48 protein-coding genes and 4 tRNA genes (1 of these 52 running past the window's edge) are annotated in these 57,671 nt (G+C 51.6%); 34 read left to right on the top strand and 18 right to left on the bottom strand.

Annotation, left to right across the window (positions count from 1 at the left end; all coding sequences use genetic code 11):
* The 5 genes from I9W95_RS10635 to dinG form a co-directional block, all read left to right on the top strand.
* Positions 1–2,545, top strand: the 3' portion of a protein-coding gene (locus I9W95_RS10635) for a hypothetical protein (protein ID WP_225674653.1). Its footprint begins 458 nt before the window's first position; only the last 2,545 of its 3,003 coding nucleotides appear in the window; the start codon falls outside the window, past its left edge; it ends in the stop codon at positions 2,543–2,545.
* Between the two features lie 74 nt (positions 2,546–2,619).
* Positions 2,620–3,579 carry a hypothetical protein gene (locus tag I9W95_RS10630; RefSeq protein ID WP_225674651.1) on the top strand — a complete coding sequence of 320 codons (960 nt, stop codon included), beginning with the start codon at positions 2,620–2,622 and terminating at the stop codon, positions 3,577–3,579.
* Positions 3,580–3,609: 30 nt separating this feature from the next.
* Positions 3,610–5,052, top strand: coding sequence for an ExeA family protein (locus tag I9W95_RS10625; protein WP_318653608.1), 1,443 nt, complete (start codon positions 3,610–3,612; stop codon positions 5,050–5,052).
* An 8-nt stretch (positions 5,053–5,060) separates the two neighbouring features.
* Complete coding sequence (locus tag I9W95_RS10620; RefSeq protein ID WP_225674649.1) at positions 5,061–5,678, top strand: general secretion pathway protein GspB; 618 nt, start codon at positions 5,061–5,063, stop codon at positions 5,676–5,678.
* A gap of 5 nt (positions 5,679–5,683) precedes the next feature.
* The gene (gene dinG / locus I9W95_RS10615) at positions 5,684–7,774 is read left to right on the top strand and encodes an ATP-dependent DNA helicase DinG (protein WP_225674647.1); all 2,091 of its coding nucleotides are present in this window, start codon (positions 5,684–5,686) and stop codon (positions 7,772–7,774) included.
* A 101-nt stretch (positions 7,775–7,875) separates the two neighbouring features.
* Here dinG and I9W95_RS10610 read toward each other — a convergent pair whose 3' ends face one another.
* From I9W95_RS10610 to I9W95_RS10600, 3 genes are all read right to left on the bottom strand, one after another.
* Positions 7,876–8,031 (bottom strand): hypothetical protein, encoded by a 156-nt coding sequence (locus I9W95_RS10610; protein ID WP_225674645.1) that lies wholly within the window; start codon positions 8,029–8,031, stop codon positions 7,876–7,878.
* Positions 8,032–8,454: 423 nt separating this feature from the next.
* Positions 8,455–9,732: an alpha/beta fold hydrolase gene (locus I9W95_RS10605; RefSeq protein ID WP_225674643.1), complete on the bottom strand. Its 1,278-nt coding sequence runs from the start codon at positions 9,730–9,732 to the stop codon at positions 8,455–8,457.
* 218 nt (positions 9,733–9,950) lie between these two features.
* Positions 9,951–10,556 (bottom strand): hypothetical protein, encoded by a 606-nt coding sequence (locus tag I9W95_RS10600; RefSeq protein ID WP_225674642.1) that lies wholly within the window; start codon positions 10,554–10,556, stop codon positions 9,951–9,953.
* A gap of 225 nt (positions 10,557–10,781) precedes the next feature.
* Here I9W95_RS10600 and I9W95_RS10595 point away from each other — a divergent pair, with 225 nt between their 5' ends.
* Together I9W95_RS10595 and I9W95_RS10590 are read left to right on the top strand one after the other, a co-directional pair.
* On the top strand, positions 10,782–12,032 hold the full coding sequence (locus tag I9W95_RS10595; protein WP_225674641.1) for a lipoprotein-releasing ABC transporter permease subunit: 1,251 nt from the start codon (positions 10,782–10,784) through the stop codon (positions 12,030–12,032).
* Entirely contained in the window at positions 12,025–12,714 is a 690-nt protein-coding gene (locus tag I9W95_RS10590) for an ABC transporter ATP-binding protein (protein ID WP_225674640.1), read from the top strand. Before I9W95_RS10595 ends, I9W95_RS10590 begins: the two co-directional genes overlap by 8 nt.
* On the opposite strand, the gene I9W95_RS10585 is transcribed toward I9W95_RS10590, so the two are convergent.
* A complete protein-coding gene (locus tag I9W95_RS10585; protein WP_225674638.1) occupies positions 12,711–13,259 on the bottom strand; it encodes a DUF2062 domain-containing protein in 549 nt (182 codons plus the stop codon). The genes I9W95_RS10590 and I9W95_RS10585 overlap by 4 nt on opposite strands.
* Before the next feature lie 57 nt (positions 13,260–13,316).
* Here I9W95_RS10585 and I9W95_RS10580 point away from each other — a divergent pair, with 57 nt between their 5' ends.
* The 8 genes from I9W95_RS10580 to murB all read left to right on the top strand — a co-directional run bounded on the left by I9W95_RS10580 (position 13,317) and on the right by murB (position 21,052).
* Positions 13,317–15,497 (top strand): DNA internalization-related competence protein ComEC/Rec2, encoded by a 2,181-nt coding sequence (locus I9W95_RS10580; RefSeq protein WP_225674636.1) that lies wholly within the window; start codon positions 13,317–13,319, stop codon positions 15,495–15,497.
* An 84-nt stretch (positions 15,498–15,581) separates the two neighbouring features.
* The gene (locus I9W95_RS10575; protein ID WP_225674634.1) at positions 15,582–16,217 is read left to right on the top strand and encodes a MotA/TolQ/ExbB proton channel family protein; all 636 of its coding nucleotides are present in this window, start codon (positions 15,582–15,584) and stop codon (positions 16,215–16,217) included.
* Complete coding sequence (locus I9W95_RS10570; RefSeq protein ID WP_225674632.1) at positions 16,214–16,639, top strand: ExbD/TolR family protein; 426 nt, start codon at positions 16,214–16,216, stop codon at positions 16,637–16,639. Before I9W95_RS10575 ends, I9W95_RS10570 begins: the two co-directional genes overlap by 4 nt.
* Positions 16,639–18,378, top strand: coding sequence for a lipid A export permease/ATP-binding protein MsbA (msbA, locus tag I9W95_RS10565; RefSeq protein WP_225674630.1), 1,740 nt, complete (start codon positions 16,639–16,641; stop codon positions 18,376–18,378). Before I9W95_RS10570 ends, msbA begins: the two co-directional genes overlap by 1 nt.
* A 4-nt stretch (positions 18,379–18,382) precedes the next feature.
* On the top strand, positions 18,383–19,345 hold the full coding sequence (gene lpxK, locus I9W95_RS10560) for a tetraacyldisaccharide 4'-kinase (protein WP_225674628.1): 963 nt from the start codon (positions 18,383–18,385) through the stop codon (positions 19,343–19,345).
* A 14-nt stretch (positions 19,346–19,359) separates the two neighbouring features.
* Complete coding sequence (locus I9W95_RS10555; RefSeq protein ID WP_225674627.1) at positions 19,360–19,569, top strand: Trm112 family protein; 210 nt, start codon at positions 19,360–19,362, stop codon at positions 19,567–19,569.
* Positions 19,570–19,574: 5 nt separating this feature from the next.
* Positions 19,575–20,048 carry a low molecular weight protein-tyrosine-phosphatase gene (locus I9W95_RS10550; RefSeq protein WP_225674625.1) on the top strand — a complete coding sequence of 158 codons (474 nt, stop codon included), beginning with the start codon at positions 19,575–19,577 and terminating at the stop codon, positions 20,046–20,048.
* Positions 20,048–21,052, top strand: coding sequence for a UDP-N-acetylmuramate dehydrogenase (murB, locus tag I9W95_RS10545; RefSeq protein ID WP_225674655.1), 1,005 nt, complete (start codon positions 20,048–20,050; stop codon positions 21,050–21,052). The genes I9W95_RS10550 and murB overlap by 1 nt, the downstream gene beginning before the upstream one ends.
* Positions 21,053–21,055: 3 nt before the next feature.
* On the opposite strand, the gene I9W95_RS10540 is transcribed toward murB, so the two are convergent.
* Together I9W95_RS10540 and I9W95_RS10535 are read right to left on the bottom strand one after the other, a co-directional pair.
* On the bottom strand, positions 21,056–21,790 hold the full coding sequence (locus I9W95_RS10540; RefSeq protein WP_225674623.1) for a UDP-2,3-diacylglucosamine diphosphatase: 735 nt from the start codon (positions 21,788–21,790) through the stop codon (positions 21,056–21,058).
* Entirely contained in the window at positions 21,790–22,284 is a 495-nt protein-coding gene (locus tag I9W95_RS10535; protein WP_225674620.1) for a peptidylprolyl isomerase, read from the bottom strand. Before I9W95_RS10535 ends, I9W95_RS10540 begins: the two co-directional genes overlap by 1 nt.
* Positions 22,285–22,421: 137 nt before the next feature.
* Here I9W95_RS10535 and I9W95_RS10530 point away from each other — a divergent pair, with 137 nt between their 5' ends.
* Positions 22,422–24,092: a glutamine--tRNA ligase/YqeY domain fusion protein gene (locus tag I9W95_RS10530; RefSeq protein ID WP_225674618.1), complete on the top strand. Its 1,671-nt coding sequence runs from the start codon at positions 22,422–22,424 to the stop codon at positions 24,090–24,092.
* 3 nt (positions 24,093–24,095) lie between these two features.
* Entirely contained in the window at positions 24,096–25,466 is a 1,371-nt protein-coding gene (gene cysS, locus I9W95_RS10525) for a cysteine--tRNA ligase (protein ID WP_225674614.1), read from the top strand.
* A 61-nt stretch (positions 25,467–25,527) separates the two neighbouring features.
* Here cysS and folD read toward each other — a convergent pair whose 3' ends face one another.
* On the bottom strand, positions 25,528–26,382 hold the full coding sequence (gene folD, locus I9W95_RS10520) for a bifunctional methylenetetrahydrofolate dehydrogenase/methenyltetrahydrofolate cyclohydrolase FolD (RefSeq protein WP_225674612.1): 855 nt from the start codon (positions 26,380–26,382) through the stop codon (positions 25,528–25,530).
* A gap of 214 nt (positions 26,383–26,596) precedes the next feature.
* Between folD and I9W95_RS10515 the strand changes: the two genes are divergently transcribed.
* The 10 genes from I9W95_RS10515 to I9W95_RS10470 all read left to right on the top strand — a co-directional run bounded on the left by I9W95_RS10515 (position 26,597) and on the right by I9W95_RS10470 (position 35,370).
* Positions 26,597–26,673, top strand: a tRNA-Pro gene (locus I9W95_RS10515).
* Between the two features lie 25 nt (positions 26,674–26,698).
* A tRNA-Arg gene (locus I9W95_RS10510) sits at positions 26,699–26,775 on the top strand.
* Positions 26,776–26,803: 28 nt separating this feature from the next.
* Positions 26,804–26,879: transfer RNA gene (locus I9W95_RS10505), tRNA-His, on the top strand.
* Positions 26,880–27,045: 166 nt separating this feature from the next.
* On the top strand, positions 27,046–28,359 hold the full coding sequence (gene tig, locus I9W95_RS10500) for a trigger factor (RefSeq protein ID WP_225674610.1): 1,314 nt from the start codon (positions 27,046–27,048) through the stop codon (positions 28,357–28,359).
* 107 nt (positions 28,360–28,466) lie between these two features.
* Positions 28,467–29,096, top strand: a complete 630-nt coding sequence (gene clpP / locus I9W95_RS10495; RefSeq protein WP_225674608.1) for an ATP-dependent Clp endopeptidase proteolytic subunit ClpP — start codon at positions 28,467–28,469, stop codon at positions 29,094–29,096.
* A gap of 87 nt (positions 29,097–29,183) precedes the next feature.
* Entirely contained in the window at positions 29,184–30,470 is a 1,287-nt protein-coding gene (gene clpX, locus I9W95_RS10490; protein WP_225674606.1) for an ATP-dependent Clp protease ATP-binding subunit ClpX, read from the top strand.
* A gap of 128 nt (positions 30,471–30,598) precedes the next feature.
* Entirely contained in the window at positions 30,599–32,989 is a 2,391-nt protein-coding gene (gene lon / locus I9W95_RS10485) for an endopeptidase La (protein ID WP_225674604.1), read from the top strand.
* Positions 32,990–33,108: 119 nt separating this feature from the next.
* Complete coding sequence (locus I9W95_RS10480; RefSeq protein WP_225674602.1) at positions 33,109–33,381, top strand: HU family DNA-binding protein; 273 nt, start codon at positions 33,109–33,111, stop codon at positions 33,379–33,381.
* A 10-nt stretch (positions 33,382–33,391) separates the two neighbouring features.
* A tRNA-Asp gene (locus tag I9W95_RS10475) sits at positions 33,392–33,468 on the top strand.
* Positions 33,469–33,531: 63 nt separating this feature from the next.
* Positions 33,532–35,370: a SurA N-terminal domain-containing protein gene (locus I9W95_RS10470; RefSeq protein WP_225674600.1), complete on the top strand. Its 1,839-nt coding sequence runs from the start codon at positions 33,532–33,534 to the stop codon at positions 35,368–35,370.
* Positions 35,371–35,419: 49 nt separating this feature from the next.
* On the opposite strand, the gene I9W95_RS10465 is transcribed toward I9W95_RS10470, so the two are convergent.
* From I9W95_RS10465 to I9W95_RS10455, 3 genes are all read right to left on the bottom strand, one after another.
* Positions 35,420–36,226, bottom strand: a complete 807-nt coding sequence (locus I9W95_RS10465; protein ID WP_225674598.1) for an enoyl-ACP reductase FabI — start codon at positions 36,224–36,226, stop codon at positions 35,420–35,422.
* Between the two features lie 13 nt (positions 36,227–36,239).
* Positions 36,240–37,883, bottom strand: a complete 1,644-nt coding sequence (locus I9W95_RS10460; RefSeq protein WP_225674596.1) for an ABC transporter substrate-binding protein — start codon at positions 37,881–37,883, stop codon at positions 36,240–36,242.
* A 68-nt stretch (positions 37,884–37,951) separates the two neighbouring features.
* A complete protein-coding gene (locus tag I9W95_RS10455) occupies positions 37,952–39,499 on the bottom strand; it encodes a lytic transglycosylase (RefSeq protein WP_225674594.1) in 1,548 nt (515 codons plus the stop codon).
* Positions 39,500–39,568: 69 nt separating this feature from the next.
* On the opposite strand from I9W95_RS10455, the gene I9W95_RS10450 reads away from it, so the two are divergent.
* Genes I9W95_RS10450 through dnaQ form a run of 3 tightly spaced genes read left to right on the top strand, consistent with a single transcriptional unit; the run spans position 39,569 to position 41,463 of the window.
* Entirely contained in the window at positions 39,569–40,324 is a 756-nt protein-coding gene (locus tag I9W95_RS10450) for a methyltransferase domain-containing protein (protein WP_225674592.1), read from the top strand.
* 3 nt (positions 40,325–40,327) lie between these two features.
* A complete protein-coding gene (gene rnhA, locus I9W95_RS10445) occupies positions 40,328–40,768 on the top strand; it encodes a ribonuclease HI (RefSeq protein WP_225674590.1) in 441 nt (146 codons plus the stop codon).
* Entirely contained in the window at positions 40,765–41,463 is a 699-nt protein-coding gene (dnaQ, locus tag I9W95_RS10440) for a DNA polymerase III subunit epsilon (protein ID WP_225674588.1), read from the top strand. Before rnhA ends, dnaQ begins: the two co-directional genes overlap by 4 nt.
* A 6-nt stretch (positions 41,464–41,469) precedes the next feature.
* Here dnaQ and nhaB read toward each other — a convergent pair whose 3' ends face one another.
* Positions 41,470–42,981, bottom strand: a complete 1,512-nt coding sequence (gene nhaB / locus I9W95_RS10435) for a sodium/proton antiporter NhaB (protein ID WP_225674586.1) — start codon at positions 42,979–42,981, stop codon at positions 41,470–41,472.
* A 246-nt stretch (positions 42,982–43,227) separates the two neighbouring features.
* On the opposite strand from nhaB, the gene I9W95_RS10430 reads away from it, so the two are divergent.
* Together I9W95_RS10430 and I9W95_RS10425 are read left to right on the top strand one after the other, a co-directional pair.
* Positions 43,228–44,877, top strand: coding sequence for a hypothetical protein (locus I9W95_RS10430; RefSeq protein WP_225674584.1), 1,650 nt, complete (start codon positions 43,228–43,230; stop codon positions 44,875–44,877).
* 124 nt (positions 44,878–45,001) lie between these two features.
* The gene (locus tag I9W95_RS10425; RefSeq protein WP_225674582.1) at positions 45,002–45,523 is read left to right on the top strand and encodes a hypothetical protein; all 522 of its coding nucleotides are present in this window, start codon (positions 45,002–45,004) and stop codon (positions 45,521–45,523) included.
* Positions 45,524–45,582: 59 nt separating this feature from the next.
* Here the strand turns inward: I9W95_RS10425 and I9W95_RS10420 are convergent, their stop codons facing one another.
* Complete coding sequence (locus I9W95_RS10420) at positions 45,583–45,897, bottom strand: SCP2 sterol-binding domain-containing protein (RefSeq protein WP_225674580.1); 315 nt, start codon at positions 45,895–45,897, stop codon at positions 45,583–45,585.
* A gap of 324 nt (positions 45,898–46,221) precedes the next feature.
* On the opposite strand from I9W95_RS10420, the gene sohB reads away from it, so the two are divergent.
* On the top strand, positions 46,222–47,286 hold the full coding sequence (sohB, locus tag I9W95_RS10415; RefSeq protein ID WP_225674578.1) for a protease SohB: 1,065 nt from the start codon (positions 46,222–46,224) through the stop codon (positions 47,284–47,286).
* Positions 47,287–47,289: 3 nt separating this feature from the next.
* On the opposite strand, the gene I9W95_RS10410 is transcribed toward sohB, so the two are convergent.
* The 6 genes from I9W95_RS10410 to metH form a co-directional block, all read right to left on the bottom strand.
* Positions 47,290–48,450 carry a cation:proton antiporter gene (locus I9W95_RS10410; protein ID WP_225674577.1) on the bottom strand — a complete coding sequence of 387 codons (1,161 nt, stop codon included), beginning with the start codon at positions 48,448–48,450 and terminating at the stop codon, positions 47,290–47,292.
* Between the two features lie 116 nt (positions 48,451–48,566).
* Positions 48,567–49,058 (bottom strand): DUF934 domain-containing protein, encoded by a 492-nt coding sequence (locus I9W95_RS10405; RefSeq protein ID WP_225674575.1) that lies wholly within the window; start codon positions 49,056–49,058, stop codon positions 48,567–48,569.
* Positions 49,042–50,715, bottom strand: coding sequence for a nitrite/sulfite reductase (locus tag I9W95_RS10400; RefSeq protein ID WP_225674573.1), 1,674 nt, complete (start codon positions 50,713–50,715; stop codon positions 49,042–49,044). Before I9W95_RS10400 ends, I9W95_RS10405 begins: the two co-directional genes overlap by 17 nt.
* A 124-nt stretch (positions 50,716–50,839) precedes the next feature.
* The gene (locus I9W95_RS10395) at positions 50,840–51,631 is read right to left on the bottom strand and encodes a glycerophosphodiester phosphodiesterase family protein (protein ID WP_225674571.1); all 792 of its coding nucleotides are present in this window, start codon (positions 51,629–51,631) and stop codon (positions 50,840–50,842) included.
* Between the two features lie 31 nt (positions 51,632–51,662).
* A complete protein-coding gene (locus I9W95_RS10390; protein ID WP_225674569.1) occupies positions 51,663–53,030 on the bottom strand; it encodes an MATE family efflux transporter in 1,368 nt (455 codons plus the stop codon).
* A 5-nt stretch (positions 53,031–53,035) separates the two neighbouring features.
* Positions 53,036–56,728: a methionine synthase gene (gene metH / locus I9W95_RS10385; protein ID WP_225674567.1), complete on the bottom strand. Its 3,693-nt coding sequence runs from the start codon at positions 56,726–56,728 to the stop codon at positions 53,036–53,038.
* 159 nt (positions 56,729–56,887) lie between these two features.
* Here metH and nfuA point away from each other — a divergent pair, with 159 nt between their 5' ends.
* Positions 56,888–57,478 carry a Fe-S biogenesis protein NfuA gene (nfuA, locus tag I9W95_RS10380; RefSeq protein ID WP_225674565.1) on the top strand — a complete coding sequence of 197 codons (591 nt, stop codon included), beginning with the start codon at positions 56,888–56,890 and terminating at the stop codon, positions 57,476–57,478.
* Positions 57,479–57,671: the final 193 nt, after the last annotated feature.

Raw genomic sequence — 57,671 nt, 5'->3', positions numbered from 1 at the left:
TGTTAACTGGCTGACTCATCTGGCCAGTGCTTTCGCATATACCAGTTATATTGATACCAGCGGATCTGAAGGCGAATCGCCATCTACCGCGCGAACCGGCATATACAGTCCCTTCACCATTGAACGAGCTAACCTGTGGATAGGTTCTATGTTTGATGTGTCGGATATTATCTCGGTCACCGCGCTTGAGCCGGCAAAGCTGAATGAAGATTCTGGACTGGATTCTGCTCAGGAGGTCGAAGCTGCTTTTTACGGAGCATTAGCATCGGCCTCCCAGTCATTGGCAAAAAAAGCGGGCGTGACCGAAAGCGAGTGGGTATACGGACTCGTCAGTGAGTTGCTGCAGCGCCAGGGCCAGCTGTATCAGAAGGGTGGTTCTGATTACAGTCTTGATGCTATTTACGCTGCCGCCTATGACATTCTTAAAAACAATCGCGATTATCTGAAGTCCCGCTCCTATAAAGTGCCGTCTTCGGTGGATACTGCTCTGGATCGCATTGCCAACCTGCGTGCCGGACTCGTTGATGGCCAGTTGACTAATGTTAATGTCACTTCGGAAACCGTAGAAAAGTGGCTTGATCGCATTAACTACGCGAAGACCTTTGTAGAGGATCTGAACGAGCGGCTGGTGAACTACAAGGGTGATGATCCTGATACCTGTGCCAGTGGTACAGATCAGTCCGCTACAGATTGTGTACACAGCTTTATCGATCCGGCTTACGTCGCTAAAACAGTTGAGTATTACGACGCACTCAATGTTGTTTATAAAGGTGCGGCACCGGCATTGAATCAGGCAATGAATGAGCTGCGTGATGCATCGCTTGCGCTTATCACCTGTATTAATTCCGGCTGTGCCGATGGTCGTTATAACGCTGCTCAGCAGAGTCTGATCCTGAGTGGTATTACGCTGACTGTTGCCGGTACGGAAGAAGATTCGGTTAAGACTGATGATGGCAAGTTCTACGCCTTCGATATCGCCATTTCATCCGGCATCCTGTCAACTACCTACAACGATGGTGCAGGTACAGTGCAAAGTGTCAGTATCGAATTCGCACCACTGGTTACCCAGAATGATTATGGCGAGGATGTTGAAAACTCCCCATTCATGCGCATCGTTTACTCCGAACCGTATTCCCGGATTCCGCTCACTTATGTGGCGGATAGCCAGACAGATACGCTGCCGGTTTGCAGTGAATGTGTAGAGCCACTGGGCTTTAACTTCTTCTGGCCATACGTTTCCGTTCCGGTCACCGTTTCTGACACTACACAGACATTCGACCTGTATGTGGATGTAAGTCTTATCGGTGTCCGCGACGATCTGACCATCGCAGGCGGTGGCAATTCGCCGTATCACTATAACCTGACTGATGTTTCTCTGAGTGTCCTTGCTCAGGGAGAGGGTGAAGGCAAGCTTACTGAAAGTGGCGAAACGCTGACTCTTGGTGATAAATCAGAAGCGACATTAACTGCTACTTCTGCCAACGCTGCCAATTACTACTCGGACTCTCTGTGGCCGGAAGCGGATGATTTTTTCCGTGTTCGTGAAGGTTACGAAGCGGGACTCATTGAAAATGGCCTGTTTTCTTATCGAGTAGTGTACGCCGCCAGTGTGTTGTACGGAACGGACGCCTCGGACAACGATGTCTATCGCACTGCTGACTATATAGAAGTGAATATTAATGGTTATGGCATTAACCGACTTGAACTCTTTTCGTCAGATGATCTTGGTAATCCGGGTGTCCGTAAGTGTTCGGTAAATGAACTGGCCGGTGGTGTACGAGAGACAGATACCTGTACGACAGTGGTTGAGCTGGATGAAAATATGACCATTCAGCAGTTGGTTGATGAGGATTACCTCGGTCTGTTCTCTATCCCGTCGCGGGGAGCCTACCGGATTCTGTTTAATACAGATTCTGCCGGAAAAGCCGTGTTACGTACGGATGGTACAGATGAGACACTGAATGGTGAGCTTGAAGCTGTATTTACCCAGGGGATCACTGATCTCAATCTGCGTGTTGGTCAGGAGTTGGTTGAGTGCTCAGCCGCTGACTGTCTGAGCTCCGTTTCATCCTCATTTTCTCGATTGCCACTGGCGATTGTCGATATGAATTTATCGCGTGAAACCAAGGATGAATGGGAGGTGGGTATTTCTGCAGGTTATGACTATGAGTACACGGTAGGCCCGATTCCAACCGGGTCCAGTGCTCAAAGTCTTTATCTTGCGTACGCTGTTGGTATCGATGATTCGGGCTCTGTGGCCTATGAAGTGTCCGATCTGGCTATCTATCGTGGCGGCGTGACGCTGTTTGCAGAAGAGGGGGAAGCACTGGGTGCCATGATCTCCGGTGACGTTAATTATGGAGTGGACGGTACAGATCAGCCTTGCGGCATTATTAATCGTGATCAGAGCAATGCCAGTGACTGTCGCGCCGTTGGCTACGTCAATTATCGTGGATACCTGGTAGGTGTAATTCGTGAAGAGCGTGACGGTGTTTATGTTGTTCGTTTCTCTGATGGCCAGTTTGTAATTCTGGGTGCTAATTGATACGTAGTCTTGCTTCAGCGTTTTTAGTCACAATAACAACCTCACCCGCAATGGCGGTTGAGGTGTCGTCGTCGTTGCAGGTTCTGGCCTTTTCTGAGCCGGTATCTGTTAGTGATATGGCGAGTGGCTGGGATAATGGTTTTCGTCCCGGTCGTTATGCGTACGCTGACGCTCGTTATGAACTGGCGACCCGGTATCAGGCGGTTACTGTTGGTTATCTGCGGCGAGAGTTGTTTGATTTCACCTTCTCGCGCGGTACTTCGGAATATTATTATCAATTAGAAACAGGCACTGATAATGATGAGCCGTATCAGTTGCAGCTTGATGCTGATGCCTTTTCCGCCAGAGGCTTCTATTTAGCCTACGAGATTCCCGTTGCTGATTGGTCGATTTCTCCGAAGATCAGTGTTTTTCGCATGGATCACTACCAGTTTGGTTCGTTATCAGGTCAGGCGCAGGGGGATGAAGCGACGGTGGCGCTCTCCTATTACTTTGATCAGGATGAAATTCTGGACTTTCCGACCGATGGTTCCCTCGGAGAGGGTTTCTCTGCAGATGTAGAACCAGGTACGGGATACAGCGTTGATTTGTCGCTTGGTGGGCAGTATCTGTCCTATAGCGTTAGTGCCGAGGTAAGGGACCTGTGGTCGTATCTGAGTTTTCCGGTTGCGGCCCGAACGACGGGGTGTGTCAACATTGCTGCTGATGAGAATGTGTCCTGTCCTTCCAGCGGCGGGCGCTCTGAAGAAATAGATTTCAGTGTAAGCATTAAACCTACCGTGTCTTTCCTCGTGCAGAGGCAGGATAAAGGGCTACGAGTTGAAGGCTTTCTGCACGATCGCATCCGCCGGGCGGCTATTGGCTATGGCGCTGATACACCATACGGAAATATGTGGGGCGCAGCCTATACAACCAGACAGCTTGGCGTCGGTTGGCAAGGGCGGTTCGGTCAGATATCCCTGGCGACCGACGATTATCGTTTGTCGAAAGCCAGAGATGTTGAATTGAATGCTTCACTGGTGCTGAACTGGTAGCTGGCTCTTACCTGCTAACGCTTTTCCGGTATGATGCCGGTGTCTATTTCTTTGCCAGTCTTTATGTATACCCAGTATTTCAGACTCAGTCGTCTTCCGTTTACGATTTCACCCGACCCGGGCGTGACGTATCTGTCCGAAGGCCACAGAGAAGCGTTGGCCCACCTCCGGTACTCCCTTTCGGGTCATGGCGGACTGATCTGCCTGACAGGGGAAGTGGGTACTGGTAAAACGACCTTGTGTCGCCTGTTTCTGGGCCAGGTTGGTGAGAAGGTAAAGACTGCCTATATTTACAATCCGCGCTTGTCGTCACAGGAGCTGTTGGCGAGCCTGTGCGATGAACTTGAAATTGGTTATCCCGGTGATGCCTCCGAAGGAGATTTATACCGTTATCTTCAGTCGGCATTGCTGAACTACTATTCCGCTGGTTATCAGGTTGTCTGTGTTATCGATGAAGCACAGGCAATGCCTGTACATTTGCTGGAGATGATCCGGCTGTTGACCAATCTGGAGACGTCGACGGAGAAGCTGATGACGCTGATTTTGGTCGGTCAGCCAGAACTGCGAGAGTTACTCGGCCGTCATGACTTACGCCAGCTTAATCAAAGGATTACTGCTCGCTACCATCTCAAACACCTTCAGCAGGGGGAGGTTGGTAAATATGTTGAATTCCGGCTGGCTCAGGCTGGTACGAATGAAAAATTATTCAGCACTGCTGCCATAAATCGTTTATGGCGCCTGTCTGGTGGAATACCACGTAAGATAAATGTCATCGCAGACCGGGCGTTGCTTGGTGCTTATGCATCGGAAAAGAAATCTGTTAGTCACAAACTGGTTAATCAGGCGTCGCGGGAGGTGTCGGGTGAGGACGCTGCGTCATCGCGTATAAGCCGGGAGTTTTTACTGGTAACGACTTTCTCATTCGTTGCTTTCGCTGCAGTAGTTTTCGCCTATTGGGCTGGCATGTTCAGCTTCGCAGTTCAGAAGCCCGAAGCAATACTCGCTGAGGGGCTAGGGATTTCTGCGGACAACTGTGAAACCATCAGCAGGCAGTCTTCATACCGTTGTTTGTGGACGGAAATGCCAGTGCGTGACCTTGAGCGCTCGGGTTTACCTTATGTCATTACCGTAACTGATAGTGCCGGACGCAGTCTCTGGAAAACCTCGCTCGCAGTTGATGAGCGCTATGGCGGCCGGGCTCTGGTTTTATGGCGAGGCCCGGACAACTATGGTGGTGAAATTATACGGCCGGGCGAGTTCAGTCCTGTCGTCACCTGGGTGAAAGAAAAGCTGGGGCTCTCAGTTGGAGACTGGTCCGTAATCGGATCGTCAGCTTCGGCAATGAAATCCTTTGCAGAGTTTTATGATCCTATGATGGCAGATTCTGTGGCAGAGTTTCAGCAAAGTAATGGGCTCACACCCGATAAGATTCTCGGTCCGAAAACCATTTTCTATCTCTCGCTGCTGGATTAAATCGCTTTATGTCTTACATTCTTGATGCGCTGAAAAAGTCAGAGGCAGAGCGAGCATCTTCGGTGACTTCTGATGCACCGATATTGCATGCTGATAAACCAGTAACGCCTGTAATCAGTCAGCGTTGGTTGGCTGTTTTGCTGATGCTTGCGATTTCTATTGTATTGATTTTGCTGTGGTCTGTTTTTCAGATCTCTTCTGTTGAAAGCGTTTTACCTGTGCAGGATGATTCACCGAAATTTCCTCGGGTTGATGTTTTACAGCCCTCGTTGGAGCGTGAGAGCAAACCCGTGGTGGAAATCTCAGCTGCTGAACAGCAGTCACTACCGTCTGAAAAAAATGACCGAAGTATTGCGGCAAGTTCGATGCAGATATCTGATGCACAGCGTGCAATGCCCCCTCTGGATGTTTTGCGGAATATTCCGCAATTGATGGTGAATAGCCATATTTACAGCCCGGTGGCAGAAAAACGCAGTGTGGTACTGAATAACCGGGCGTACGCTGAGGGCGATTGGGTTGTCGAAGGGGTCTACATTAAAGAAATTACTGCTGACGGTTTGCTGCTCGATGCTGGCGGCTGGCCGGTGCATGTTGGCCGCAGCAAGGGGTGGCAGGCAATTCCCTGAGTATTATGTTAAGTAAAGAATCGAAAGAGCGCATTCAGGCGCTGTACCGTGAATGCATTAAGGCTCTGAATCTTAAGCCGCGCTATGGTCAGCGAGTCATGATTGCTGAAATTGCCAAGGCACTGGGAGCTGTACACGAGGACGAAAAAGGTGCTCGTGACAATAATGCAGGTATAGCAGTGGTTGAGGCTGGAACAGGTACCGGTAAGACCCTCGCATATTTGCTGGCCGCTTTACCTGTGGCAATTGAGAAAGAAAAGAAACTGCTGGTTTCTACCGCGACGGTGGCACTGCAGGAGCAGATTCTCGATAAAGATTTGCCAAATCTCAAAAAGACAATTTCCCTTCCTTTCAACTTTGCACTGGCAAAAGGGCGCGGGCGCTACCTGTGTCTGCTCAAGCTCGATAAAGCCCTGCAGCACATGTCTGGGTTGCTTTCCACTGTTGACCTGTTTGAGCAATCTCCTGAGGAAAAAGACAAGGAACTGTATGAGTCCTTGTTGATGAAATTTGGTTCAGGCCAGTGGGATGGCGATCGCGATCGTCTGCCTGAAGAAATTGAAGATGCTCAATGGTCACACCTTACGGCAACGCATCGGGAATGCTCCAACCGGCGCTGCCCGCATTTTCAGAATTGCGCGTTCTATAAGGCACGTAGTGCCATGGAGGATGCAGACATTATCGTGGCTAATCACGACCTGGTGCTTGCTGACTTATCGTTAGGTGGTGGTGCTGTGTTGCCATCACCGGATAAAACGATTTACGTGTTCGATGAGGGGCATCATCTGGCGGATAAGGCATTGAATCATTTCCGTCTCGACGCCGGTGTGCGATCACAGCGCCAATGGCTGCAGCAACTGGAGAAGGGGCTGGAGCAATTTGTCGCCGCGACGGGTGTGCCGGCCACTATGATGCATTCGTTTACGGAAGCGCCGCAGAATATCCGTGAGATACTGCAAAACATCAGCCTTGTCTGGCCATTGCTGATGGACATCATGGGTGACAGGGAACGAATGCGTTTCGAACAGGGACTGGTACCTGAAAACCTGCGTCAGTTACTGCTTAATATGAAGGGGCCTTTGCAATCACTGCTGCTGTGTCTCGACAAGTTGAGTGACATGTTGCAGAAATCTCTGGATCCGAAAGGCGAAGGTGACTTTTCCCAGGATATTGCAGAAGCCTGGCAGGCACCTATTGGCATCATGCTCGCTCGTGCAGAACAATTGTCTGAGGCGCTATCCTGGCTCTGTGCTCAGGAAGGTGAGGGCGATCTGCCGGTGGCGCGCTGGTTGAGTCGTGTACCTTTCGGAGATAGTTGGGATATACGCCTGAGTGCATCTCCGATTGCAGTGGCTGATCAGTTGCGCAAAACCCTCTGGAGTCGTTGTTATGGTGCAGTGGTGACGTCGGCAACGTTAACGGCCCTCAATAGCTTTGGCAAACTGGCCTGGGAGTCCGGTCTGCCTGATTGGGCCGTGTACGAGCGCGTAGTCAGCCCGTTTGACTACCAGAATCTCGGCGAGCTGCAGGCCGTATCGCTGGCCTCTGACCCGAAAAGCGATCAGTTTCAGGCGGACGTTGAAGAGTGGCTGCGTAGTCAGGTAGATCTCGGTAAGGGAACGCTGGTGTTGTTTAGTTCGCGTGCTCAGCTTGAAGCCACTCGTGACACATTTTTATCTGATTGGTATGACTACCTGTTGTGTCAGGGATTTCTGCCAAAAGCTGAAATTGTTCGCCGCCATAAGGCACGTATTGAATCGGGTGAAGGCAGTGTGATTTTCGGTTTGGCCAGTTTCGCTGAGGGTATCGATCTGCCGGGTGAATATGTCACCCATGTCGTTATTGTGAAGATTCCGTTTGCTGTGCCGGATGATCCTATCCAGGCGGCCATATCGGAATGGATGGAAAGTCGTGGGCGGAATCCTTTTATGGAATTAACCCTGCCCGCGGCATCAGTTCGCCTGGTGCAGGCATGTGGTCGTTTGATTCGCACAGAGCAGGATACTGGCAGAGTAAGCATCCTGGATAAGCGTCTGTTGTCTCATCGCTATGGAAAGTTGTTGCTGGATAGTTTGCCGCCGTTAAAGCGGATATAAAAAAGCCCGCGTTAAGCGCACTGCTGTCCCACAGTTTTAAAGATATCGGTTTTCTATAAACGACTTTTAAATCCGCAATGCCTGCTGCCTCCCAGGGGAACTTATCCCCTGGTCGGCAGGACCGACCCCAGCTTTTCGCTTCTGGAGCGTTCCCCCTCATTCTCTCGATTTTTCAGGCCACGCGCCCATGCGACATCCCTGTCGCCGTCCGCTCGTCGGGCATCCATGCCCGGCGGACCAGAAAAATCATCGTTCATATCGGCGCTCCAGGATGCGAAGAATGGCTTTCTCTATGCTGCTTTTTACTACGACGCCATTGCTGAATTTCAGTCAGAGACATGACATTCAGATTCTGCGTGACGTTTGAAATAAGGCGGTGAGGTTAACTAAAACAGCGCCTCTGGGCTCGCCGCAGAAAGCGTAGATATTTCCGACATGCCCGAAGGGACTCGGGCAAGCGGCCCCGGCTATGGATGGCCGATGGGGCGCGAGGTCAGGAAGTATCGAGATTTCAAGGGCAAACGAGCCAGGACAGCGCGAAGCGGGGAGATAGCCCGTCCGGCGATAGGGGCGGTCCGACGTTTCGGAAGGCCCCTCTATGAGGACAAGGGGCCTGGAATATCTAGCAAAAGTTCAAATAAAAAATTTGTGGGACAGCAGTGGCGTTAAGCGGGCTTTTTTCATGCTAACTGGTCCTGCACCGAGGCATTTGCACCGTCACGTACCAGAAGCAGATGGCTCTCAAGATAGTCGTTGAGTTTGTCTGCTTCTTTCAGGTCTCGCTGTATGATCAGGCAACGCATGGTTTTGCGTTCCCGTTCCATAATTCGAACGTGGTAGCGGGCTTCTGTCTGTGGAATCTCAAGCCAGAGGTTATCGCAGCCTTCTGTCAGAGCAAGGTCAGGGTGGATCTGTTCGAGTTCACAGCCTGCAAAGTTAATATTGTTAATACGAACTGTGTGCTGCTTGCCATTGGATTCATCGATCAGGTGGTAAGGCTGATCAAGTGGGCGCTGACGAGACTGAAGGCGCTGATCAGCGGTATCGTAAGCTTCTGGTTCGAAAACTTCGGTACCCGGAATGTTGTCGATGGCTTCGCCGCACATAAAACGATGGAATAATGTGCTGGCTTCTTCCTTACGTTCAAACTGTGCCAGGTGATCAGCATTATGGATAACCGCGAAAGTTGCATTTTCGCACTGGCGAGCAACCGCAGCATTTTCAGAAGGCAGAGTGAAATTATCGAACTCGCCGGTGGCAATCAGCGTAGGGCAGGCTGGGAATGCCTCGAATCCCGGGAAGTCCAGCAGTCGTTGGGTGTTCTGCGCGTAACGTGCTCGTTCGTTTTCTGTTAAACGGGCAATCTGGCGGAACAACAACCGGCGATAGGTTGGGCTGACTTCGGTTTCGGCCAGGCGATTATGGTTGATCAGGTTGCACACGGCCGTTGTCGCAAAAGCATTCATTTCGCCCTTCGCCAACAGGCTCAGCGAGTCTTCAAGAAGTGTAATCAGGCTTTCGCGGCGGAAACAGGTAATGCCAGACAACAAAAGACGTTCGACTTTTTCAGGGTAGGCTGAGGCGAACAGGGTTGCCATGGCTGAGCCATAGCTGATGCCAAGCATGGTGACTTTTGACAGCTGCATGTCGTCGCAGAACTGTGCGATCAGGTCCGCATAGTCATTAAGACTCAGCTCTGGCGCCAGCTGGTCGTTGCTGCCCTGAGAAGGGAAGTCAGCGAGGATTACCGGATGGGTAGAGATTACCAGTTCAACTTCAGCGCGAAAGGACGTGAAGCTCTGAAATGCTCCACCAAGGAACATGACCGGAGCTTTGTCAGCGTTTTCTGGGTGACAGAATGCCTGAAACTGAACTTTATAGTCGCCTTTTGCCGCATGCACAGTATGAATGCGAGGTTCGGCACGTAATTCATTGATGGAGAAGGTAGAGAACTGCATAGCGGTACAATCTCTTTTTTATTCTTATAGTCCAGTGACTCTACCCCATTTATAGACAAATGGCCACAGGTGTATGTTTTCTCGGGTGTCTGGCCTGAATTGGTAAATCATTGATTTTACTGATTCTGCTGCCTGCTCCGGGGGAGGAGTGAGTGGCCGAAGTGGATAATATTCAGTCTTCGGCCTTAGCAGGTGGTCATGAGGTTGTCGGGTTGGGCTTACTGGTTTGGCAGGTTAATACGGAATGTAATGTCATCCTGAGTGACGTTAACCTGATACTCGCCGTTGGGTGTTGTGTGAGTCTGGGGGGCATAGTTGCCGGTGTTGGGGATTACGATTTCAAACTGACCCGGGTTGATTTCGGTGCTTATGCCGACGGGGATTGTCCCGATAGCGGTGTCGGTTGGAAATGACAGGTTGTTATAGTCGATCGGTGTGCCCGGCGCCAGGCCCATAACAGAACGCAGATTTTCCTCACGCTGTGCCTGAGATGGGTCGATAGAGCGGGAAGTAAACTCGTAGGCAGCCTGGGCGTTCAGTTCCGCATTGTTTATTTCAGATTGATAGTTGTCTGTCTGTGGAAGGCTGTCGAGCGCAGCAGAGGTCTGCTCTCCTTCGCTGTATGGCTGATCCAGTTCGTCGACGCGGATGGTCTGCTTGCTGGTGTTTTCCTCGGCAGGCTTCCGGCGTTGAATAATGACGGTGGTGTCTTTGATATAGGTTTCAGTCATCTCTTCAGGAGGAATCTCGCGAACTTCCGCCGATACTGTGGCTGCTGAAAGCAACAGGGCTCCCAGCGTGAATCCTTGAAGTGGGCGATGCATGGCGATCTCCTGATAGTGCGCACTGTGTCGATTTTCAGAATAGACCAATGGCATGGTTCATGACATCTGTTGGCGGCCTGAATGAACAGTAATGGTGCAGGTGCTAAGACTTTTGGCGTCATTTGCGCTTAAGCGGAATCATTTGCCACAGATCCTGTCTCAATGGTCGCAAATATTACTGATTGCGGGCACTATAGCGCCGGAATCGACACATCAGCGGACGTTATGGTTAGCAAATCTCCCTCATTACCCCTGTGGATTGGTCTTCGTTATCTGGCGGCCAAGCGGCGTAACAATTTTATATCCTTTATCTCAGCCTCATCCATGATCGGCATGACCCTTGGTGTTGCCGTGCTGATTCTGGTTTTGTCTGTCATGAATGGTTTCGATCGCGAGTTACGTGAGCGAATCCTTGGGATGGTGCCTCATGGTGTTATTTATGAGCGCGGAGGTATTAATGACTGGGAGGCGTTGGCAGAAAAAATTTCTGCTATGCCAGGCGTGGCCGCAGTAGCCCCTCTGACTCGCCTGCAGGGAATGATGGGTTATGGCGGTCGGGTTCAGGGCGTTATGGTTACCGGTATTGACCCTCAAGCTGAAAGTACTGTTTCAATTCTTCCGCAGCACATGACGGATGGCTCTGTGGAATCCCTGCAGTCGGGTGAGTTCGGCGTCTTGCTTGGTGATTTGCTTGCCCGTCATCTGAATGTAGTGGTCGGCGACAAGATTACGCTGATGCTGCCTGAGGCCACGTTGTCTCCAGCAGGAGTTTTACCACGGGTTAAACGCCTGACTGTAACCGGCATTTTCTCTGTAGGTGCTGAACTCGATGCCAATCTGGCCGTTGTTAACCTCGATGATGCGCGTAAGCTTGGACGGCTTGATGCGCAGGCGCAGGCTGTGCGGGTACGCTTTGATGACCTGTTTCAGGCTCCAAAAGGCATCTGGGATATTGTGAATCGGCTGGATGGCTATTACACCGGCAGTGACTGGACTCGCACCCATGGCAACCTGTTCCAGGCTATTCGGATGGAAAAGACCATGATTGGTTTGTTGCTGCTGATTATTGTCGCGGTTGCCGCATTTAATATCATTTCAACATTGGTGATGGTGGTTACGGATAAACAGGCGGATATCGCTATTTTGCGCACCATGGGGGCAACGCCGGGTACGGTTATGCGAATCTTTATGGTACAGGGGATAGCAATCGGGCTTGTTGGCGTCGTGCTTGGGACTGTGCTTGGTGTTGTGGCTGCGCTGACAATATCTGATCTCGTTGCCTGGGTTGAAAACCTGTTTGGATTCAAAATCTTAAGTGCAGATGTTTATTTTATTTCCTATCTGCCGTCGCAGTTGTTATGGGAGGATGTTGTGATTGTTACCGGTGCTTCTATGGTGCTGAGTTTTCTGGCCACTGTTTACCCATCGTGGCGCGCATCCCGCGTGCAGCCAGCGGAGGCACTGCGTTATGAGTGATGTCGTACTTAAAGCCACTGGTATCAGTAAGGCATACGCCTCCGGGCCACAGCAGGTGATTGTCTGGCAGGATATCGATCTCCAGGTCGCTGCCGGAGAGACGCTGGCCATTGTCGGTGCTTCTGGTTCCGGCAAGACAACGTTGCTGAATGCGTTGGGTGGTCTTGATGTTGTTGATGGTGGTGAAGTCGAAGTCGCTGGCTGCAGATTGCAGCAATTAACAGAAGGAGAGCGTACTCGTCTGCGCAATCAGCAGGTGGGCTTTGTGTACCAGTTCCATCATTTGCTTCCAGAATTTACGGCGCTGGAAAACGTGATGATGCCGCAGTTGCTGGCTGGAGCCTCACGCAAGGAAGCTTCTGACAAGGCCCGTCGTTGTCTTGAGCAGCTGGGGCTTGGGCATCGGATTGATCATAAACCGGCAGAATTATCTGGTGGGGAGCGTCAGCGCACGGCCATTGCCCGTGCTCTTGTGAATGAACCAGCTCTGGTTCTGATGGATGAGCCTACCGGTAATCTTGATGAAAACACCGCTCGCCAGGTCGAGGAGGCTATGCTGGCGCTGACGGTAAGCCGGAAAACGGCCTTTGTTCTGGTGACCCATGATCAGACGCTGGCGGCGCGAATGGATCGCTGTCTGCACCTGCGCGATCGTTCGCTGCATGAAATGAAGATAGATTAAACGCCAGTCTCTTCCTGTTCGGCCGCCCGCTTGAGGCGGCTGACTCTTCTTTTTTCCCAGTTTTTCAAGACGTGGCGCCGCCACACGATATTCATGCCTATGTAGGAAATAACGCCGCACATAAGGCCTGCAACCACTGAGCCCAACAGAAGAGGCTCCCATATCGCGCCAAGCTCGGTCAGTACCCAGTCGACAGACAGTTCTATGTTGAAATCACGGGATGGTTTGTCGAGCATCCATGCTCCCAGCCGATAGGTGGAATAGAAGATGGGTGGCATAGTGAACGGGTTTGTAATCCAGACAAGGCCAACGGAGATTGGCACATTGGAGTTCAGGTAAAAGGCGAGAACGGCAGCGATGCCCATCTGGAAAGGCAGCGGTAGCATGGCGCAGAACAGGCCGACAAAAAAGGCCCGGGCCACTGATCGCCTGTTGATGTGCCATAGGTTTGGCTTAGAAAACAGGGGGGCAAGCAATCTCAGGGAGGGGTTGCTTTTTACCTGCTCCGGCGACGGAAAAAACTTCTGTAGTATCTTTTTAGGCATGCACATCGCCAGCTGTTTACCGCGGGGCGATTATGCCGATTATGCCAGGGAGTGGCAATGAGCTTTATCAGTATCGCGGTTTTCGCCGGCACTGTGCTGGCGTCATTTGTTAAGCCAATGATGGCTGTGCCTGTTTATGCCGCATTGTATGGTCTCGCGCGAAGGGGTGGATTGCTGTTGCGAGCTGCTGTAGTCGGCTCAATGCTGGTGTTTATGTCTGCCTCGTTGTGGCTTCAGGAGCGCTCTGAAAGCCGTATGTCTCTTACTCGCAGCGTCTGTCCCGCAGTATTCAATGGGCAAATAGAAGCTGTCCAGGATACGGCATCTGGCCAGCGCCTTGATATTCGTGTTATCGAGTTAAAGCGGGCTTGTCCAGAGGCTTCCCGCATTAAGAAAGTAAGAGTCAGCTCCGGTAGCAGTGCGGATCGTTTCTCCGCAGGTCAGGTCGGAGTCTTCAGTGTTCGTCTCCGTTCGCCCCGAGGCTTTCGTAACCGACTACCGTTTGATTATGAAGGCTACCTTATGGCAGCAGGTATAGATGCGTTGGGTAGTCTGCGTAAGGTCGAGGATCTGACGGCTGCGCCTGAAATGAACGTGCGGTCTGTTAATCCATGGGTAAGCGGGTTGGTGTTCGGGCGAGCATCAGGATTTACCGATTCTCAGTGGGCGCTGGCGCGTGAAACAGGCACTTTGCATCTGCTCGTGGTTAGTGGTCTTCACTTGAGTCTGGTTGCCATCGTCGGCTTTGTTGTCGGGATCGTAGTTCACCGTTTGCTGCTGATTATCCTCCCCGTGACAGAGCAGGGCTGGGTAGTCCTGCCTGTGATGATGCTGAGCGTCCTGGTTTATGGGATGCAGGCGGGGCTGGGGCTGTCTTTGCAGCGTGGGCTGGTCATGATTGCATTGGCAATGTTGCTACTGTTCAGGGTGCAACGGATTAGTGCGGGCTTTACCGTGGCGGTCGCCTGGTCGGTTTTGTTGCTGGTTAATCCGTTGATCTGGCTGAATGCGGGCTTCTGGTATTCCTTCGTCGCCGTGGCTGCGCTGGTGCTTTACTTTTCCGGTAGAAAAAACACTCGCACAGAAGGTTTGTGGCTACCTCAATGGGTGGTGTTCTGGGCAGTACTGCCTGTGAGTCTTTTCTGGCTTCAGACGGTGTCGTTTTCCAATGTTCTGGCCAATGTAGTTGCAGTGCCCCTGGTCTCTCTGTTGATCCTTCCGTTGGCTTTATTTCAGTCGGTATTACAGATGGGTGTGTCAGATCAGGTGCTGACATCGCTGGGGGGTATGTACTGGTCCTGGCTGGTTCTGGTCGACGGGTTTCGATTTGGCGATGTGGCTATGGTTGCTGTTGGAGGTCTGGCTGCTCTGGTTGCAGTTCTGGCCTGTTTGCAAGCCGGATATCCCGGGGTTGTGCGTATGACGGTGCTTGTGTTGTGCATGTCAGGGCTGGCACTGTTCCGGCCCGCCAGCGAAGATCAGGCGTCCATGCTGGATGTCGGTCAGGGATTGGCGGTTATGTTTGTCGCTGATGGTAAGTCGCTGGTGTACGACACTGGTGCACGCTATCGCTCGGGTTTCAGTCTCGGGCGGTCCGTGTTGGGTCCCGCCTTATTGAAAAGTGGGTTGTCCAGCGTTGATGTGATGGTTGTGAGTCATGAAGACAATGATCATTCCGGTGGGATGCCGGGGCTAAGGGAAGTGGTTTCTGTTGGCGAAACGTACGCCGGGCAGGCGATTGATGGTGAGTCGATGCGGCTGTGTGAGCAAGCTCACCAGCAATGGCGAAGTATCAGTGCGAATCTTGTCTGGCGAATTCTGCGGGTGTCTATGCAGAATTCTGCCGGGGTCGACGACAATAACGCATCATGTGTTGTTCAGGTTGATTGGTATGGTCGCCGTTTCCTGCTGACAGGCGATATTGGTGTCGAGGTGGAGCAGGCGCTGGTCGCACGCTACGGCGAGGAACTTGCCTCTCAGGTGCTGGTCGTAGCCCATCATGGTAGTCGTAGCAGTACGTCTCTGTCATTCCTTCGTGCTGTTGGGCCTGCCGAGGCCTGGGTCAGTGCCGGTTTTGCAAATCGCTTTGGTCACCCGCATCCGGAGGTCGTTAACCTGCTACTGAACGAAGGAATTGTGCTCAGGAATACAGCAGAAGTGGGGCGCATGGTTATGGATAGGGCTGGTGTCGTAACGACAGACGAAGGTGGGCTGAAACCACGTTGGGTCAATCAATGATTCCTGGTTTGTGGCGGGGGTCTTATATCGCCGCTTCAGCTTATGCTAGAGTACGGCGAAAATTGAATTCAGGAGAGTGAGACAATGCTGGAAATCATCCAGAGTGGTGGTTGGATGATGGTGCCCATCATCATATGTTCAATTTTGGCACTGGGCATTACTGTAGAACGTTTCTGGACATTGCGCTCAGTGCAGATTGCCCCGCGTGATTTACTTGCCCGTGTTTGGGGTTGGATGAAAAATCATCAGCTGGATTCTGCCCGCATCAAAGAGCTGCGCGCTTCCAGCCCTCTCGGGCGGGTGCTTGCTGCTGGCCTTATGAATTCGCGTCATGGTCGTCAGATCATGAAAGAAAGTATCGAAGAGGTCGCGTCTCATGAAATTCATGAAATGGAACGCTATCTGAATGCGTTGGGAACCGTTGCCGCCGTTGCCCCTCTGATGGGCTTGCTGGGAACAGTCTTTGGCATGATTCAGGTGTTTTCCGAGATCATGGCGCAGGGTACCGGACAGGCAAATGTTCTGGCGGGCGGGATTTCTGAAGCTCTGATTACGACAGCCGCAGGACTTATAGTTGGTATTCCGGCGCTTATCGCGCATCGGTCGTTACAGCGCCGTGTTGATGAGCTGGTCGTTTTTATGGAACAGGAAGCCATCAAACTGGTTGATGTGCTGCAAGGCGATCGTGAAGTAGCTGATTCCTCAGAGGACGCTAAGTGAACTTTAAACGACAAAGTCGCGAAGAGGTTTCGGTCAATCTGACGCCGCTGATCGATATCGTTTTTTTGCTGCTGATTTTCTTTATGGTTTCGACCACCTTTACCAAAGAAAATCACCTGAGCATTGATCTGCCAGAAGCCAGCGCTGAAGCCAGTGAAACGCCACCAACGGCTATCGAAATTGTTATTTCTGCGCGTGGCGAGTACAGCGTTAACGACAGAACTCTGGTGAATAACCAACTTGAAACGCTTATGCGTGGTGTACAGAAGGAACTGGCCGGTCGGGATAAGGCGCCAGTGGTGATTACTGCTGATGCTAAAACTCCGCATGAAGCAGTGGTTCGCGCTATGGATGCCGCAGGTCAACTGGGGTTGGTGAACCTGAGTATTACTACACGCAATCCTGGAAAAAACAGCGACTGATGGCCGAGAAAACTTCTATCAGACGATTGTATGGTCGTCTGCTTACCTACGTGTGGCCGCATAAGGCGGCTTTTTCAGTCGCTATTCTTGGCTACCTTATTTTTGCTTCTGCAGCTCCGGTGATGGCGCACCTGATGGGGGTGGTCGAGGAAACGCTTACCGAGCCGACGCATGAGAAAATTGTTTCTCTGGTGCTTATGCTCGTTGCTGCTTTTTTCTATCGTGGTATCGGTACTTTTCTCGGTAAATTTTTCATCGCGGTAGTCGGGCGTAACGTTGTTCATAGTCTGCGCACGGAGCTGTTCAATAAAATGACCCGGCTGCCGAGTCGTTATTACGACTCAGAATCCAGCGGTCGTCTTATTTCACGCGTTATTTTTGATGTTGATCAGGTGACAGGAGCATCCACAAAGGCACTGACCATTACCGTTCAGGAAGGGATGACCGTTATCCTGCTGATGGGTTACCTGGTCTACCTTGATTACACGCTGACGCTGATCTTCCTTACCCTTATGCCGTTTATCGGTATCGTTGTTGGCTTGGCCAGTCGTTTTTTTCGTCGATACAGTCGTCGTATTCAGAAAGCCATGGGCCATGTTACCCAGGTAACCAACGAGAGCATTAACGGCTACCGTGAAGTGCGCACATTTGGTGGCACAGAGTATGAGCAGGCGCGCTTTATGAAAGCCAGCGATTACAACCGTAAGCAATCGCTGAAGTTCGGGCTTACCGATGCGATTAACGTTCCTCTTAATCAGCAGATTGTCGCTGTCGGACTTGCGGTCATGGTTTACCTGATGTTCGGACGAGTGGCCGCGGGCACCATGACGAGCGCGGAATTCCTGCAATTTATGACTGCCGCCTCGCTTATCGCAAAACCGATAAGGGCTTTGACAGATATCAATGGTGTTATTCAGAAAGGAATGGTGGCTGCAGAGTCGATTTTTTCTGTGCTGGATGCTGAATCAGAGCCAGATTCAGGGAGCCACAAGTTAACGCGTGCAGAGGGTCGGGTAGAGTTCGACGGTGTACGTTTCAGTTATGACGGTGCTGATAAAGAAGCCCTGAAAGGTATTACGCTGGACGTCAAACCGGGTACGTCGGTAGCGTTTGTGGGTAAGTCCGGTTCAGGCAAAACGACGCTGGTGAATCTTATTCCCCGCTTTTATGAACTTAGCGGTGGTAGTATCCGCGTCGATGGCCATGACATCAGGGATCTTACGCTTGATAGTCTTCGCGAGCAGATCGCCATCGTGAGCCAGCAGGTAACACTGTTTAATGGTTCTATTCGTGACAATATCGCCTACGGTGCATTGGCGAATCGCACTGATGAACAAATCATCGCGGCCGCTAAGGCAGCCCATGCGGACGAGTTTATCAGGCGTTTACCTCAGGGCTACGATACGCCTGTAGGTGAAGATGGCCTGTTGTTATCAGGTGGCCAGCGCCAGCGCATCGCGATTGCGCGTGCAATCCTCAAAAATGCCCCGATTCTGATTCTCGATGAGGCAACTTCAGCGCTTGATACCGAGTCTGAACGTCATATTCAGGCGGCGTTAGAGGAAGTTATGAAGGGCAGAACGACATTTGTTATTGCACATCGACTATCGACAATCGAAGGCGCTGACCGAATTGTTGTTATTGATCAGGGAGAAGTGCGTGAAGATGGTGATCATTTATCCCTGATTGCTCAGCAGGGCGCATACGCACAGCTGCATCATATTCAATTCAGCGAGTAACTCCGTGTTAGCGAGACTGATTGAGCGCAACTGGTACCGAAGCTGGGTATATAACATTTGGCTGTTGCCGCTGTGGCCTCTGGTTGCATTGCTCGTGTATCACAAACGTCGTCGCTTTTTGCGGCAGTTGCCAGAGGCAGCTAAGGTTCCTGTGGTTGTGGTGGGTAACATCACTGTTGGCGGTACCGGCAAGACCCCCTTGATTACCTGGCTGGTCGATGAGGCCCGCGCATTGGGTCTTAAGCCGGGTATTGTCAGTCGCGGCTATGGTTCGCGGGCTGACCACTATCCGTTGATTCTCACGGATACGACTTCTGCGGCAGAAGGTGGAGATGAGCCTGTCATGCTCTATCAGCGTCTGGGGTGTCCGGTAGTAGTCGACCCGCAGCGCAGCAGGGCGGTTGATGAACTCTCCGGGCGTGTGGATATCATCTTCAGCGATGATGGTTTGCAGCACTATGGCATGGCTCGCGCTGCCGAGTTGGTTGTTGTCGATGCGAAGCGAAAGTTTGGTAATGGCTGGTTGCTACCTGTAGGGCCGCTACGGGAACCAGTAAGTCGCCTGGCAACCGTGGATAAAGTGCTGCTGAATGGCGAAGATTTCACTGTAGAACCAGCGGCCATCAAAAACGCACTCACGGCTGAGGTTGTGCCGTCTGAACGCCTGGCTGGAATGACGGTCCATGCGGTGTCTGGTATTGGTAACCCCCAGCGCTTCTATGACACTCTGAAGGCGTTAGGCGCAACGGTCGTGGAGCATGCATTTCCTGATCATCATGACTTCAGTGAGGCTGATTTCGATTTTGCCCGTGATGCAGAGCAGATTGTCGTGATGACGGAGAAAGACTGGATCAAATGCCGGGCGTTTGCCCGAAGTGATTGGTGGGTTGTCACCGTTAAAGCAGTATTGAATAAAGATGTGCAGGATGAGCTTCAGCGACTGCTGAAGACCCTGACGCAACGTTGAAGAGGTAGAATGTCGTGGATAAACAACTGGTCGCTATGCTGGTATGCCCGCTGTGTAAAGGTAAGCTCAAACTCGATAATGAACAGCAGGAGCTGCTCTGCACTTTTGATGGTCTGGCTTTTCCTGTGCGTGACGGAGTGCCGGTTATGCTTGAGGGCGAGGCGCGCCGTATGAGCGAGGAAGAAAAGCTTGATAAGGCGTCTAAGCCTGCTCAGGCGGAATAAGCCTGGTGGTCAGGGTCCTGTTTGTTTGTCTTGGGAATATTTGTCGTTCTCCGACGGCGCATGGTGTTTTCCAGGCAATGGTTGATGCCCGAGGACTCAGTGACCGCATAGAAGTCGACTCGGCGGGTACGGCTGCCTGGCATGTTGGTAAATCGCCGGATTCTCGCTCAGTTAACGCTGCTGCTGAGCGTGGCTATGATCTCAGTCGTTTGCGTGCGAGGCAGGTCGCTGCCGAGGACTTCGAGTACTATGACTATGTGCTGGCGATGGATAGTGAAAATCTCAGTAATCTGAAAAACCTGCGCAATACCGGTGTAGAGCCTCAGCTTTTTCTGCAGGCGTTTGCCCGAGCTTACACAGAATCTGAAGTACCTGACCCTTATTATGGTGGTGCCTCCGGCTTCGAGCACGTGCTCGATCTTATCGAAGATGCGTCTGCAGCACTTCTCGATGAAATTGTTGCTAAGACGAGAGCGTGATGGATATACGCCGCAATATCAGTCTCAAATCTTTCAATACGCTTCGCCTGTCTGCCTCTGCCGATGCTTTTGCCGAGTTCCACTCGGTAGGCGAGTTGCTTGCTTTATACGGCTGGGCTGCTTCCCATAAGTTACCGATAAAAGTAATCGGTGGGGGAAGTAATGTGTTGCTGACCTCTGATGTGAACGCGCTGGTGTTGCGTTCCGCCATGAGGACAGTGTCTGTGCTGAGAGAGACTGCTGAACATCGGATAGTGAGTGTGGATGCCGGTGTGAACTGGCATGAGTGGGTTTGCAAGAGTATCGATTTTGGTTCAGGACTGGAGAATCTTGCCTTTATTCCTGGCACTGTGGGTGCTGCTCCGGTACAGAATATTGGTGCCTATGGCGTCGAAGTTAGCGATTGTCTGGAGGCGGTAGTTGGTTTCTGTCTCAGCACAGCTCAGTTGCGAATGTTCAGTGCAGATGAATGTCGCTTCGCTTATCGCGACTCTGTTTTCAAACAAGAGTTACGCGGCGATTTTATTATCCTGCGGGTGCTGTTTCGGCTGCGTAAGCAATTCAGTCCGGTTTTGTCATACGGTCCGGTTGCCCAATGGGCAGAAGGGCGAGAGGTTACGCCTCAGGCATTGATTGATGAGATTGTTTCGATTCGAAGCAGTAAGTTGCCAGACCCGGATACCGTACCCAATGCTGGCTCGTTTTTTAAAAACCCTGTGGTATGCGAAGAAGTTGCTGCTGATCTAAGGCTTCGTTATCCGGATATACCTGAATATCCGCAATCAGATGGGTCCGTTAAGCTGGCCGCTGGCTGGCTGATTGAAAGATCCGGATGGAAGGGGCGTTGGTCTGGCAATGCCGGTATGCACAAAGATCAGGCTCTGGTTCTGGTAACCAACGGCAAGGCTGAATATGACGACCTTCAGCGCCTGGTTGGGCAGGTCCAGAAAGATGTTAAATGTGAGTTCGGGATACAGCTGGAGCCTGAGCCCCAGCCGTTCTGAGTACTACTGGCGAAGAGAGAATTGCTGCAGGGCAAACCCATCTTCGGAGTTCCAGACAATTTCCCAGCCTTCTGAATCTGACCAGTCTCCCAGTACTAAGCGCTGGCGCTGCTGATTGTCGAATAACCAATCATGAACAGCAGGGCGATGGGTATGACCGTGAATCAGAATCGACACGTCGGCTTCCTGCATGCACCGGTCAACGTCTGCCTGGGTTACATCCATGATTTCAGCGCTTTTCATCTGGTGGGCTGATTGGCTTTCGCTGCGCGCCTGGCGTGCGAAAGCCATGCGTTCTTCCAGTGATTTGTTCAGGAAGTCAGCCTGCCAGGCTTTATCGCGAAGCATCTCGCGAACCTTCATGTATTCAATGTCCGCTGTGCACAGGCTGTCGCCGTGCATCAGTAGTACGCGTTCATCGCCGAAAGTTACAACAGAGGGGTCTTCGAGCAGGATGGTCCCGCTTTCCCGGGCAAATTGATCGCCAAGCAGGAAGTCACGATTGCCGTGCATCAGCCAGATTGTTATGCCGCGGTCGCTTACAGCTTTAAGCGCGTCTTTGATGGCGCTGACAAACGGGTGGGCAAAGTCATCACCCATCCAGACTTCAAAGAAATCCCCCAGTATGTAGAGTTCCTCTGTGTCATCCGGAAGGTCTGCGAGGTAGTGGATAAAGCCCTGAGCCTGCGCCTGACGCGCCGGCTCAAGATGTATATCCGATATCAGGCGGATGCTCATCAGTCGATCAGTTCGGCTTTTTCGATGATGACATCTTCAGCCGGAACGTCCTGGTGGCCCATGCGCATGGTGGTGCGAACTGACTTGATGCGATTAACCACATCCATGCCTTCTACAACCTCCCCGAATACCGCATAACCCCAGCCCTGAGTAGTTTTGCTGGTGTGATTCAGGAAGCTGTTATCAGAGACATTGATGAAGAACTGAGCGCTGGCAGAGTGTGGGTCCATGGTGCGGGCCATGGCTACGGTGCCGGTTTTGTTCTCAAGGCCGTTGTCGGCTTCGTTTTCGATACAGTCGTCGGTTTCTTTCTGAGTGAAGTCAGTGGTGAAGCCACCGCCCTGAATCATGAAGTTATCAATGACGCGGTGGAAGATGACGCCGTCATAGAAGCCGCTCTTCACGTAGTTCTCGAAGTTAGCTGCAGTTTTTGGCGCTTTCTCGTGGTTCAGTTCGATCTTGATGTCGCCAAAGTTGGTTTTCAGCAGAATCATGTTCAGCCTCTGTTAATTGAAATCGAGTATCCCACAGGGGGTCTGGATGCGTATAATAGCCGCTTTTTCACGGCCATGCAGCGCCGTCAGACAAGGTCATCCCGTGCTGGGGTGGCAATTAACCGAATCGGAACGTTATGACAGAAGCAACTCCAATCAGTCACAATTTCATTGCGAAGATCATTCAGGACGACCTGGCCTCAGGCAAGGTTGCCAAGGTGGTTACCCGTTTCCCGCCGGAGCCTAACGGTTACCTGCATGTGGGGCACGCTAAATCCATCTGTCTGAACTTTGGTGTGGCTGAGCAGTTTGGCGGTGAATGCAATCTGCGCTTCGACGATACCAACCCTGAAAAAGAGAATCAGGAATACATCGATGCCATTAAGGATGATGTAACCTGGCTGGGCTTCAACTGGGCAGGTGATATTCATTATGCGTCAGACTACTTTGATCAGCTGCATGAGTGGGCTCTTCACCTTGTTCGCGAGGGAAAAGCTTATGTGTGCGATCTGAGCCCTGAAGAGGCGCGTCAGTATCGTGGCACGCTGACCGAGGCGGGTAAGAACAGTCCTTACCGTGAACGCACGGTTGAAGAGAATCTGGATTTGTTTGCACGTATGCGGGCCGGTGAGTTCGATGAGGGCGCTTGTGTGCTGCGCGCTAAGATTGATATGGCGTCGCCTAATATGAATCTGCGTGATCCGATCATCTATCGCATTCGTAAGGCGCATCATCACCAGACTGGTGACAAGTGGTGCATTTACCCGACCTATGATTTTACTCATGGTCAGTCCGATGCGATCGAAGGCATTACCCACTCTGTGTGTACGCTGGAATTTGAGGATCATAAGCCGCTGTACGATTGGTTTATCGAGAATCTGCCGGTTCCGGCGCGCCCGCGTCAGTATGAGTTTGGTCGCCTGAACCTGGATTACACCGTAACCTCTAAGCGTAAGCTCAAAGCACTGGTTGATGATGGCGTGGTAGCTGGCTGGGATGATCCGCGCATGCCAACCATTTCTGGCATGCGTCGCCGTGGCTTTACGCCTCGGTCGGTGCGCAATTTCTGCGACATGATCGGTGTAACCCGTAGTGACGGCATGGTTGATGTTGCAATGCTGGAGCACGCGCTGCGTGACGATCTGAACAAAAACGCACCACGCGCCATGGCGGTAATCAATCCGCTTAAGGTTGTTATCGAGAATCTGCCGGAAAATCATTGTGAAATGCTGTCGGCTCCGTATCACCCGGAGCTGGATCTGGGCTCGCGTGAGATGCCGTTTACGCGCGAAATTCTTATTGATCAGGCAGACTTCAAAGAAGAATACAGTAAGAAATTCAAGAAGAAGTTTACTCCGGGCAACCGTATTCGTTTGCGTTGTTCCTATGTGCTGGAAGCGACCGGTTATGAAAAAGACGACGACGGCAATGTGGCGCTGGTTCGCGCCAATCTGATCGAAGATACGCTCGGTAAAGATCCTGCTGATGAAGTGAAGCCGAAAGGGGTTGTGCACTGGGTTTCTGCCTCGCATAGCAAAATGGCCGAACTGCGTATTTACGAGCGCTTATTTACCAGTGCGACGCCAGACAAGACCGAAGGCGACTTTATGGAGCATGTGAACCGTGACTCGCTGTCCGTGGTGCAGGCTTATATTGAACCGGCGCTGGCGGCGGTTGCTGCGGAAAGTAACTTCCAGTTTGAACGTGAAGGCTATTACGTTGCTGATCGTTTTGACCACACCCCGGATGCCCCGGTATTTAACCTGACTATCGGCTTGCGTGAAGACAAGTCTCTGACTCAAGGCTGAATCATGGCTTTAAAAATCTTTAATACACTGACTCGTCAGAAAGAAGAATTCATCCCCCTTGTGCCAGGCAAGGTCGGAATGTACGTGTGCGGTATGACGGTGTACGACTTCTGTCATCTTGGTCACGCGCGGGTGATGGTCGCTTTTGATGTGATTGCCCGTTATTTGCGCCATCGTGGTTTTGATGTGAATTACATCCGCAATATCACTGATATCGACGATAAAATCATCAAGCGTGCCAACGAAAATGGCGAAGCTTTTGATACGCTGACCGAACGATTTATCGCCGAAATGCATAAAGACTCTGAGCTCCTTGGCATTGAGCCGCCCGATGCAGAGCCTAAGGCAACCGCCCATATCGCCGACATTATTAATCTGGTAAACACCCTGATTGATAAGGGCTTTGCCTATGCAGCGGCAAATGGTGACGTTTATTATCGGGTGCGTAAATTTGAAGGTTATGGTCAGCTGTCAGGTAAAGTGCTGGACGAACTGGAGGCTGGTGCTCGTGTGGAAGTAGACGAGGTGAAAGAAGATCCGCTTGATTTTGTCTTGTGGAAGTCAGCCAAGCCCGAAGAACCGCACTGGGATTCGCCATGGGGTATTGGTCGTCCGGGTTGGCATATTGAATGTTCCGCAATGTCCACCTGCTGCCTGGGGGATACCTTCGATATTCATGGTGGCGGCCCGGACCTTAAATTCCCGCATCATGAAAATGAAATTGCCCAGTCGGAAGCTGCAACCGGGAAAAAATACGTTAACACCTGGATGCATGCGGGTGCTGTTCGTGTTGATGGCGAAAAAATGTCCAAGTCTCTGGGCAACTTTTTTACCATTCGCGAAATTCTTGAAAAATACCCGGCTGAAGTTGTGCGCTTCCTGTTGCTGTCCAGTCAGTATCGCAGTGCGATTAATTACTCCGAAGACAGTCTGAAAGAAGCTCAGACCAAGCTTGAGCGTTTTTACAATGCGTTGCTGGATGTTCCGGTTGGTGTCGTGGGTGATATCGCTAACGACTACAGCGAGCGCTTTCATGCTGCAATGGATGATGACTTTAATACGCCGGTGGCCATCGCTGTATTGTTTGATCTCGTTCGTGATCTTAATAAAGCGAGCGGCGCTGATCAGGCGGCCCTGGCAGGGCAGTTGCGCTATCTGGGTGGTGTGCTTGGCTGTCTGCAGTCGGATCCACAGACGTTTCTGCAGTCCGGCGCGGGTGATGAGGCTGAATGGATTGAGGAAATGATCCAGAAGCGCCAGCAAGCCAAAAAGGAAAAAGATTTTGCTTTGGCTGACGCGGTGCGCGATGAACTGGTTGCAAAGGGTATCGTGCTTAAGGATGGTCCGGAAGGAACGACATGGTCGAAGTCCTGATGGGCTCAAGGCAATAAAAAGCGGGCATAGCCCGCTTTTTATTGCCTGCTCTGACGCTGCCTCAGTTGTGCAGGTGCTCGCAGGCGAACAGGGTGTTTTCCAGTAGTTTGGCTCGTGTCATTGGACCAACACCGCCGGGCACTGGGGTGATGTGCGAAGCGCGCTCTGCGGCGGCGGCAAAGTCGACATCACCAATCAGCTTGCCATCCGGCATGCGGTTGATACCGACATCGATAACAATAGCGCCATCTTTGATCCATTCGCCTTTAACGATGCCTGGTTTACCAACAGCGACGACAACAATGTCGGCCTGACGAACATGGCTGGCGGTGTCCTGGGTGAATCGGTGGCAGGTGGTTACTGTGCAGCCTTTCAGAAGCAGCTCCAGACCCATCGGGCGACCAACAATGTTGGAGGCGCCGACAATGACAGCGTGCTTGCCGCGGATATCGATGCCGGTGTTGTCGAGCAGGTCAACAATGCCGGCAGGTGTGCATGGACGCAGCAGGGGCATGCGCTGAGCCAGGCGGCCGATATTGAATGGGTGGAAGCCATCGACGTCTTTGGTTGGGTCGATGCGCTCGAGGATCTCATCGGCTTTCAGGCCTTGTGGCAGCGGCAGTTGCACCAGAATGCCATCAACGCTGTTATCACTGTTTAGTGTGTCAATCAGCTCAAGCAGTTCCTGCTGGCTGGTAGACGCCGGCAGATCGTATGCTTTGCTGATGATGCCTACTTGTTCGCAGTCCTTACGCTTATGGGATACGTAGACTTCTGAGGCAGGATCATTGCCAACAAGAACCACTGCAAGTCCGGGCGCGCGAAGCCCTTTGTTGGTACGTTCCTGGACTTTCTGTTTAATTGAATCGCGGATCGCTTCGGCTGTCGCCTTGCCGTCGATCAGTTGAGCACTCATATGCAACCGTAACCCATAAGCTGTTAGATAAGGCGCGCGATTTTCTCACGCTGTCAGAGTAAACACAAAGGGGATGTGGGATAGCTTGGTGAATTTCCCGTAAAGGCACCGAACTGATTGTTTTTATTAATTTTTTTAAAAAAGTAATTGACGACATGTCGGTGTAACTATAATATGCGCCGCACTTGCAGGGGAGACCCTTCAAGTGAACGTTCGGGGTATAGCGCAGTCTGGTAGCGCGCCTGCTTTGGGAGCAGGATGTCGGGAGTTCGAATCTCTCTACCCCGACCATTTAATCGCCTGATTAGATGGACATGCGCCCGTAGCTCAATTGGATAGAGCATCGGCCTTCTAAGCCGAGGGTTGCAGGTTCAATCCCTGCCGGGTGCGCCAAGTTTTGGCAGCTCAGCAGTTCTTTGTGGTGGCCGTAGCTCAGTTGGTAGAGTCCAGGATTGTGATTCCTGTTGTCGCGGGTTCGATCCCCGTCGGCCACCCCACTTCTTCTTTCTCTCTTTTCTTATTCACCTAACTCTTTGATTATCAAAGTCTTTTTAAAGGTTTAAAACCGGCTTTTGCTTGCGCTATAATCCGCACCTTTAAATTATTCGGGTGTCCGCATGAAGCGGGGCATCTTGTTCTGAAAAGTGAATTTGAGAGGCATCTATGCAAGTGTCCATTGAGACCACTTCTGGTCTTCAGCGTGTTATGACCATTGGTGTTCCGGCAGCAGAACTGGAACAGAAAGTGACAACCGAGCTGAAGCGTATCGCCAAGGGTCAGAAGGTAAATGGTTTCCGTAAGGGCAAGCCTCTGCCTGCAAATGTTGCGAAGCGTATGTTTGGTAAGCAGGCTCGTTACGAAGCAATCTACCAGCAAATGCAACAGTCTTTCTTTCAGGCTGTTCAGCAGGAAGAAGTGAAGCTGGCTGGTATGCCTAGCTTTGAGCCGACTGTTGATGAAGAAGGCAAGGATCTGGAGTTCAAGGCCACCTTTGAAGTTTACCCGGAGATCGCTCTTGCTGATTTCGCTGGTATCGAAGTTGAGCAGAAATCTGCATCCGTAACCGATGCTGACGTTGAAAAGATGATCGACACTCTGCGTAAGCAAAATGCTCAGTGGAATGAATCTGAAGAAGCAGCTGAAGACGGTGACCAGCTTTCCATCGACTTTGAAGGCTTCATCGACGGTGAAGCGTTTGAAGGTGGTGCAGCCAAGGGTTACTCGCTGACACTGGGTTCTAACTCTATGATCCCAGGCTTCGAATCTGGCCTGGTCGGCGCAAAAGCCGGCACTGAAGTGACTCTGGATGTGGCTTTCCCTGAGGACTACCACAAGGAAGAACTTAAAGGTAAACCAGCTCAGTTCAAAGTAACTGTAAACACTGTTAAGAAGCCGGTTCTGCCTGAGCTGAACGAAGAGTTTTTCAAGTCATTTGGCGTAGAAGCGTCTGATGCGGAGAACTTTACCGTTGAAGTTCGTAAGAATATGGAGCGTGAGCTGGATCGTGCTCTGCGCAATGTAACAAAGCAACAAGTGATTGCTGGTCTGCTGGCGACAAACGAAGTAGATGTTCCTGCGTCTCTGATCGAGCAGGAAATTGATCGTCTGCGTCAGCAGGCTGTTCAGCAGTTTGGTGGTGGTCAGCAACTTGATCCACGCCAGCTGCCAGCGGAACTGTTCAAGGATCAGGCTGAGAAGCGTGTACTGATTGGTCTGCTGATGAATGCAGTGATCGAATCAAACGAATTGACGCCTTCGGCTGAAAAAGTTGAGCAGCTGATTGAAGAAGTTGCATCTACATATCAGGATCCGGCTGAAGTTCGCGACTACTATGCTAACAACCCTCAGCAGAAGTCTCAGGTCGAGGCGCTTGCTCTGGAAGAGCAGGTTGTTGAGAAGGTTCTGGCATCTGCTAAGGTTTCTCAGGCTGAATCTTCGTATGAAGAGATCATTCGCGAAGCGAATAAGCCAGCCTGATTTTCAGCAGGAACTGACATAAGGCCGAATCACGGCTAAACTCAAGAACAGTCGCCTAGTGCGGCTGTTTTTGTTACCGAATAAACCTGTGACGGAGTACAGAGTCCATGTTTGACTCCATGAAAGAACAATCTGAGATCATCCAGGCCAGCGGTATGGTGCCAATGGTGGTTGAACAGTCGGCTCGCGGCGAGCGTGCTTACGACATCTATTCCCGCCTGCTCAAGGAGCGCGTTATCTTTCTGGTCGGTCCTGTTGAGGATCACATGGCCAATCTGGTTGTTGCTCAGCTGCTGTTCCTTGAATCTGAAAATCCGGACAAAGATATTCACCTGTACATTAACTCTCCAGGTGGTTCTGTTTCAGCCGGTCTGTCCATCTACGACACGATGCAGTTTATAAAACCTGATGTAAGCACCATGGTAATTGGCCAGGCGTGCTCCATGGGGGCTTTTCTGCTGGCGGCAGGTGCTCCGGGGAAACGTTTCAGTGTGCCAAACTCGCGTATCATGATTCACCAGCCAAGTGGCGGCGCGCAGGGGCAGGCGACAGACATTCAGATTCACGCAAAGAACATTCAGGACACTAAAGACCGCCTGAACACGATTCTGGCCCATCATACTGGTCAGAGTGTTGAGCAGGTCGCCGCTGATACTGAACGCGATAACTTTATGGATCCGGAAGCTGCGCTCAAGTACGGCCTGATTGATAAGGTTCTGGCAAATCGTGGCGCTTAAGCCACGTTTTTTCTGATTAACAGGGGTTGAAGAAAGCCCCGATTGGGTCCATGTTATGGGTCTGATAGTAATAAACGAGGCAGTCGAATGACCGACGATACCAAAGGCAAAGGCGAAGACGGCGGCAAGTTGCTGTACTGCTCTTTCTGCGGAAAGAGTCAGCACGAAGTGCGCAAGCTGATCGCTGGCCCATCGGTGTTCATTTGTGACGAGTGTGTCGATCTTTGTAATGACATTATTCGTGAAGAAGTACAGGAAGCCGAAAACAAGGGAAGTGGCGACAAGCTGCCAACCCCTAAAGAAATTCGCGCCACCCTGGATGAGTACGTAATTGGCCAGGATAAGGCAAAAATTGTCCTGTCAGTGGCGGTTTATAACCATTACAAGCGTCTGCGTAGCGGCGAAGGTAAGGGTGATGTAGAACTGTCTAAGAGTAACATTCTGGTCATTGGTCCGACGGGTAGTGGTAAGACATTGCTGGCCGAGACTCTGGCTCGCCTGTTGAATGTTCCTTTCACTATTGCAGATGCCACCACGCTGACCGAGGCCGGTTATGTGGGTGAAGATGTCGAAAACATCATTCAGAAGCTGCTGCAGAAGTGTGATTACGACGTCGATAAGGCTCAGCGCGGTATTGTCTATATCGATGAGATCGACAAGATTTCCCGTAAGTCAGACAATCCGTCTATCACTCGTGATGTGTCAGGTGAAGGCGTTCAGCAAGCATTGCTGAAGCTGATTGAAGGTACTGTTGCTTCTGTTCCTCCGCAGGGTGGTCGTAAGCATCCTCAGCAGGAGTTCCTGCAGGTTGATACCTCTAACATTCTGTTCATTTGTGGTGGTGCCTTCGCGGGATTGGATAACATCATTCGTGATCGCTCTGAAAAGAGCAGCATTGGCTTCTCAGCCACAGTGAAAGGTAAAGAAGAGCAGAAGGCTGTGGGTGAGGTTCTGCGTGATGTAGAGCCGGGTGATCTGGTTAAGTATGGCCTGATCCCTGAATTCATTGGTCGTTTGCCTGTTGTGGCGACTCTCGACGAGCTCGACAAAGATGCTCTGGTTCGCATTCTGACTGAACCGCGGAACTCACTGGTTCGCCAGTATCAGAAGCTGTTTGAGATGGAAGGTGTTGAGCTGGAGTTTCGTGAATCGGCTCTCGATGCCGTTGCAAGCCTTGCAATGGAACGTAAGACGGGTGCTCGTGGTTTGCGCTCCATCATGGAAGGTGCGTTACTGGAAACCATGTATCGCATTCCTTCGGAAGAACATGCCTCAAAGGTTGTTATCGATGAGAACGTGATTCGTGGTGAAGCTGAGCCTATTATCATTTACGAGAATGCCGAAGTTGGCAAAGTCTCGCCAGATGACGATTGACGTTCAGGCTGCAAAATAACAAAAGGAGGCAATTGCCTCCTTTTGTTTTATGGGCCCTTGTTTTTATTGAATGCGCCCATACTTACTGACATATTGGCTTTAAGAAGCGCGAATCAGGTAGCAGATTAATGACTCACGAAAATCTCCCTTTATTACCACTCCGGGATGTCGTTGTTTTTCCAGCGATGGTAATTCCACTGTTTGTCGGTCGGGAAAAATCGATTCATGCGCTGGAAGAGGCGATGGAAAATGACAAGCGAATTATGCTTGTTGCGCAAAAAGATGCCTCTGATGATGAGCCAACGGCTGAGGGTATGCATACCGTTGGCACTATCGCCAACGTGCTCCAGTTACTGAAGCTTCCGGATGGTACGGTTAAAGTACTGGTTGAAGGGGATGTGCGAGCTACCCTCGAAGAACTTCATGACGAAGAAGAGATGTTCCGCGGTGTGGTTGCTCCTATCGAAGGAGAGGAGATCACCGAGCGTGAAAATGAAGTGCTGGTAAGGTCTCTGACCAGTCATTTTGAACAGTACGTTCAGCTTTCCAAGAAGGTTCCGGGCGAAGTTCTGTCCACTATATCCGGAATAGAAGACGCCTCGCGCCTGGCTGACACTATTGCTGCCCATATTTCACTTAAGCTCGATGAAAAACAGGTCGTTCTTGAAATGGTAGATGCTCGCACACGAGTTGAGCACCTGATGGAACTGATGGAATCTGAAATCGACCTGTTGAAAGTTGAAAAACGCATTCGTGGTCGCGTAAAGAAACAAATGGAAAAAAGCCAGCGAGAGTACTATCTGAATGAGCAGATGAAAGCCATTCAGAAAGAGCTGGGAGACCTTGAAGATGGTGGCAATGAGTTTGATGAACTGACTGCTAAGATTGAGCAGTCAGGCATGTCTAAAGAGGCTAAGGAAAAAGCGGATGCCGAACTGAAGAAGCTGCGCATGATGTCACCGATGTCTGCGGAAGCATCCGTTGTTCGGGGGTATCTGGACTGGCTGGTCAATCTGCCATGGAAAAAACGCACTCGCGTTAACCATGACCTGACTAACGCTAAAGATATTCTTGATGCAGACCACTTCGGCCTTGATGAAGTTAAAGAACGTATTCTTGAATACCTGGCTGTTCAGAACCGGGTTAAGAAAGTAAAAGGTGCGGTTTTGTGTCTGGTGGGGCCACCTGGGGTTGGTAAAACCTCTCTGGGTAAGTCAATTGCTCGGGCAACAAATCGCAAGTTTGTGCGTATGGCACTCGGTGGCGTTCGCGATGAAGCAGAGATCCGGGGGCACCGTCGTACCTATATCGGATCTATGCCGGGCAAGCTGGTGCAGAAAATGTCCAAGGTTGCAGTGAGAAATCCGCTGTTCCTGCTGGATGAAATTGACAAGATGGGGATGGACCATCGCGGTGATCCAGCCTCTGCACTGCTTGAAGTGCTGGATCCGGAGCAGAACACCACATTTGCAGATCATTACCTTGAGGTTGATTACGATCTGTCAGACGTGATGTTTGTGTGTACCTCTAATAGCATGGATATCCCGGGGCCGCTGCTTGATCGAATGGAAGTGATCCGTATTCCGGGTTACACCGAAGATGAGAAGGTCAGTATCGCTCGCCGTTACCTGCTGCCGAAGCAGATCAAGATGAATGGCCTGAAAGAGAATGAAATCAGCGTTAGCGACGCGGGGTTGAAGGACATTATTCGCTTCTACACTCGTGAGGCTGGCGTGCGTGGTCTTGAGCGCCAGGTTGCTAAGCTGTGTCGACGTGTAGTCAAGGCCAACATGCTGGACAGCACTCTCACTACCCGCGAGATTGAGCCTGAATCGCTGGAGGAATACCTCGGCGTTCATAAGTTCCGCTATGGCCTCGCAGGCGCGGCTAATGAGATCGGGCAGGTTACCGGTTTAGCCTGGACCTCCGTAGGTGGAGAACTTCTGACGCTTGAGTCGGCAGCAACTCCGGGTAAGGGGCGTATTGTTAAGACGGGTTCTCTGGGTGATGTGATGCAGGAATCCATTCAGGCTGCGCTCACCGTGGTGCGCAGTCGCGCTGCCGGTATGGGTATCGCTGATGATTATTTTGAAAAACATGATCTGCATGTGCATGTGCCGGAGGGCGCGACACCTAAGGACGGCCCGAGCGCCGGTATCGGCATGGTTACGGCGCTGGTTTCTGTAATGACGTCCATTCCGGTGCGGGCAGATGTGGCCATGACAGGGGAAATCACTCTGCGCGGCAAGGTGCTTGCGATCGGCGGCCTTAAAGAGAAACTTCTCGCGGCCCATCGTGGCGGAATTAAGACCGTTATTATTCCAAAAGAGAATGAAAAGGACCTCAGGGAGGTTCCTGAAAACATTCTTCAGGATCTGAAAGTCGTTCCGGTGGATTGGATTGATGAAGTTCTTGACCTGGCTCTGGAAAGCAAACCAGAGGCCCATTTGGCCGAGATCATCACAAAAGAGGAAGCTGGATCAAAAAAAGATGAGCAGGGGCGCCCAAGCACCCACTAAGGTTGCTTGACGGTCATTAGACCGCTTGGTATAAATCGTCGCTCTGAAATATTTCCTGTAGCGATCGCCCAGTCGCATAACAAGAATTCACAAATTGCGCACAGAGTAAGGGGATAAGTGTGAATAAGTCTGAATTAATCGATGCAATCGCAGCTTCTGCGGATATTCCAAAAGCAGCTGCTGGCCGTGCACTGGATGCTATGATCGAAAGCATTGGTGAAGCACTGAAGAGTGGTGATCAGGTTTCTCTGGTTGGCTTCGGTACATTCCTGGTAAAAGAGCGTGCAGCCCGTACTGGCCGCAACCCTCAGACAGGTGCACCGATCGAAATCAAAGCAGCCAAGGTTCCAGGTTTCAAAGCTGGGAAAGCTCTGAAAGACGCTGTTAACTGAGACTGAATAAGGACCGGTAGTTCAGTTGGTTAGAATACCGGCCTGTCACGCCGGGGGTCGCGGGTTCGAGTCCCGTCCGGTCCGCCAAATTAAAAGCGCATCACCGATGCGCTTTTTTTGTATTGGCGATGCCATATCATTGGAGGAAGCATGCTGCAGACTATGCGCGATAATGCCCAGGGCATGATCGCTAAGGTAATCGTTTTTTTTATCATCTTCGTATTCGCCCTGTGGGGCGTTGAAAGTATCGTGAGTCTGGGTGGTGGTGCCTCAGCGACGGTAAGCGTTGGTGGCGAAGATATCACTGAAGAAGATATCACACGTGTTATCGATCAACAGAAGCGCGAACTGCAAAGTCAGTTCGGGGATCAGTACGACGAAAATCTGTTCAACGAAAAATTTATGCGTCAGTCCGCTATTGAGCGTCTGATTGAAGCAAAAGTCGCATTGGTTAAGGCTAACGACTTCAAGCTTTATGCCTCGGCACGCTCTGTGGACGAGCAAATCGTCAACATGCCAGCGTTTAAACTGGATGGACGATTCAATAAGGAGCAGTTTCAGAACGTTCTGCGTCTGAATGGCATGTCGCCGATGGAACTCCGCGCGATGCTGGCCAGCGATGTTAAAACCGGCCAGATGCCTGCAGCCCTTGTTCTATCTTCAGTTGAGACTCCGTTTGCAGTACAGCTGAGTGAAGCACTGAATAACGAAGTCCGTAGTTTCGAATTTACGGAGATTAATGTTTCTGATCTTGAAGCCTCGGTCGTAGTCAGTGATGAGGATATTCAGGCTCAGTACGAACTGACTCGTGACCAGTATAAAACCCCTGAACAGGTGGCAGTACGTTACGTGAAGCTGACCAAGGCTTCGATTGCGGCCAGTCAGGACGTTAGCGACGAAGACATTCAGCAAGCCTATGACGAATACAAGTCTCGTGAACAGGCGCGTGAGCAGCGTGAGGCCAGTCATATTCTGGTAGAGGTCAGTGATGATCGCTCTGATGCCGATGCAAAAGCGCTTGCGGCTAAAATCAAGGCTGACCTCGATAACGGCGCGGACTTCGCCGCACTTGCAGCAGAATTTTCTGATGATATAGGTACCAGTAAGCAGGGTGGTAACCTTGGGCTTGCAGCTCGTGGTGCTTACGTACCTGAGTTTGAGTCCGCATTGTTTGCGCTGAATGAAGGTCAGATAAGCGATCCAGTGGAAACGGAATATGGTTACCACATCATTCGCGCAGATCGTATCGTCGCTGCAGATGTTAAGTCGCTTACTGACGTTCGTGATGAGATGATCGCGGAAGTGGCTGCTGCAAAAGCGGAAGCGGTTTATGCGGAGCAGTTACAGGAATTGAGTAATATTTCATTCTCGGCAGGATCCGTTGATGCTGTTGCTGAAATACTGGGACTCCAGGTCGAGCAAACCGCACGCTTCACTCGTGATGGCGGCGAAGGCATTGCAGCCAGTGAGGAAGTGCGCCAGCAATCATTCTCTGAGCGAGTACTGTTGGATAAAGAAATCAGTGATGTCATTGAAACCGCTGATGCAGCCATTGTGCTGAGCGTAGCTGAGCATGTTGAGCCTTCAGTGCTTCCGCTAGAGGTTGTGAAACCGCAAATCGTAGCCTCTATTAAGCGCAAGCAAGCTCAGGAGCTGGCCCAGGCCAAAGCAGATGCAATCGTTTCTGGTGAAGCGCAGACAGCAGGCAAATGGAATGATGTAACAACGGCATACACGCAAACGAGTGCAGCCCCCAGAGCCGTTCAGCAGGCAGCTTTTGCGCTGACAGCAGGCGGTGTGCAGTCGGTTAAGACTCCGGCTGGTTATGCAGTGGTTAAACTTAAAGCGATCGAAGCAAAAGACTGGCATGAAATGGTCGCCTCTGATGAATCAACAGAGGCGGGGCGCGCACAGAATAGCCGCGCTGACCTTCTCAGCTATCAGAGCTGGTCGAGAGCTACGGTAGAAATTGAACGTAATGGTTCATAAATAAAAAGGGGCTTACGCCCCTTTTTTTTAATTTCGCCTGGCTGCTATATCACTCAGCGTTGCCTTCTTCCATCTCTTCAATGCTCATGGCGCAGGTGTTAAAGCCGCCATCGACGTATATATTCTGTGCAGAAATGCCAGAGGCCATGTCCGAACACAGGAAAGCTGCAGTATTGCCAACTTCCTCGATGGTGATATTGCGATGCAGAGGTGCTCGGTCTGCATTGCGCTTAAGCATGCGACGGAAGCTTTTAATGCCTGAAGCTGCAAGGGTGCGAATAGGGCCCGCAGAGATCGAATTAACACGAATGCCGTCCTTGCCACACGAACCGGCCAGATAACGCACAGAGGCTTCCAGAGAGGCTTTGGCAAGCCCCATAACGTTATAGTTTGGCAGCGTTTGCTGAGAACCATGGTAGGTCAGTGTCAGCATGGAGCCTGAGCGTCCTTCCATCAGCGGCTTAGCACCTTTGGCCAGAGCGACGAAACTGTAGGCGCTGATGTCGTGAGCAATAGCAAAACCTTCCCGGGTGGTGACCTCCAGATAATCTCCATCTAGCTCCTGCGCTGGCGCATAACCTACCGAGTGAACCAGGATATCAAGGTGGCCCCAGCGCTTTTCCAGTTCCGCGAAAACGGCAGCAATTTCTTCGTCTGATGTAACGTCGCACGGCAGGCAGATATCGGATCCCCAGCCTGCAGCCATTTTTTCTACGCGATCCTTTAATTTTTCACCCTGGTAGGTGAATGCCAGCTCTGCGCCTTCTCGCTGAAATGCTTCTGCAATGCCTGCAGCGATAGAAAGCTTGCTGGCAACGCCAACGATTAATGCGCGCTTACCGGTAAGCATACCCATATTACGTATCCTTTTATGAATCTGACTTCTTGTGTGTTGTTGTGTTTGTTTCAGCGTCTGACTGACGCCGAATACGGGTGTAGTTCGGACCTTTATTATGTTTTCTTGCAGGTTGCGCCAATATGTCAGCGCGATCCTTTTTCCTGATCCACCAGCGGCCACCGTCAGCAATATCAAACAGTGAAAGATGAGCCTGTGTGACATCGGGCAGCGATGCCGATGGATTGTGCAGCCACTCCCAGAACGCTGTATTGGCGTTACTGTATTGTTCAGCTTCAACCAGCAACTTTCTCTCTGCCATGAATTCCCTGAGCTTTGTTGCAGCCTGGCCATTATTTTGCGCAGGCAGGATCAGATGTGCAGGCGCTCCCGGGTTAGCAATATAAACCGCCCCGGATTTACTGGAGAAAAGGCTAAGAAACGCAGCATCAGACAAGGCTCGATCAAAGCTGAGCATGGCGAGATCAAACTGGCCTAGTGAAAGGCGCTGCGAGAAATCTTTCAGGTCAAAGTAGTCCAGAGCAATGTGAATGCCTGTGTTTTCTGCATAGGTAGTCAATTGCTTCAGATCAGCGTCAGTAGCGCTATCGGTGTAGGATAGCGACAAATATTCGGGCATATTTTCAACAGAAAGCAATTCAGCCGGGAGGCCTTCCGGTGAGGCGTTGCCAAAAACTCGCTCAAGTATTGATGCGATCAGCTGGCGTTGAGGGCGTTCAGATAAACTCGTTCGATTGCTGTTCAGTAAAAAGAGTGAGTAAATCTTGCTTGCGCCTTCGATGCTGATAATGCCGATCTTTCTCGTAGAGGAAATGTGTTTGAACTGATGAAGGCTTTCTTCACTGTCTGAAAAGATCACCAGATCAATTTCCCCGCTGGCGAAGGCAGCTAAGGGGTCATCTTCGATCGTGTATTCAATCCGGTCGATATTGAAGCGCTCACGGAAGAAAGGTAAATCCGCTGCCCACCAATCCTTTGTGCGAGAGAAGGTAATTTCGCGTCCATGGTTGATCTGAGATATGTGATACGCGCCAGTAGTTGGTTCAGGGTACCAGTCATAGGCGTCAGGCCAGCCTTTGTGCTTAAGGAAAACATGCTCAGCAAGGGGCTGAATGCCCGCAGTCACTCTGAATAATGCCTCGTCACTGTCTCGTACGCCGGATGCACAGAAATTACCGTTTTCCACGTAGGCTCGTGCAACGTGCTCCGACAGGGTCGTCTGCAGAACTGGTGTTGCTGCATCTCCGCTAAGAATAAAGTTAACAGTGAATACAAGGTCAGATGCTGATACTGGCCAGCCGTCTGACCATCTGGCGGCCGGGTTTATGGTGAAGCAGATGCGTTCTGGTGTAATTGTCCAGCGCTCAGCCAGAAGAGGCGTTACTTCCCCTGATGTATCCACATACACAAGAGGAAGCTGGCTATCAGTGATTTGCCGCATGAGTGTGTTGCCGCTAAGCCCCGGTCCGAGTCGGCGAATATTGCTCGGATAGTCAGCAATAGCCAGGCGAATGCTTCCGCCTTTAAGCACAGAATCAGTTGGCTCATCAGCAGACGCTGCGCCTGCAGAGAGCATACAGAAAGCGACAAAGGCCAATAAGCTGGTGATGCTGCCGCGGCAGAATGGTTTGTAAAATCGATCCATGATTTCCATCATACGGAGTTGCTGCTTTTGATCCAATCGCTGACAACTCCACATATTATGTAGTTGATGGAATAAGTCGGTTAGCGCATAACGTCAACATACAGAGTCAGGGTTTGTCCTGGCTGCAGGTATTTGTTCTTAACCTGATTGGCATTCCAGCGCTTCAGGTCCGACATGCGAACATTGAATTTTTGCGAGATTCGGGCAAGCGAATCGCCCGAACGTACGCGGTAGTTGATCTTGCGGATAACTTCTCGCTTACCAGGGGTCGCCTTCTGTGTCCAGATTACCAGGGTTTGTCCGGGCTTGATCGGATCTCCAGGGGCCATGCCATTCCAGCGCGCCAGTTCACCGACGGTGACGTCATGGTGCCTTGCGATGCCCCAGAAGCTGTCTCCACTGCGAACCTGATACTCGACTTTGTCTGTGTTGCCTGGGCGACGCAATGACTTAATGCGGCTGAGTCTCTGACTGACGCTCTGAGTGTAGGATTCCTGGTTGCGGAAGGCGCTCGGAATAAGAAGCTGCTGGCCAGCGCGTATTATGTTGCCACGGATATTGTTCGCATCCTGAAGCACATCAGGCGTGGTGTGAAACTGACGAGCGATAGTGATCAGGCTGTCTCCTGACTTTACTGAGTACCTTTGCCATTTAACGCGCTGTTGTGCGGGAAGAGATGCAAGCTGATCTTCAAACACGGACTGCTGCTGAACAGGCACCAGCACTTCGTGGGGACCATCAGGATGGGTAGCCCAGCGGTTATAGCCAGGATTCAGTTTATATATTTCGTCGAGATCAGCATCGGCGAGAGCTGCAACCTGAGACAGGTCGATCTGACCTCCGGTATTCACGACAGCAAAATAGGGTTCGTCGCTGAGTGGCTTCAGTGTGAGTCCGTAATCGGACGGATCTCTGATGATCTTCGCAAGGGCGATGAGTTTGGGAACGTAATCGCGGGTTTCACGAGGAAGGTCTAATGCCCAGAAATCCGTTGCTTTGCCTTTCTTTTTGTTTGTTCTGATCGCTTTGCGAACAGTCCCTGCGCCAGAGTTGTAGGCCGCCAGGGCAAGTAGCCAGTCGCCGTTAAACTCGCGCTGCAGCGCGTAAAGGTACTTCAGCGCTGCTTCTGTCGCGGCACGAATATCGCGACGGCCGTCATACCACCAGTCCTGACGTAATCCAAAGTCGCGTCCGGTCGAAGGAATGAACTGCCATACGCCTGATGCGCGACCGTGGGAATACGCGAACGGGTCAAATGCGCTTTCTACAATCGGAAGCAGTGCAAGTTCGCCAGGAACGTCCCGGGCTTCAATTTGTTCTGAAATAAAGTGCAGGTAGCGAACTCCGCGATCAGCCACGCGATCCATATAGGACTGGTGTTTGCTGTACCACTGTATCTGAGAGCGAATGCGTTCGTTATCGACACTGAGATCCAGTTGGTAAGCCGCTATGATGCGCTCCCAGATGTCGTCGTATTGACTGACAATTACCTGCTCCTGCCAGTCATACAGAACGCCGGCTTCTGCTTCAGAGCGTTTGGCCTCCGTGGGCGTAGTGGTTTTCTGGGTGATGCTGGCGCAGCCCGCAAGGGATACGATGGTGCAGATAATTAGTGTGAGACGCTTCATAGGATTACAATGCCAGAATTCAGTCCGCAGTCTAATTAGCATAGCTGCGCCAGGCAAGTTGGAGTAGGGATGAGTTCAGCAAGGGTCAAAGCAGAAATTTATGAGCAATGGCAATTGCGTCAGGATGCACGACGCTTGCTGGCGCTTGAAAGTGGCTGGTTGCGGGATTGGGTCTCGCAGCTGCATGGCCAGCATTTGCTCTACGCAGGGATCGATCGTTCGCCAAGGTTTATTCATAAAGGGCGATTGCAGCATGCGTTTCAGGTGGCATTCGACTGGCAGCAGAATTCAGATTGCTCATCACGCTTCGCGGAGGATGCCTGGCCATTGCCAGACAACAGTCTGGATGTGGCAGTGTTGCAGCATACGCTAGACCTTAGCTCCAGGCCGCATCAGATCATTCGCGAGGCCGCTCGAACCGTGGTTCCGGGAGGGTATATAATTCTGACCGGCTTCAATCCATACAGCCTGTGGGGGCTGGCCAGGCTGGTGAGAACGTTTTCCACCCAGTTGCCCTGGGTTGCCAATCCGGTAAGCGAGGTGCGGCTGAAAGACTGGCTCACATTGCTCGATTTTCGTATCGAACACGCAGCGCCAATTGCGCACGTCTGGCCACTGCCTGTCGGTGGCGAAAAATTACTGCGACGAATTGATCGTGTCCTGGCCGGCAACCGATGGCTGCCTGCTAATGCGTATATCATAGTGGCTCGGAAAACGGTTGCTGGCATGACCACTATTCGTCCAAGACGGTGGCTGGGTAAGGAATCCTTCGGGTTGCAGCCCGTTGCAACCCGGGTAAGTAATGCAAACAGAGAGGTAATCTGACGAATGTCAGACAAGGTTTATCTTTATACAGACGGCGCCTGCAAGGGCAATCCGGGGCCTGGGGGCTGGGGTGCGCTGTTACGTTACGGTACGTCGGAAAAAGAGCTGTGTGGTGGTGAAGACGCGACGACCAATAATCGTATGGAGCTCATGGCAGCGATCGAGGGGTTGAAGGCACTTACGCGCCCGTGCAGCGTAGTTCTGACTACAGATTCTCAATACGTCAAACAGGGCATTAACAGCTGGATGGCCGGCTGGAAAAAAAATGGTTGGAAAACGGCAGCCCGGCAACCTGTCAAAAATAAAGATCTGTGGCAGGCACTCGATGAGCAGGTTCAAAAGCACCAGATTGAATGGCGCTGGGTTAAGGGGCATGCAGGGCATGTGGACAACGAGCGGGCAGATCAGCTGGCGAATCGTGGCGTGGAGCAGGTGAAGCAATGAGACAGGTCGTACTGGATACCGAGACGACGGGTATTGGCGAGGGCCACCGAATCGTTGAGATCGGATGTGTAGAGATAATCGAACGCAAGCTGACCGGGCGTCACTACCATGTATATATTAACCCGCAGCGCGACATTGACCCGGAAGCTGCTGAGGTTCACGGCATTACCAATGAATGGCTGATTGAGCAGGGCGCTCCGGTTTTTTCTCAGGTTGCTGATGACTTTCGCAACTTCATCGCCGGCGCAGAGCTGGTAATTCATAATGCTGCGTTTGACGTCGGCATGATGGATGCTGAATTCTCTCGCCTCAATCTGCCTATGACGCGAGAATTTTGCGGTGTGCTCGACACCCTCAAAATGGCTCGTGAGATGCACCCTGGAGCAAGGGCAAGTCTCGATGCTCTGTGTAAGCGTTACGGCATTGATAACAGCCATCGAGAGCTTCATGGCGCACTTCTCGATGCTGAGATTCTGGCCGATGTTTATCTGATGATGACGGGTGGCCAGACTGCACTGGCGCTGGCGGAAGAGTCAGAAGAGAAGGATGAGATTGTGGAGATTGATATCGGCGATATCGATATCGATGCCTCGGCACTTAAAGTTGTTATGGCCTCAGCGGAAGAGACTGAGGCACACAATAAGATGCTGGATCTGGTTGATAAAAAAAGTGGCGGCGCCATCTGGCGCCGCTGAGTTGCCTTACAGCCAATGGGTTACTGCAAAGTAGCCCAGTCCGGTCATGACCACAGTGTAAGGCAGAGCCATAATGACCATTCTTCCATATGACAGGCGAATCAGAGGAGCGATTGCCGACGTCAGCAGGAACAGGAATGCTGCCTGGCCATTAGGCGTTGCCACGCTTGGCAGGTTGGTGCCGGTATTAATGGCAGCCGCCAGCAGATCAAAATGCTCTCGGGTGATTTCACCGGCATTAAGCGAAGACTTAACTTCTGAGATATATACCGTTGCAACAAACACATTGTCGCTGATAGCGGAAAGCAGACCGTTCGCCAGGAAAAACACACCAGGCTGGGAGTCTGGGCTAACGTGACTATTGTCCAGAATCCAGTGAATGATCGGCGTAAACAAATGTTGTGAATGGATCACGCCAACGATAGAAAAGAACACCACAAGCAGCGCGGTGAAGGGTAAGGCCTCTTCAAATGCTTTGCCGAGCTGATGTTCTTCGATAATGCCGTTGAATGCAGTCAGTAAGACAATGACTGCAAGACCGATGAGACCGACTTCTGCCAGGTGCATGGCAAGACCGACAACCAGGAACACCGCGACCAGTCCCTGCACCCAGAGTTGAGCGATGCGCTTCTGAGTCATGGTTGCCTGTTGCTCGCGATCAAACTCTTCGAGAATGGTACGAACATCAGCTGGCAGCTTTGCGCCGTAGCCAAACCAGCCTGTTTTTTCCAGAATCATGCAGGTGGCAAAGCCGGCAAACAAAACAGGCATGGTAACGGGAGCCATGCGGATGAAGAATTCCATAAACTCCCAGCCCGCCACTTTAGCAATCAGCAGGTTCTGAGGTTCGCCTACCAGTGTACAAACACCACCGAGTGCCGTACCAACGGCGCCATGCATAAGCAGGCTGCGAAGGAATGCGCGAAAATCCTCGAGATCCTGACGGTGCTGTTCTTTCAGTTCGTTATCGTTGCCGTGATCGTGGGCGTGATTGAAGTTCTTGCCACTGGCCACTTTGTGGTAAACGCTGTAAAAGCCAACAGCGACGCTGATCAGTACTGCTGTTACAGTCAGCGCATCCAGAAATGCGGACAGGACCGCTGCAACCGCTGAGAATAACAGTGACAGCATCACCTTGGATCTCACGCCAAGCAGTATCTTGGTAAACAGATACAGCAGCAGGTCTTTCATGAAGTAAATGCCTGCAACCATGAACATCAGCAGCAGAATAACCGGGAAGTTGGTCAGCGTTTCTTCGTACACAACCTCTGGGCTGGCCATGCCAAGAATAATGGCTTCTATAGCCAGTAGACCGCCAGGTTGTAGCGGGTAGCACTTAAGTGCCATCGCCAGCGTGAAAATAAACTCGACAATCAGAACCCATCCCGTGACATACGGTCCAACGGTGTAGAGCAGAAGGATATTAAGGGCGAGGAAGGCCAGAATCGTCTTCTTGTACCAGACAGGGGCATTACCAAGAAAATTGTTGATCATGGCGGCAGAAAGGGTGCTCTGCATCGTGTGATTCCTTTTCAGATCAAGGCTTTACGCCGGCGCGGCCACTGTAATCGCTTTATGTTGAATTGCAACCACCCTGACAAGCGTCAGAGGCATAAACAGCAGTTGTGCCCATGAATCAATCGGATTGTCTGGTTTGCCGGAAAGGTTTTTTCTCTTACAGTATAGTTCATCACATTTAACCGTGTGAAAACGGATCGCGCTTTAATGCCCGCTCCGATAGAATGATCCGAAAGATAACAACGAATGATGCTTGAGATGGCTGAAATATCGACAGGAAGTGAAATATCACAGTTTGCTGCATCGCTGAATCTGGTGCGTACGGAAATTGTAAACGCCCTAGATCAGGCTGCGTCACAGCTGGATCTGCATTCTGAGAACGGGGATCCGGAAAGCCTTCGTTCATTCCTTGAAGAAGTACAGCAGGTTCGTGGCACATTTAAGATGCTGGATTTCCGTGCGGGCGAGCGCCTGTGCGAGGAGTTGGCAGAAACAGGCCGTGTTGTCCGATCTCAGAATGTCTCAGAGTCTGCGCTCAATGCGTTCACCCAGGCGATCGTATTCCTCAAGCGCTACGTCGATTTTATCGTTGGTGGGGAGCCGGTGGCGCCAAGCCTGCTGATTCCAACAATCAATACGGTTCGTCGGGTTCGTAAAGAAAAGCCCCTGCCTGAAGCATACTTTTTCCTTGCGAATCTGCGACCAAAACTCCAGACCCCTCATGCGGAGCCATCTCGGTCCTTTCCGTATCGCCGCGCCCGACAAATGTACCAGCTCGGCCTTATCGGTCTGATCAGAAGCCATGGTCGCCGAGGACCTCTTCAGGTTATGCAGCGAGCAGTACGCCGTTTCGAACAGGCGAGTCGCGGTGGTGCTTCATGGTTGTTCTGGTATGTAGTAGAAGGTGCCCTGGAAGCCTTATCTCAGGATTCCTTTGAAATGACCGCTCAGCGACTGTCGTTGCTGGGCCACCTTGATCGTCAGGTGCGAAGAATACAGGACACCGAAGGCAAAGCTTTTGCGGAGAAGCTGCCGGACTGGCTGCTTAAAGAATTTGTTTATCTGGTCGCACTGGCTGAACCAGAGACGGAGCGCCTGCAGAAACTGCAGTCAGACTTCCAGATAGCTCGCGAGGTTAAAGAAAAGTACCTTGCAGTTGCGCGCTCCAGATTGCGCGGCCCTGACAGCTCAGCACTACAGTCACTGTCTGAAGCACTGCAGGATGAACTCCAGTCAGTTAAAGACTCGCTGGACCTGTTTGAGCGAACCGAGATAACAGACGCTAGTTTTGAAGAATTCATCTCGTCCCTGACCCGAATCGGCGATACGCTGCAGATTGTTAATCTGTCGTCAGCCTCTGATCGCACACTGGCATTGGCTGATGACCTGAAAAATCAGGGCGCGGCGGCTGTCAGCTCCAATATGACGCACATTGCGGATGAAATTATTCATATAGAGCAGGCGATGCGTGCCTTGACACACAACAGCCTGGAAGAAACTTCGCTGGTCGACCCGGTGAGTCTGAGCGAGGCAAAGATTGCCGTTCTGGCTGAATCCATGACGGCACTGACAATGATCAAGCGCGCTATCGGGTCATATATCGACTCCAGCGGTGACAAGCTCCATATTAAAAATGTCGGCAAAAGCATTACCGACGTAGCTGGCGCGATGATGTTTCTTGAGCTGCCGGAAATTTACGACATGCTGCTTGAACTGGATCGTTTCGTCGTGCGTAAGGTACTGGAAAGCGAATTGCCGCCGAAAGAGTCTCAGATGGAGGCGCTGGCAGACGCTATTACTGCTATTGAGTACTTCCTGGATTCGATTGGTGGCCAGTCCGCTGGCACAGACGAAGCCCTCAAACTTGCCCGCGAAAGCATTAATCACCTGAGGTAAGTCGATGTTACAAGGAAGTCTTACCGGTATAGCTGGAATCTTATTGTTTATAGCCCTGATTCTCATTGTGTTTCTATGGTGGGGCAGAGGATGGTTTTTACAGTGGCTGAAAGGGTCTGCCGGCATGCTGTTGCTGGCTGGCAGTGTCATTTCGGTATTTATGCTTGTCGATTTGTGGAGCTATCGTCAGCTGCTTGATGAGGAGCCTTTAGCAACCGTCAGCATTTACGAGCTGGGGGATCAGCAGTTCGACCTGACACTTGTTGATGCTTCAGGAAAGGAGCAACGATTCAAGCTGATGGGCGATCAATGGCAGTTGGATGTTCGTCTGCTGGTTTGGAAAGGCCCGGTCGTAGCTTTGGGCGCCATGCCTGTATACCGTCTTGATCGTATATCAGGCAGGTACTTGTCGCTGGAGCAGGAGAGAACCAGTGAGCGCACCGTCTACACCTTGACTGACTCCCGTTGGTTTGACCTGTGGAGCGCCCTGAAAGGTCACAAACTATGGCTGGAAGCCGAATCTGGTCAGGCTGTTTATATGCCACTGGTCAATGGCGCTGTGTTTTCGGTGCATCTGACACCTAAAGGTATGATCGCACGCCCCCTGAACGACGTGGCGGAAGAAGCACTTGGAACCGGATGGTGAAAAAGTAGCGCCCATAAAAAAAAGCGACCTTATGGTCGCTTTTTTTTATGCTTTGGCAATTAAGCTGGGAACAGTTCGCCCAGTTTGGTAGCCAGCATCATGTCGCCTTCAACGCGCAGTTGACCAGACATGAACGCCTGCATGCCATCAGTTTCACCAGAAACGATGCCTTTCAGAGTTTCAGTGTTCATGATCAGGGTTACGTTAGCGTCGTCGTTTTCGCCTTCAGCAACGCTGCAAGCACCGTCGTTAACGATCAGGTGGTAGGTCTCGCCATCTTCGATGTTGAATTGGAAGATCAGATCAAGGCCAGCAGCAGCAGCGGCGTTGAACTTGCTGTTCATGGTTTCGATGATTTCTGCAACAGATGCCATAACGGTTTCCTTATTATTGCTACATACGACAGGTATTCAGCTGATGAGATGATGCGTATTCAGCATCCTGTCTGTGGAATTTGTCTGAAAAACAGACGGCACAACTCTATGTCCTGCACGGAGTAGTGTCAATTAAAATTCATACATCTGTTTGAAGGTGAATTTTGCCAACGATTACTGCTGGCATAACAATAGGTTACCCATGACCAATGGACTGGTATGATCCCCGTCATAACTGAATAAAGCGGGCATTGGCGCACGTGGATTGCCCTACTGCGTCAGGCTGGATGCTCAATCTGAACACACTCAAGCAAGGATCAATCTGTGGAATTCCTCTCTGATTACGGACTTTTTCTCCTGAAGGCCATTACAGTCGTAATAGCAATTCTGTTTGTTGTTGGCGGCGTTGTCGCAGTAGGGGCCAGAAACCGTAAGCCAGGCAGTGAAGGAGAGTTATCCGTTCGCAAACTGAACGATGAGCTTGAGGATGATCGCGAGCAGTTAGAAGACGCGATCCTGAGCAAGGATGAGCTAAAGGCCCTCGATAAAGATAAGAAAAAGGAAGACAAAGCCCGACTGAAGGCAGAGAAGAAACGGTCTAAAGATGGACTGGAATCCAGAGAAGTACGCAAGCGAGTGTTTGTGATGGACTTCGATGGCGATATTCAGGCCAGCGCCGTGGATACATTTCGCCGTGAAATCACGGCGGTACTGACCATGGCTCGTCCGGATGATGAAGTGGTGGTCCGCCTGGAAAGTGGCGGTGGCATGGTGCACTCCTATGGTCTGGCCGCATCACAGTTGAAACGAATTCGCGATAAAGGTATTGCTCTCACGGTGTGTGTTGATCGCGTCGCTGCCAGTGGTGGCTATATGATGGCTTGCATCGCCAACCGCATTGTCGCCGCACCATTTGCCATCATCGGCTCAATTGGCGTGGTGGCACAGCTGCCTAACTTCAGTCGTCTCCTTAAAAAGCATGATGTTGACTACGAACTTTTCACTGCCGGTGAATACAAGCGAACCGTGACCATGTTTGGCCACAATTCGATGAAGGCAAAAGACAAGTTTCAATCCGACCTGGAAGATACACACGACTTGTTCAAGGCGCATGTTAAACAATTCCGCCCACGTATCGAGATTGAAAAAGTAGCGACTGGCGATATCTGGTATGGGCAGCAGGCAATTGAAAACAAACTGATCGATGAAGTCGGAACCAGCGATGACTACATAGTTGCAGCCTGCGATCGTGCCGATGTGTTTGGCGTACGCTACGAACACCGTAAGACTCTGCAGGAGAAGCTTGGTATCTCATTGCAGAAGGGTATTGAATCTGCCTTCACCCGCATTCTGACCGTACTCAGCCGCCAGCAGCAAAGTAAAGGCTAGAACTCAGTCGCGCCTCAAACGTTCGCTGACGGCGATAGGGTTGGGGTAGTTGAATACCACGATATAGCTCGACACTACGAATGTCAGAATGGCGGTAGCCTGAATCAGAAGGGCGCCCTGTTCTGACAAAAGTGAGCTTTCAGTTGCTACAAAGGCGATCAGCAATGAGAACTCACTGATCTGCCCGAGTCGAAATCCCACGTCCCAGGCTAACTCCCGGCGTTCGCTGAAGCGGCCAAGCAACACCCTAAAGGCCAAAGGCTTAAGCCCAAGAACAACAATTGCCAGTACAATGGCCGGCAGGGCAACATCGCTGAGCAACTGTAAATTGAACTGAGCCCCCAGCGCGAAGAAAAACATAACCAGGAAAAAGTCTCTCAGCGGTTTCAGGCTGATGGCTATGTATTGGGCGATAGGACTGGTTGCCAGGGTTACACCGGCAATGAATGCCCCAATCTCATGAGTAAGCCCGACCAGCTTGGCCGCCTCAGCGACAGCCAGGCACCAGCCAATCGCAAGAATAAACAGATACTCCTGGAAGCGATCGAATCGCGTAATCAGCGGCAGAAGCGCGCCTTTTACAATCAGATAACAGGCGGCGGCAATCAGGGGAAGTGCTGCAAACGGCTGCCAAACAGGCATGGTGCCATTGCCTTCCATTACACCAAGCAGAATAAGCACCAGGATGGCCAGCATATCCTGCAGAAGCAGCAGGCCAATCATCAGTTCGCCCATGTGCTTGTGATGCAGAACTGTAGTTGGCAGTAATTTCAGGCCAATGATGGTTGAAGAAAACATCATGGCCAGGCCGATGATGATGCCGTCCTGCAGGGTGAAGCCGAAAACGACAGGCAGTCCGAACCCTGCCAGAAAAAATACCGCAGAGCTTGCCAGCGCTACAGGCAGAGCCTTACGTACAACCGCGAACAGAGCTGACGGCTGCATATCCAGACCAAGCAGGAAAAGCAGAAACAAAATTCCGATGTCGGCCATATCGGCGACTGATTCCGGGTGCTCTATCAGCCCAAAACCAAAGGGGCCGATCAGGGCGCCAAGTGCGATATAGGCAATCAGCACTGGCTGGCGTGTATACAACGCCAGGGTGGCCAGCACCAGCGCACCAGAGAAAATAAGGAAGAACGAAAAAACAATGTCTTGCTGCATAACACCCCCGATAGCTGGTGTGATTATAGCGGCTGCTCAGTTCAGAGTAATGGCGGAAGTCAGAATGGTATAGGGGAGGGAAGCCAGTCAGAAGATTGTCCTGACTGGCCAAATGCTCATGCGCGGCGGCGGAATAACGGGCGCGGGTCGGCGACGTCGTTCTGATAGCAGGCAGTAAAGGTCGAGAAAGCGGCCAGTGCAACTTCCAGTTCCTGGTCGTCTCGCAGGGCGTAGCTGTCGAAGCCGCAGCGTTTCATAAAGAAAAGCTGGTCGATCAGTACATCACCAACCGCGCGCAGCTCACCTTTGTAGCCATGGCGCTCACGCAGCAGGCGAGCGGCACTGTAGCCGCGACCATCGGCAAACTTCGGAAAGTTGATCGCTATGATAGGAAAGGACGATGCGTCATCGCCAATCAGGTCTGCCGTCTGATCACTTTCCAGATACAGGCCAATGTCACCGGCCTGTGCGGCTGGCAGCAGAGCTTCACGCTCAGACTGCCAGCGCCCAAGAGAAATCAGGCTGCCGGAAGTGGCTTCTGCAGAATCTTCAACCAGTTGCCATGCGGAATCCTGAATAAGCTGACCGTTCTTAATTAGCTGGGCCATACACTGCCTCCTTATACGCTGCGTGACCAATGCGACGGTAGGCCTCGAGGAAGGATTCGCCCTCGGAACGCTTGGCTACATAAAAATCGAGAATCCTGGCTATCACGTCCGGCATCTGCTCGCGTGCAAATGAAGGCCCCAGAATCTTGCCCAGAGAGGCTTCTTCGGTGTGGTTGCCACCACTGTTACCGCCAAGGGAGATCTGATAGAACTCTTCGCCTTTTTTATCAACACCCAGTACGCCGATATGGCCTACATGGTGATGGCCACAGGCATTCATGCAGCCAGAGATATTGAGGTCGATTTCACCCAGATCATACAGATAGTCGAGATCATCAAAGCGAGCCTGAATGGCTTCTGCTACCGGAATTGACTTGGCATTTGCCAGTGCGCAGAAATCACCACCCGGGCAGCAAATCATGTCGGTTAGTAGTCCCAGGGTTGGTGTTGCCAGCCCCAGTGCTTTCGCTTCCTGCCATAAGGCGAACAGTTGGCTTTGTTCAACATCCGCCAGCACCAGGTTCTGCTGGTGAGTAGAGCGCAGCTCGCCAAAACTGTACTTGTCAGCAAGATCGGCAACAGCATCCATCTGCTCGGCTGTAACATCACCTGGCGGCGTACCAATCTGTTTCAGGGTCAGTGTTACAACGGCGTAGCCTGCTTTCTTGTGCGCACGGACATTGCGGCCCAGCCAGCGGGCAAAGGCAGGGGATTCTGCTTTTGCAGCTTCAAGTTCTGCAGGGTTGTTCTGCAGTTCGCGATAAGCAGGGTCGGTGAAGTGTTTTTTCACGCGCTGCAGCTCTTCCTGGGTCAGCTTGCCAGCACCGTCGCGAATACGATCGAACTCGGCATCAACCAGTTCGCGCATGCGTTCTATACCCAGTGCTTTAGTCAGGATTTTAATGCGAGCCTTGTATTTGTTATCGCGACGACCGAACTGGTTATAAACGCGAATGATTGCGTCCAGGTAGGTCAGCAGGTCTTCTTCAGGCAGGAAGCTGCAGATCTCTTCACCCAGAATAGGGGTGCGGCCAAGGCCACCTCCAACCAGGATGCGGTAGCCAATATCGCCGGCATCGTTGCGAACAATGTTCACGCCCACATCATGCATCTGAATGGCTGCACGGTCGGCACCAGGTACAGCGTTAACGGCGATCTTGAATTTACGCGGCAGGAAGGCGAATTCCGGGTGGAATGTCGACCACTGGCGAATAATTTCGCAGTATGGGCGAGGGTCGGTAACTTCTTCCGCGATAACACCAGCATATTCGTCAGTGGTGGTATTGCGGATACAGTTACCACTGGTCTGCACGGCGTGCATCTGCACTTCGGCCAGGTCTGCAAGAATCTGTGGACACTCTTCCAGTTTCGGCCAGTTAAACTGCAAATTCTGACGGGTAGAGAAGTGTGCGTATCCCTTGTCGTAGTCGCGAGCCACTTTGGCCAGTGCACGAAGCTGAGCGGTGTTCAGAGCACCATAAGGAATGGCCACGCGCAGCATAGGCGCGTAACGCTGAACATAAATACCATTTTGCAGACGCAGCGGCAGGAACTCATCCTCCGCGATTTTACCGTCCAGATAGCGCTCCATTTGCCCCTTAAACTGGGCGACGCGCTCGTTCAGCAGTTGCTGATCGTACTCATCATAAATGTACATAAAGACCCGGTTGCTAACCTTTATATAGTTAGGGAAGTGGTTATGGCCGGGAAAGATATCAGAGCTTCTATATTCTTAAAATTAATATTTATCTATATGCTAATTCGATAAAACCATAAAGGAATCAATGGTGGCGACCGTCTCGGGTCCAGCGCGACAGAGCTCTGACCATGCGTGCAGGGTAGTCTGTAAATATGCCATCAACGCCATAGCTCAGCAGAGCTTCAGCCGTATCCGGGTTGTTTACGGTATAGCTCAGCAGATGATAGCCGGCAGCCTTTATTTCCCTGATTACGGACTCGTTGGCAAACTCAGCCTGAAAATGCAGCCCCTGACAGCCTGCCTCCTCAATTCTCTCCGACCAGTTGCGCGGAATGGCTTCGACATTGATTGCCCGGGTTATATGAGGCAGGTGCGAAGCGCAGGCCCGAAGTGCATGCAAGCTGAAACTACTGAGTAACAGTGGATGCTCATAGGGGACTTCCTGAAGGGCGCGACTGATTGCCCATACCGTCTCTGATTCACGTCCGATAACAGGCTTGACTTCGAGATTGAGATTGAGGTCCAGCTGATTTGCCAGTGTGAACAACTCTGTCAGGGTCAGAATTCGTTGCTGACTGAACGCTTCGCTAAACCAGCTGCCCGCATCGAGTTTCTTCAACTCGGAAAGGCGATGCAGATTGAGAATGCCACTACCACTGGTACAGCGATCCAGATCGTGATCATGATGGATCACAGCAATACCATCAGCACTGATAGTGACGTCGACCTCTACCCACTGCGCTCCCTGGTGAGCTGCCAACTCAATTGAAGCTTGGGTATTCTCAGGTGCTTCACCGCAGGCGCCACGATGGCCAATGACGGGCGTTATATAATCGTAAGCAGAAAAAACCGGTGGTGGCAGACGGCTTGGCATGGCGGCTCCAGAGACAATATGGCAAATGTCACTACAAAGAGATCCGGCTCCATTGGCGGCGCTTCCAGATGCTCCCGTAAATCGCCGATAACGTAATACGTTGCGCAGACTGAAGCAACCAGATTCCAAGCAAGCCGTAGCCTGCAATAGGACCGATGATGTAGGCGAGAGGGAGCAATACGAACCACTGCATGGTCAGATTTATGCGCATTACCTGGCGGCTTGCACCAGCACCAAGCAACGCCTGGGTCAGCACCATGGCTGTAACTTCCAGGGCAATGGCAAGACCTGTAACCTGCAAAGGCAGCGTTCCAAGCGAGATCAGTGGCTCGTGGGGGGTGAAAACTCTCAGAACCTGCTCGGGAAACAGCCAGAGCGGCATTGCGGAAACAGCCATAACAAGCGTCGCCACTTTAACGACATCCCAGCCCCAGCGGTAAGCATCTTCAGCATGGCCTTTACCCAGGGCATGCCCCACCAGACTGGTCGAAGCCATGCCAAGCCCCACCGCAGGCAAAATCATCATCAGCGCCAGGCTGATAAGAATATGACCGATCGCCTGTGCTTCAGTGCCAACCTGACCAATAATCCAGAACAGAATGCTGTTGCCGACGGCAAACAGTGTTTGCTGGGCCGAATTGGGCAGTGCCAGACGCATAAGGGGGCGAACAGCGGAAAAGTCTGTTGGGGAGTGGTGATAGAAGCGCTTGCGATGCGTAATAAAAAGTTGCCAGCATAGCAGTAGCGTGCCAAGGATTTGTGCAGCGGTTGTGCCTATGCCAGCACCAACCGCCCCCATACCTTGCCAGCCAGCCACACCGAAAACCAGTATGTAACTGATAAGGACGTTAGCGATGTGCATGGTCAGCAGTGAGCGAAAATAAATGCGTCCTTCGCCGATGCCATTCCAGAAACCACGAAAAACGAAATTCATCCCGACAGCAACGATAGCAATCGTGCGCCACTCAAAATAAGGTATCGCAATATCAAGGACTTGCTGGCTTTTATTAAAGAGGGGGATCAGATACTGAGCGCCACAATAGAATGCCAGCGCCAGAGGAATTCCTATCAGAACGGCGAGCTGCAGACCCGCATACAATGGGCTGGTTAATCCTTCCGTGTCGCCGGCACCGAAGCGTCTCGCTACCAATGCCTGAACAGCAGCCGACAACCCCATGACCACCGACACCATAACAAAGGTGGCATAGGCTCCTATGCCTACGCCAGCCAGTGCCGTATCACCCAGGCGACCAACGATCGCGGCATCGACCAGATTCATTATGCTCTGGCTGAGCATGGCGCCAATAATCGGCAGGCTGATACTGAATACCCGAAGCAGACGATCAGAAGGAATTGCCAGCAATCGGGCAACCCCCTGAGTCAGCGATCCAGCAGACATACTGCTTAACGGTCGTAGCTGAGGTTAGGCGACAACCAACGCTCCATTTGCTCCAGATCCATGCCCTTACGAGCGGCAATATCGGTCACCTGATCTTTGTCGATCTTACCTAGGCCAAAGTACTTAGACTCCGGATGGGAGAAGTACCAGCCGCTAACAGACGCCGCTGGCGTCATGGCGAAGTTTTCAGTCAGAGACACGCCAGTGTTGGCTTCACCCTCGAGAAGAGCAAACAGGGTGGTTTTCTCGGTGTGATCCGGACACGCAGGGTAGCCCGGCGCTGGACGGATGCCCTTATAGGCTTCTTTGATCAGCTCTTCGTTGGAGAAACTCTCATCGTTGGCGTAACCCCAGGTCTCTTTACGGACGATCTCGTGCATGCGCTCGGCAAAGGCTTCCGCCAGACGGTCAGCCAGTGCCTTCATCATGATGCTGTTGTAATCGTCGTGGTTGGCGTCGTATTCCTTGGCCAGTTTTTCTGCTTCGATACCCGCAGTCACGATAAAGCCACCGACGTAATCATTCTGAGTACCTTCCGGTGCCACGAAGTCAGCCAGAGAGTAGTTTGGCTGATCGTTCGGCTTGTCGGTCTGCTGACGCAGGTGGTGCAGTACGGCAATTTCTTCTGATTTGTCGTCGTTGAATACGACAATGTCGTCCGCGCCACGACGGTTTGCTGGCCAGATGCCAACCACGCCACGGGCGTTAAAGAGCTTCTCGTCGATTATGCGTTGCAGCATCGCCTGAGCATCCTTATAAAGTGCAGTTGCGGCTTCGCCGACCACTTCGTCTTCAAGGATGCGTGGGAATTTGCCGGCCAGTTCCCAGGACATAAAGAACGGGGTCCAGTCGATATACTTAGCCAGATCCGCCAGATCAAAGTTTTCATAAACAGAGATGCCGGTTTTTGCTGGCACCGGTGGCACATAGTTGTCCCAGTCGCCTTTATAGGCGTTTTCACAGGCCTTTTCGTAGGTCAGCAGGGCTTTTGCTTTACGGTTGGCGTTACGCTCACGCACAGCGACGTATTCTTCGCGACGCTCGGCAATGAATTCCGCCTTGGCTTGTGCGTTGACCAGCTTCTGCGCTACGCCCACAGCGCGGGACGCGTCCGGCACGTAAACAGCAATATCATTCTTATACTGTGGCTCGATTTTAACCGCAGTATGCGCTTTAGAGGTCGTTGCGCCGCCGATCATCAGCGGCAGATGGAAGTCCAGACGCTGCATTTCGCGGGCAACGTGCACCATTTCGTCCAGCGATGGAGTGATCAGACCGGAAAGGCCGATAATGTCGCAATTCTCTTCTTTGGCGACTTTCAGAATCTTTTCCGCCGGTACCATCACGCCAAGATCAACGACTTCGAAGTTGTTGCACTGAAGTACCACGCCTACGATGTTCTTGCCGATGTCGTGAACGTCACCTTTCACGGTTGCCATCAGGATCTTGCCCTGAGACTCAGATTTGCCGTCTTTCTCGGCTTCGATGTATGGCAGCAGGTAGGCAACAGCCTGTTTCATTACGCGGGCACTTTTTACCACCTGAGGCAGGAACATTTTACCTGAGCCGAACAGGTCGCCAACCACGTTCATGCCATCCATCAGTGGTCCTTCGATCACCTGAATAGGGCGGTCAAACATCTGGCGTGCTTCTTCGGTATCTTCTTCAACGAAGGAGTTAATACCTTTTACAAGAGCATGAGTGAGACGCTCAGCAACCGGCAATGAGCGCCACTCTTCAGTTTCCTTCTCTTGAACAGAACCATCGCCACGATACTTTTCGGCGATTTCCAGAAGACGGTCAGTGCCATCTTCGCGCTTGTTCAGAATCACATCTTCGACGCGTTCTTTCAGCTCTGCAGGCAAATCGTCATATACGGCAAGCTGACCGGCGTTGACGATACCCATGCTCATGCCATTCTGGATGGCGTAGTAGAGGAATACAGAGTGAATTGCTTCACGTACTGGCTCGTTACCGCGGAACGAGAAGGAAACGTTACTCACACCACCGGATATCTTGGCGTGTGGCAGGTTTTCTGTGATGTATTTACAGCTATTGATAAAATCGACAGCGTAGTTGTTGTGCTCTTCAATGCCTGTCGCTACTGCAAAGATATTCGGGTCAAAGATGATGTCTTCTGGTGCGAAGCCCACTTTGTCCACCAGGACACGATACGAACGCTCGCAGATTTCGTTCTTACGCTGTTCTGTATCGGCCTGACCGGTCTCGTCAAAGGCCATTACCACGACGGCAGCACCATAACGCTTGCAGCGCTTCGCCTTGGCAATGAACTCTTCTTCGCCTTCTTTCAGCGAGATAGAGTTCACAACCGCTTTACCCTGAATGCACTTCAGGCCTGCCTCGATGATCTCCCACTTGGAGGAGTCAACCATAACAGGGACGCGGGCGATATCAGGCTCGGAGGCAATCAGGTTCAGATAGCGCACCATAGCGGCTTCTGAGTCGAGCATGCCTTCGTCCATGTTGATGTCGATGATCTGGGCGCCGTTCTCAACCTGCTGACGGGCAATTTCCAGTGCTTCGTCGTAGTTTTCTTCAATGATCAGACGCTTGAACTTCGCTGAGCCCGTGACGTTGGCACGCTCGCCGACGTTAACGAACAAGCTGGTTTCGTCGAAATTGAATGGTTCGAGTCCCGACAGGCGACAGGCCGGCTTGATCTCAGGGATCACGCGCGGTTTATGCTTCTTAACTGCTTCGGCCACGGCTTTGATGTGTGCCGGAGTCGTACCGCAGCAGCCACCAATAATGTTCAGGAAGCCACTGGCGGCAAACTCTTCAACGATAACGGCCATCTCTTGCGGTGACTGATCGTATTCACCGAACTCATTCGGCAGGCCGGCGTTAGGGTGCGCGGATACATAACAGTTCGACTTGTTTGACAGCTCTTCTACGTGAGGGCGCAGCTCTTCCGCACCCAGGGCGCAGTTCAGGCCGATAGTCAGTGGCTTGGCGTGGGCCAGTGAGTTGTAGAAGGCTTCTGCGGTCTGGCCCGAAAGAGTACGGCCAGAGGCGTCAGTAATGGTGCCTGAGATCATGATCGGCAGTTCTTCACCGCGCTGCTCGAAGACTTCCTGCACTGCGAAAACGGCCGCTTTCGCGTTCAGGGTATCGAATACGGTTTCTATCAGGATGATGTCAGCACCACCATCCATAAGGGCTTCAGTAGCCTCAATGTATTCTTCAACCAACTGGTCGAAGGTAATAGCACGATAGCCAGGATCGTTTACGTCAGGCGAGATAGAACAGGTCTTACTGGTAGGTCCGAGTACACCTGCTACGTAACGTGGAATACCGGTTTCAGCTTCAACCTCGTCAGCGACTTTGCGAGCGAGGGCGGCCGCGGCCCGGTTCAGCTCGGGTACCAGGTCCTCGAGCTGGTAATCGGCCTGAGAAACACGGGTACTGTTGAAAGTATTGGTTTCAACAATGTGCGCGCCCGCATTGAAATACTGGCGGTGGATTCCAGCGATAATTTCCGGTTGGGTAATAACCAGCAGATCGTTATTACCCTTAACCTCCTGGGTAATATCTGCAAAGCGCTGCCCGCGATAGTCTTTCTCTTCCAGCTGATGGCTCTGAATCAGCGTCCCCATGCCGCCATCAAGAATATGAATGTAACTCTGCAGGTCGGCTTTCAGGCGGGCGATACGTTGCTGGCGTTGTGTATTAGGCATATTCGGGGCGTTCTGAGTCATTAATCAGCGGAAACAATTATAAAAGGCGCAGAATTGTACCAGAGGCATAACAGCTTGTCTTATCCAAGCAATTTACTTGGGTATTTATCGGGATGCGGGCTTCCGTTACAATGCCGCCACTGATAAGAGGTATCCATCATGACGACAATCATCAATATCACTCCCGACGCAGAAGACTATCTCGCTCAGCTGCTTGAAAAGCAGAGCGTAGAGGGCATGTCGGTGCGAGTGTTTATTACTCAGCCGGGCACTAAATACGCAGAAACCTGCCTGGCATATTGTCGTCCGGAGGAGGTGCATGCGTCCGACTTTATCCAGCAAATGGATAAAATTCGCGTCTACGTTGAAGCTATGAGCATCCCTTATCTGGAAGAGGCGATCATCGACTTTGCCAAAGATCGCATGGGGGGACAGCTCACCATTAAAGCGCCAAACGCCAAAATGCCTAAGGTAACATCAGACAGCCCGGTAGAAGAGCGCATCAACTACCTGCTGTACACCGAAATAAATCCTGGGCTTGCGTCCCACGGCGGTGAAGTAAGTCTGGTAGAGCTGACCGACGATGGTATAGCGATTCTGAAGTTTGGTGGCGGCTGTCAGGGCTGCAGCGCTGTCGATATGACGCTTAAGGATGGGGTGGAAGCCTCGCTGATCGCCAAAATCCCGGAAGTGACTGGCGTGCGTGACGTTACAGACCATACCCAAACCGATAACGCGTATTTCAAATAATAAAAAGGCCAGCTTAGCTCACTGCTGTCCCACAAATTTTTATTTGAACTTTTGTGAGATATTCCAGGCCCCTTGTCCTCATAGAGGGGCCTTCCGATACGTCGGACCGCCCCTCTCGCCGGACGGGCTATCTCCCCGCTTCGCGCTGTCCTGGCTCGTTTACCCTTGAAACCTCGATATTTCCTGACCTCGC

The organism is Thalassolituus marinus, from assembly GCF_020320395.1.
GTDB classification, from domain to species: domain Bacteria; phylum Pseudomonadota; class Gammaproteobacteria; order Pseudomonadales; family Oceanobacteraceae; genus Venatoribacter; species Venatoribacter marinus.
This window is presented reverse-complemented; position numbering and strand designations above follow the sequence as displayed.

Bases quoted from the DNA above. Each gene is read 5' to 3' on its own strand.
- I9W95_RS10625 (WP_318653608.1), top strand. From the start codon at position 3,610: ATGATGCCGGTGTCTATTTCTTTGCCAGTCTTTATGTATACCCAGTAT.
- I9W95_RS10620 (WP_225674649.1), top strand. From the start codon at position 5,061: ATGTCTTACATTCTTGATGCGCTGAAAAAGTCAGAGGCAGAGCGAGCA.
- dinG (WP_225674647.1), top strand. From the start codon at position 5,684: ATGTTAAGTAAAGAATCGAAAGAGCGCATTCAGGCGCTGTACCGTGAA.
- I9W95_RS10610 (WP_225674645.1), bottom strand. From the start codon at position 8,031: ATGAACGATGATTTTTCTGGTCCGCCGGGCATGGATGCCCGACGAGCG.
- I9W95_RS10605 (WP_225674643.1), bottom strand. From the start codon at position 9,732: ATGCAGTTCTCTACCTTCTCCATCAATGAATTACGTGCCGAACCTCGC.
- I9W95_RS10600 (WP_225674642.1), bottom strand. From the start codon at position 10,556: ATGCATCGCCCACTTCAAGGATTCACGCTGGGAGCCCTGTTGCTTTCA.
- I9W95_RS10595 (WP_225674641.1), top strand. From the start codon at position 10,782: ATGGTTAGCAAATCTCCCTCATTACCCCTGTGGATTGGTCTTCGTTAT.
- I9W95_RS10590 (WP_225674640.1), top strand. From the start codon at position 12,025: ATGAGTGATGTCGTACTTAAAGCCACTGGTATCAGTAAGGCATACGCC.
- I9W95_RS10585 (WP_225674638.1), bottom strand. From the start codon at position 13,259: ATGCCTAAAAAGATACTACAGAAGTTTTTTCCGTCGCCGGAGCAGGTA.
- I9W95_RS10580 (WP_225674636.1), top strand. From the start codon at position 13,317: ATGAGCTTTATCAGTATCGCGGTTTTCGCCGGCACTGTGCTGGCGTCA.
- I9W95_RS10575 (WP_225674634.1), top strand. From the start codon at position 15,582: ATGCTGGAAATCATCCAGAGTGGTGGTTGGATGATGGTGCCCATCATC.
- msbA (WP_225674630.1), top strand. From the start codon at position 16,639: ATGGCCGAGAAAACTTCTATCAGACGATTGTATGGTCGTCTGCTTACC.
- murB (WP_225674655.1), top strand. From the start codon at position 20,048: ATGGATATACGCCGCAATATCAGTCTCAAATCTTTCAATACGCTTCGC.
- I9W95_RS10540 (WP_225674623.1), bottom strand. From the start codon at position 21,790: ATGAGCATCCGCCTGATATCGGATATACATCTTGAGCCGGCGCGTCAG.
- I9W95_RS10535 (WP_225674620.1), bottom strand. From the start codon at position 22,284: ATGATTCTGCTGAAAACCAACTTTGGCGACATCAAGATCGAACTGAAC.
- I9W95_RS10530 (WP_225674618.1), top strand. From the start codon at position 22,422: ATGACAGAAGCAACTCCAATCAGTCACAATTTCATTGCGAAGATCATT.
- cysS (WP_225674614.1), top strand. From the start codon at position 24,096: ATGGCTTTAAAAATCTTTAATACACTGACTCGTCAGAAAGAAGAATTC.
- folD (WP_225674612.1), bottom strand. From the start codon at position 26,382: ATGAGTGCTCAACTGATCGACGGCAAGGCGACAGCCGAAGCGATCCGC.
- tig (WP_225674610.1), top strand. From the start codon at position 27,046: ATGCAAGTGTCCATTGAGACCACTTCTGGTCTTCAGCGTGTTATGACC.
- clpP (WP_225674608.1), top strand. From the start codon at position 28,467: ATGTTTGACTCCATGAAAGAACAATCTGAGATCATCCAGGCCAGCGGT.
- clpX (WP_225674606.1), top strand. From the start codon at position 29,184: ATGACCGACGATACCAAAGGCAAAGGCGAAGACGGCGGCAAGTTGCTG.
- lon (WP_225674604.1), top strand. From the start codon at position 30,599: ATGACTCACGAAAATCTCCCTTTATTACCACTCCGGGATGTCGTTGTT.
- I9W95_RS10470 (WP_225674600.1), top strand. From the start codon at position 33,532: ATGCTGCAGACTATGCGCGATAATGCCCAGGGCATGATCGCTAAGGTA.
- I9W95_RS10465 (WP_225674598.1), bottom strand. From the start codon at position 36,226: ATGGGTATGCTTACCGGTAAGCGCGCATTAATCGTTGGCGTTGCCAGC.
- I9W95_RS10460 (WP_225674596.1), bottom strand. From the start codon at position 37,883: ATGATGGAAATCATGGATCGATTTTACAAACCATTCTGCCGCGGCAGC.
- I9W95_RS10455 (WP_225674594.1), bottom strand. From the start codon at position 39,499: ATGAAGCGTCTCACACTAATTATCTGCACCATCGTATCCCTTGCGGGC.
- I9W95_RS10450 (WP_225674592.1), top strand. From the start codon at position 39,569: ATGAGTTCAGCAAGGGTCAAAGCAGAAATTTATGAGCAATGGCAATTG.
- rnhA (WP_225674590.1), top strand. From the start codon at position 40,328: ATGTCAGACAAGGTTTATCTTTATACAGACGGCGCCTGCAAGGGCAAT.
- dnaQ (WP_225674588.1), top strand. From the start codon at position 40,765: ATGAGACAGGTCGTACTGGATACCGAGACGACGGGTATTGGCGAGGGC.
- nhaB (WP_225674586.1), bottom strand. From the start codon at position 42,981: ATGCAGAGCACCCTTTCTGCCGCCATGATCAACAATTTTCTTGGTAAT.
- I9W95_RS10430 (WP_225674584.1), top strand. From the start codon at position 43,228: ATGATGCTTGAGATGGCTGAAATATCGACAGGAAGTGAAATATCACAG.
- I9W95_RS10425 (WP_225674582.1), top strand. From the start codon at position 45,002: ATGCTGTTGCTGGCTGGCAGTGTCATTTCGGTATTTATGCTTGTCGAT.
- I9W95_RS10420 (WP_225674580.1), bottom strand. From the start codon at position 45,897: ATGGCATCTGTTGCAGAAATCATCGAAACCATGAACAGCAAGTTCAAC.
- I9W95_RS10410 (WP_225674577.1), bottom strand. From the start codon at position 48,450: ATGCAGCAAGACATTGTTTTTTCGTTCTTCCTTATTTTCTCTGGTGCG.
- I9W95_RS10405 (WP_225674575.1), bottom strand. From the start codon at position 49,058: ATGGCCCAGCTAATTAAGAACGGTCAGCTTATTCAGGATTCCGCATGG.
- I9W95_RS10400 (WP_225674573.1), bottom strand. From the start codon at position 50,715: ATGTACATTTATGATGAGTACGATCAGCAACTGCTGAACGAGCGCGTC.
- I9W95_RS10395 (WP_225674571.1), bottom strand. From the start codon at position 51,631: ATGCCAAGCCGTCTGCCACCACCGGTTTTTTCTGCTTACGATTATATA.
- I9W95_RS10390 (WP_225674569.1), bottom strand. From the start codon at position 53,030: ATGTCTGCTGGATCGCTGACTCAGGGGGTTGCCCGATTGCTGGCAATT.
- metH (WP_225674567.1), bottom strand. From the start codon at position 56,728: ATGCCTAATACACAACGCCAGCAACGTATCGCCCGCCTGAAAGCCGAC.
- nfuA (WP_225674565.1), top strand. From the start codon at position 56,888: ATGACGACAATCATCAATATCACTCCCGACGCAGAAGACTATCTCGCT.